This is a genomic window from Variovorax sp. EBFNA2 (assembly GCF_033802765.1).
GTDB classification, from domain to species: Bacteria; Pseudomonadota; Gammaproteobacteria; order Burkholderiales; family Burkholderiaceae_C; genus Variovorax; species Variovorax paradoxus_H.
Genome location: NZ_CP138496.1, coordinates 5459995 through 5516775, shown reverse-complemented (window position 1 = coordinate 5516775; position 56781 = coordinate 5459995). Strand labels below are relative to the sequence as shown.

General features: G+C 67.1%; 51 protein-coding genes (2 of these 51 cut by a window edge). 20 read left to right on the top strand and 31 right to left on the bottom strand.

Annotated elements, in window-relative coordinates; translation table 11 throughout:
* The 8 genes from RZE79_RS25965 to RZE79_RS25930 all read right to left on the bottom strand — a co-directional run.
* Window positions 1–298: the beginning of a CpaF family protein gene (locus tag RZE79_RS25965; protein ID WP_319357429.1), read on the bottom strand. It extends 1019 nt beyond the left edge of the window; 298 of the gene's 1317 nt are visible here — the first part of the coding sequence; its start codon is at window positions 296–298; the stop codon falls past the left edge of the window.
* 7 nt (window positions 299–305) lie between these two features.
* Complete coding sequence (locus tag RZE79_RS25960; protein ID WP_319357428.1) at window positions 306–1637, bottom strand: histidine kinase; 1332 nt, start codon at window positions 1635–1637, stop codon at window positions 306–308.
* Entirely contained in the window at window positions 1637–3001 is a 1365-nt protein-coding gene (locus tag RZE79_RS25955; protein WP_319357427.1) for a type II and III secretion system protein family protein, read from the bottom strand. Before RZE79_RS25955 ends, RZE79_RS25960 begins: the two co-directional genes overlap by 1 nt.
* 41 nt (window positions 3002–3042) lie before the next feature.
* A complete protein-coding gene (gene cpaB / locus RZE79_RS25950; protein ID WP_319357426.1) occupies window positions 3043–4035 on the bottom strand; it encodes a Flp pilus assembly protein CpaB in 993 nt (330 codons plus the stop codon).
* 81 nt (window positions 4036–4116) lie between these two features.
* Window positions 4117–4620 (bottom strand): A24 family peptidase, encoded by a 504-nt coding sequence (locus tag RZE79_RS25945; RefSeq protein ID WP_319357425.1) that lies wholly within the window; start codon window positions 4618–4620, stop codon window positions 4117–4119.
* 42 nt (window positions 4621–4662) lie between these two features.
* Complete coding sequence (locus tag RZE79_RS25940; RefSeq protein ID WP_319361297.1) at window positions 4663–4848, bottom strand: Flp family type IVb pilin; 186 nt, start codon at window positions 4846–4848, stop codon at window positions 4663–4665.
* A 412-nt stretch (window positions 4849–5260) separates the two neighbouring features.
* Window positions 5261–6757, bottom strand: coding sequence for a murein L,D-transpeptidase family protein (locus tag RZE79_RS25935; protein WP_373696509.1), 1497 nt, complete (start codon window positions 6755–6757; stop codon window positions 5261–5263).
* Entirely contained in the window at window positions 6724–7899 is a 1176-nt protein-coding gene (locus RZE79_RS25930; protein WP_319357423.1) for a tetratricopeptide repeat protein, read from the bottom strand. Before RZE79_RS25930 ends, RZE79_RS25935 begins: the two co-directional genes overlap by 34 nt.
* 205 nt (window positions 7900–8104) lie before the next feature.
* Between RZE79_RS25930 and RZE79_RS25925 the strand changes: the two genes are divergently transcribed.
* A complete protein-coding gene (locus RZE79_RS25925) occupies window positions 8105–9109 on the top strand; it encodes a tripartite tricarboxylate transporter substrate binding protein (RefSeq protein WP_319357422.1) in 1005 nt (334 codons plus the stop codon).
* A 79-nt stretch (window positions 9110–9188) separates the two neighbouring features.
* Here RZE79_RS25925 and RZE79_RS25920 read toward each other — a convergent pair whose 3' ends face one another.
* Entirely contained in the window at window positions 9189–9986 is a 798-nt protein-coding gene (locus RZE79_RS25920) for an IclR family transcriptional regulator C-terminal domain-containing protein (protein WP_319357421.1), read from the bottom strand.
* Between the two features lie 137 nt (window positions 9987–10123).
* On the opposite strand from RZE79_RS25920, the gene RZE79_RS25915 reads away from it, so the two are divergent.
* The 6 genes from RZE79_RS25915 to RZE79_RS25890 all read left to right on the top strand — a co-directional run bounded on the left by RZE79_RS25915 (window position 10124) and on the right by RZE79_RS25890 (window position 18227).
* Entirely contained in the window at window positions 10124–10825 is a 702-nt protein-coding gene (locus RZE79_RS25915; protein ID WP_099792811.1) for a 3-oxoacid CoA-transferase subunit A, read from the top strand.
* Window positions 10822–11469: a 3-oxoacid CoA-transferase subunit B gene (locus RZE79_RS25910; protein ID WP_319357420.1), complete on the top strand. Its 648-nt coding sequence runs from the start codon at window positions 10822–10824 to the stop codon at window positions 11467–11469. Before RZE79_RS25915 ends, RZE79_RS25910 begins: the two co-directional genes overlap by 4 nt.
* Before the next feature lie 30 nt (window positions 11470–11499).
* On the top strand, window positions 11500–12705 hold the full coding sequence (pcaF, locus tag RZE79_RS25905) for a 3-oxoadipyl-CoA thiolase (protein WP_319357419.1): 1206 nt from the start codon (window positions 11500–11502) through the stop codon (window positions 12703–12705).
* The gene (locus RZE79_RS25900; RefSeq protein ID WP_319357418.1) at window positions 12705–13682 is read left to right on the top strand and encodes a tripartite tricarboxylate transporter substrate binding protein; all 978 of its coding nucleotides are present in this window, start codon (window positions 12705–12707) and stop codon (window positions 13680–13682) included. The genes pcaF and RZE79_RS25900 overlap by 1 nt, the downstream gene beginning before the upstream one ends.
* A 59-nt stretch (window positions 13683–13741) precedes the next feature.
* Window positions 13742–14755, top strand: coding sequence for a tripartite tricarboxylate transporter substrate binding protein (locus tag RZE79_RS25895; protein ID WP_319357417.1), 1014 nt, complete (start codon window positions 13742–13744; stop codon window positions 14753–14755).
* A gap of 361 nt (window positions 14756–15116) precedes the next feature.
* Window positions 15117–18227: an autotransporter outer membrane beta-barrel domain-containing protein gene (locus RZE79_RS25890; protein WP_319357416.1), complete on the top strand. Its 3111-nt coding sequence runs from the start codon at window positions 15117–15119 to the stop codon at window positions 18225–18227.
* A 20-nt stretch (window positions 18228–18247) separates the two neighbouring features.
* On the opposite strand, the gene RZE79_RS25885 is transcribed toward RZE79_RS25890, so the two are convergent.
* From RZE79_RS25885 to RZE79_RS25865, 5 genes are all read right to left on the bottom strand, one after another.
* On the bottom strand, window positions 18248–18670 hold the full coding sequence (locus RZE79_RS25885; RefSeq protein ID WP_319357415.1) for a ribbon-helix-helix domain-containing protein: 423 nt from the start codon (window positions 18668–18670) through the stop codon (window positions 18248–18250).
* A gap of 75 nt (window positions 18671–18745) precedes the next feature.
* A complete protein-coding gene (locus RZE79_RS25880) occupies window positions 18746–19324 on the bottom strand; it encodes a DJ-1/PfpI family protein (protein WP_159272943.1) in 579 nt (192 codons plus the stop codon).
* 141 nt (window positions 19325–19465) lie between these two features.
* Window positions 19466–20320: a carbohydrate ABC transporter permease gene (locus RZE79_RS25875; protein ID WP_319357414.1), complete on the bottom strand. Its 855-nt coding sequence runs from the start codon at window positions 20318–20320 to the stop codon at window positions 19466–19468.
* Complete coding sequence (locus tag RZE79_RS25870; protein ID WP_319357413.1) at window positions 20317–21207, bottom strand: sugar ABC transporter permease; 891 nt, start codon at window positions 21205–21207, stop codon at window positions 20317–20319. The genes RZE79_RS25875 and RZE79_RS25870 overlap by 4 nt, the downstream gene beginning before the upstream one ends.
* Window positions 21208–21298: 91 nt before the next feature.
* The gene (locus tag RZE79_RS25865; RefSeq protein WP_225616798.1) at window positions 21299–22522 is read right to left on the bottom strand and encodes an ABC transporter substrate-binding protein; all 1224 of its coding nucleotides are present in this window, start codon (window positions 22520–22522) and stop codon (window positions 21299–21301) included.
* A 330-nt stretch (window positions 22523–22852) separates the two neighbouring features.
* Between RZE79_RS25865 and RZE79_RS25860 the strand changes: the two genes are divergently transcribed.
* From RZE79_RS25860 to RZE79_RS25850, 3 genes are read left to right on the top strand one after another with little or no spacing between them, the layout of a single operon-like run.
* Window positions 22853–23641: an SDR family oxidoreductase gene (locus RZE79_RS25860; RefSeq protein WP_319357411.1), complete on the top strand. Its 789-nt coding sequence runs from the start codon at window positions 22853–22855 to the stop codon at window positions 23639–23641.
* A gap of 34 nt (window positions 23642–23675) precedes the next feature.
* On the top strand, window positions 23676–24872 hold the full coding sequence (locus RZE79_RS25855; protein ID WP_319357410.1) for a sn-glycerol-3-phosphate ABC transporter ATP-binding protein UgpC: 1197 nt from the start codon (window positions 23676–23678) through the stop codon (window positions 24870–24872).
* Window positions 24873–24875: 3 nt separating this feature from the next.
* Window positions 24876–26333, top strand: coding sequence for an aldehyde dehydrogenase family protein (locus tag RZE79_RS25850; RefSeq protein ID WP_319357409.1), 1458 nt, complete (start codon window positions 24876–24878; stop codon window positions 26331–26333).
* A 33-nt stretch (window positions 26334–26366) separates the two neighbouring features.
* On the opposite strand, the gene RZE79_RS25845 is transcribed toward RZE79_RS25850, so the two are convergent.
* The 8 genes from RZE79_RS25845 to RZE79_RS25810 all read right to left on the bottom strand — a co-directional run bounded on the left by RZE79_RS25845 (window position 26367) and on the right by RZE79_RS25810 (window position 35712).
* The gene (locus RZE79_RS25845; RefSeq protein ID WP_319357408.1) at window positions 26367–27305 is read right to left on the bottom strand and encodes a LysR family transcriptional regulator; all 939 of its coding nucleotides are present in this window, start codon (window positions 27303–27305) and stop codon (window positions 26367–26369) included.
* A 42-nt stretch (window positions 27306–27347) separates the two neighbouring features.
* Window positions 27348–28832 carry a D-aminoacylase gene (locus RZE79_RS25840; protein ID WP_319357407.1) on the bottom strand — a complete coding sequence of 495 codons (1485 nt, stop codon included), beginning with the start codon at window positions 28830–28832 and terminating at the stop codon, window positions 27348–27350.
* Window positions 28833–28852: 20 nt separating this feature from the next.
* A complete protein-coding gene (locus RZE79_RS25835; protein ID WP_319357406.1) occupies window positions 28853–30160 on the bottom strand; it encodes an amino acid deaminase in 1308 nt (435 codons plus the stop codon).
* The gene (locus RZE79_RS25830) at window positions 30157–31143 is read right to left on the bottom strand and encodes an ABC transporter ATP-binding protein (protein ID WP_319357405.1); all 987 of its coding nucleotides are present in this window, start codon (window positions 31141–31143) and stop codon (window positions 30157–30159) included. The genes RZE79_RS25835 and RZE79_RS25830 overlap by 4 nt, the downstream gene beginning before the upstream one ends.
* Before the next feature lie 157 nt (window positions 31144–31300).
* Entirely contained in the window at window positions 31301–32338 is a 1038-nt protein-coding gene (locus RZE79_RS25825) for an ABC transporter ATP-binding protein (RefSeq protein WP_319357404.1), read from the bottom strand.
* Window positions 32338–33177 carry an ABC transporter permease gene (locus RZE79_RS25820; RefSeq protein WP_062482920.1) on the bottom strand — a complete coding sequence of 280 codons (840 nt, stop codon included), beginning with the start codon at window positions 33175–33177 and terminating at the stop codon, window positions 32338–32340. Before RZE79_RS25820 ends, RZE79_RS25825 begins: the two co-directional genes overlap by 1 nt.
* A gap of 3 nt (window positions 33178–33180) precedes the next feature.
* Entirely contained in the window at window positions 33181–34122 is a 942-nt protein-coding gene (locus tag RZE79_RS25815) for an ABC transporter permease (protein WP_153282131.1), read from the bottom strand.
* A 9-nt stretch (window positions 34123–34131) separates the two neighbouring features.
* Window positions 34132–35712 carry an ABC transporter substrate-binding protein gene (locus tag RZE79_RS25810; RefSeq protein WP_319357403.1) on the bottom strand — a complete coding sequence of 527 codons (1581 nt, stop codon included), beginning with the start codon at window positions 35710–35712 and terminating at the stop codon, window positions 34132–34134.
* Between the two features lie 227 nt (window positions 35713–35939).
* On the opposite strand from RZE79_RS25810, the gene RZE79_RS25805 reads away from it, so the two are divergent.
* Genes RZE79_RS25805 through RZE79_RS25790 form a run of 4 tightly spaced genes read left to right on the top strand, consistent with a single transcriptional unit; the run spans window position 35940 to window position 43451 of the window.
* Window positions 35940–40676 (top strand): RICIN domain-containing protein, encoded by a 4737-nt coding sequence (locus RZE79_RS25805; RefSeq protein ID WP_319357402.1) that lies wholly within the window; start codon window positions 35940–35942, stop codon window positions 40674–40676.
* A 51-nt stretch (window positions 40677–40727) separates the two neighbouring features.
* Window positions 40728–41480: a hypothetical protein gene (locus RZE79_RS25800; protein ID WP_319357401.1), complete on the top strand. Its 753-nt coding sequence runs from the start codon at window positions 40728–40730 to the stop codon at window positions 41478–41480.
* 37 nt (window positions 41481–41517) lie between these two features.
* Window positions 41518–42549: a TRAP transporter substrate-binding protein gene (locus RZE79_RS25795; protein ID WP_319357400.1), complete on the top strand. Its 1032-nt coding sequence runs from the start codon at window positions 41518–41520 to the stop codon at window positions 42547–42549.
* 32 nt (window positions 42550–42581) lie between these two features.
* A complete protein-coding gene (locus RZE79_RS25790; protein WP_319357399.1) occupies window positions 42582–43451 on the top strand; it encodes a fumarylacetoacetate hydrolase family protein in 870 nt (289 codons plus the stop codon).
* 33 nt (window positions 43452–43484) lie between these two features.
* Here the strand turns inward: RZE79_RS25790 and RZE79_RS25785 are convergent, their stop codons facing one another.
* Window positions 43485–43925 carry a JAB domain-containing protein gene (locus RZE79_RS25785; protein ID WP_319357398.1) on the bottom strand — a complete coding sequence of 147 codons (441 nt, stop codon included), beginning with the start codon at window positions 43923–43925 and terminating at the stop codon, window positions 43485–43487.
* Between the two features lie 109 nt (window positions 43926–44034).
* A complete protein-coding gene (locus tag RZE79_RS25780; protein ID WP_319357397.1) occupies window positions 44035–44304 on the bottom strand; it encodes a hypothetical protein in 270 nt (89 codons plus the stop codon).
* Window positions 44305–44610: 306 nt separating this feature from the next.
* On the opposite strand from RZE79_RS25780, the gene RZE79_RS25775 reads away from it, so the two are divergent.
* Window positions 44611–46824 carry a TonB-dependent receptor domain-containing protein gene (locus RZE79_RS25775; protein WP_319357396.1) on the top strand — a complete coding sequence of 738 codons (2214 nt, stop codon included), beginning with the start codon at window positions 44611–44613 and terminating at the stop codon, window positions 46822–46824.
* Between the two features lie 24 nt (window positions 46825–46848).
* Here the strand turns inward: RZE79_RS25775 and RZE79_RS25770 are convergent, their stop codons facing one another.
* From RZE79_RS25770 to rtcR, 5 genes are read right to left on the bottom strand one after another with little or no spacing between them, the layout of a single operon-like run.
* Window positions 46849–47799 (bottom strand): ornithine cyclodeaminase family protein, encoded by a 951-nt coding sequence (locus RZE79_RS25770; RefSeq protein ID WP_319357395.1) that lies wholly within the window; start codon window positions 47797–47799, stop codon window positions 46849–46851.
* The gene (locus tag RZE79_RS25765) at window positions 47796–48491 is read right to left on the bottom strand and encodes an alpha/beta fold hydrolase (RefSeq protein ID WP_319357394.1); all 696 of its coding nucleotides are present in this window, start codon (window positions 48489–48491) and stop codon (window positions 47796–47798) included. The genes RZE79_RS25770 and RZE79_RS25765 overlap by 4 nt, the downstream gene beginning before the upstream one ends.
* Window positions 48488–49060, bottom strand: coding sequence for an exonuclease (locus tag RZE79_RS25760; RefSeq protein WP_319357393.1), 573 nt, complete (start codon window positions 49058–49060; stop codon window positions 48488–48490). The genes RZE79_RS25765 and RZE79_RS25760 overlap by 4 nt, the downstream gene beginning before the upstream one ends.
* The gene (locus RZE79_RS25755) at window positions 49057–49596 is read right to left on the bottom strand and encodes a 2'-5' RNA ligase family protein (protein ID WP_319357392.1); all 540 of its coding nucleotides are present in this window, start codon (window positions 49594–49596) and stop codon (window positions 49057–49059) included. The genes RZE79_RS25760 and RZE79_RS25755 overlap by 4 nt, the downstream gene beginning before the upstream one ends.
* 23 nt (window positions 49597–49619) lie before the next feature.
* On the bottom strand, window positions 49620–51239 hold the full coding sequence (rtcR, locus tag RZE79_RS25750; RefSeq protein WP_319357391.1) for an RNA repair transcriptional activator RtcR: 1620 nt from the start codon (window positions 51237–51239) through the stop codon (window positions 49620–49622).
* Between the two features lie 678 nt (window positions 51240–51917).
* Here rtcR and RZE79_RS25745 point away from each other — a divergent pair.
* Genes RZE79_RS25745 through rtcA form a run of 5 tightly spaced genes read left to right on the top strand, consistent with a single transcriptional unit; the run spans window position 51918 to window position 56180 of the window.
* Window positions 51918–53069, top strand: a complete 1152-nt coding sequence (locus RZE79_RS25745) for a slipin family protein (RefSeq protein ID WP_319357390.1) — start codon at window positions 51918–51920, stop codon at window positions 53067–53069.
* A 48-nt stretch (window positions 53070–53117) separates the two neighbouring features.
* On the top strand, window positions 53118–54347 hold the full coding sequence (locus RZE79_RS25740) for an RtcB family protein (protein ID WP_319357389.1): 1230 nt from the start codon (window positions 53118–53120) through the stop codon (window positions 54345–54347).
* A 2-nt stretch (window positions 54348–54349) separates the two neighbouring features.
* Window positions 54350–54637: a hypothetical protein gene (locus tag RZE79_RS25735; RefSeq protein WP_319357388.1), complete on the top strand. Its 288-nt coding sequence runs from the start codon at window positions 54350–54352 to the stop codon at window positions 54635–54637.
* A gap of 59 nt (window positions 54638–54696) precedes the next feature.
* Window positions 54697–55050, top strand: coding sequence for a zinc-ribbon domain-containing protein (locus RZE79_RS25730; protein WP_319357387.1), 354 nt, complete (start codon window positions 54697–54699; stop codon window positions 55048–55050).
* A 23-nt stretch (window positions 55051–55073) separates the two neighbouring features.
* Window positions 55074–56180 carry an RNA 3'-terminal phosphate cyclase gene (gene rtcA / locus RZE79_RS25725; protein WP_319357386.1) on the top strand — a complete coding sequence of 369 codons (1107 nt, stop codon included), beginning with the start codon at window positions 55074–55076 and terminating at the stop codon, window positions 56178–56180.
* Window positions 56181–56184: 4 nt separating this feature from the next.
* On the opposite strand, the gene RZE79_RS25720 is transcribed toward rtcA, so the two are convergent.
* Both RZE79_RS25720 and RZE79_RS25715 read right to left on the bottom strand, forming a co-directional pair.
* Window positions 56185–56544 (bottom strand): alpha/beta hydrolase, encoded by a 360-nt coding sequence (locus tag RZE79_RS25720; RefSeq protein ID WP_319357385.1) that lies wholly within the window; start codon window positions 56542–56544, stop codon window positions 56185–56187.
* Between the two features lie 120 nt (window positions 56545–56664).
* On the bottom strand, window positions 56665–56781 hold the final stretch of the coding sequence (locus tag RZE79_RS25715) for an adenylate/guanylate cyclase domain-containing protein (RefSeq protein WP_319357384.1). Its footprint extends 1542 nt past the window's final position; only the last 117 of its 1659 coding nucleotides appear in the window; its start codon lies beyond the right edge, outside the window; the stop codon is at window positions 56665–56667.

Below are 56781 nucleotides of genomic sequence, written 5' to 3'. Positions count from 1 at the left end.
CCGCAGGATCGTTGAGCAGGTCTTCCAGCGGGCCGAAGCCGGCCAGCTCCTTGGTCAGCGCATCGGCGATGAGCTGCATCTCGCGGTCGTTGATCGGCACGCGGCGCAAGCGCACGAAGCTGTCGACCTCCAGTTCGACGAACTGCTGGATCGACGCGCGCGACCAGCGGCCGAACTCCGCACCGAGCTCTTCAATGCGGCTCAGCAGATGATCGTGCGTCCAACTCTTGATGTCCTGGAACTGTTGGGAGTTGATGAACGCCTGGTCGTCGTCGGCAAATTCAATATCGGTGGACATGGGCTGTTCAACCTTGGGTAGGGCTCTTCCGGAAGCCGGTGATCTTCGACATCAGCGTCGAAGTCCAGCGCGTGGCTCCGAGTGGGGCGGGCACAGAGCCTGTCGTGCACTCTTGATGCAGGCTGCGCGCGAGGCCGGTCACGGCCTGTGAATAGGGGTCGTTGCGCGCGATGCGAACCAGCATCTCGCCGCGACTTGCGGCGCCGAGCAATTGGGCGCTGCGCGCTGGCAACACATGGCGAAGTGGCAATTCAAGCCGTTCGGCGATGTCCTTGGGCGACAGCCCCACATGGCTGTCGAACTTGTTGACGACGAGTGACAGCTGGTCGGTTTCGATACCGCGCGTCCGCAATTCCTTGAGCATGGTTGCGGTGGACACGATGGCGCCGATGCTCTGATCGCACACGACCCAGGCGCGTTGGGCTTCCTTTACCGTCTGCGCCACGAAGTCGATGGTCGAGAAGCCGCCGAGGTCGGCAATCTGGAAATCGAAGAAGTCGCCCAGCCGCTTGATCAATGCGACCGATTCCGCGTGCGAGATCTCGCGCACCTGCGCAAGACTTGCTGGCAACGGCAGCACGGCGATGCCGCTGGCGTGATGGGCGAGGGCGGTGTGCAGCAGTGTCTGGTCGAGGCGGCGCAGGTTGCGCACGCCATCGACGAAGCTGAAGCTGCTCTGAGTGTCGAGGTAGAGCAGTCCGTCGCGTGCAGGCAGGCCCAGGTCGAGCAGGGCGACGCCATGTCGCGCGCTGCGGCCCGGGGTCTTTGCCGGCGCCTGCGCCGGCTGGGCCAGTTGGTCGTGGAGCGCGATCGACAAGCTGGCCGCGAGCGTGGTCACGCCGATGCCCGGCCGGGCACCGAGCAGCGCGATGGTGTTTCCGCGGGTGCCACTCGAAAGGGTGCTGCGGCGGTCGAGCAGCTTGCGCAGCGTGCTGGCTGCATCGGTCTGCGGTGCGGCGATGTCGATGAAATCGTCCACACCGGCACGCAGTGCGGCCAGCATCGAGGCCGGCTCGGCCGAAACGCCCGTTGCCAATACCGGCAGCTCGGGCCAGTCGCGCTTGAGGTGTTGATGCAACTCGCTCGCTGCCCGGGCGTGGTCGCCGGAGAAGTCGAGAAAGACGGCTGCGGGGCTGAGCAGGGCGATGCGCTCGCCGACCAACTTGGTGTCGGGCGGCAGAACCACCACGGCGCCCTGTCTGCCGAGCGCATCGGTCAGCCAGGTGATGTGGCCGTCGTGAGGCGAGGCGAAGAGGTAGGTCTCTGCGCCAGTCTCTGGAAGCGGGTCGCGTGGGGCATTCATGGCGTCGGCCACGGGTGTTCGGTCGCTGGTGTCCATCAACGGGAGAAGCCTGGCACCGCCGTGCCAGAGGCCGGCCCCAGGAGATGGGCGCGCCACACAGGGCCATCGCGCTGCTCGGCGCCGCCGGGCAGGTACGGGGCGAGGTCGGTGTTGCGCGCAATCGGCTTCACCAAGTGTGGGGTGACGAGAATGACCAGTTCTTTCTCGTTCATCTGGTACCTGTTCTGCTTGAAGAACGTACCGATCACCGGAATGTCGCCGAGCAGTGGTACCTTGTCCGCATTCGAGGTGGTGTTGCGGCTCACGAGGCCGCCGATGATGAAACTCTCGCCGTCGCCGAGCTCGACCGTGGTGTCGGCACGGCGCGTGCTGATGGCCGGGACCGCAACGCCGCCGATGCTCAGTGAGTTGGTGTAGTCGAGATCGCTGGCTTCTGGTGCCACCTTGAGCACGATGCGATCGTTCGACAGCACCGTGGGCGTGACCGTGAGGCCGATGCCGAAAGGCTTGTATTCGATGCTCGTGGTGCCCAGGCCCTGCGGCGCGGGCACCGGCAGTTCGCCGCCGGCCAGGAAGCTCGCGCTCTGGCCAGACAGCGCTACCAGCGTGGGCTCGGCGAGCACGCGTGCCATGCCGTTGCCTTCGAGGAATCCGACATTCAGTCCGATACCGGCCTTGCCGAAGTTGAACAGCAGGCTGAAGGCTTGGGCGAGCGGGTTGGCGTAATCGCCGCTGATGCTTCCATCCGATGCGAAAGACGCGGACCTCAGTGACGCCGGCGTGAAGGAGCCGAAGCTGAATCCATTGGAATTGGCACGCGTGCTGAAGATGTTGAGGCCCGCCTGCTTGAGCACGCTGCGGTTGAACTCGACGACCTTGACCTCGACCTGCACGGTGTTGCTGCGCACGTTGACGACGGAGCGGTCGACCAGCACGGCTTTTTCTCCGCCGGCGGCCAGCGCTGCATCTCGCGCTTCCTGGTGCGCGGTCAAGCTGTCGAGCGTGCCGGTGAGTGTCGAGGCGCGCCTACGCACTTCGAGCGCGTACACCATGGCGGTCGATTGGCCCTTTTCCCAGAGCATCAGCGTGGTCCGGCCGGCAGCCTTGCCGGTCACGATCAGGCGCGCAGCCGGGGAGCTCGAAGATTGACGCGTGAGAGCCACTCCGGCGACCGCTTCGTCGGCAATGGCCATGCGCTCGATGCCCTTCGGAATCAGCAGTTCCTTCTGCGTGCCGGCGTCGACGCGGAATTGGATCGGCGCGCCCGAAGCGACGGCTTGCGCATTGGCTACCGAGGACGCAACAGGCCAGACGCCGGGTGTCAGCAAGCACAGCGCCACGAAGGTCGGGCGCAGGGTATGGACCGGAGCGTTGGGTTTCACGCGAGGAGGATGCGTCATGGTGTTTTTTTCGTGCGGGGCGTGCATGGGCGTGGCACGGATCAGTAGTGGATGGTTTCGCTGCGGTCGCCGCGAATGACCTCGACCGAGAGTCCGCTGCGGCTGCCACCGGCGCCGGCTGCAGCCGCGGGCCGTGCCGCGGCGAGGGGCGTGCGCAGGGCGCTTGGCTTGCCGCCGGTCACGAAATCGGCGGCAGTCAGGCCGGCTTGGGCGCGATCCAGGCCTTCGAGCGGCGCGCGCGGCGCTTCGCCACGCTTTGGCGATGCTGGCTGTAGGGCTGTGGGCAATTCGGCAAAGAGCTTCGGATCGGGCTCCGACATGTCGGTGGGATTGCGTAGCGCCAGCAGCAGTCGGCCGCTGTTCTCCGCGAGTGTCAGGCGGTTGACGTCGTCTAGCGGCACTGCGAGCACGGCCGTGCGTGCGGTTTCGGCGCGTTGTTGCTGCGCCTGCGGGTTGCCGTTCTTATCGGTCTTGGAGGGCAGGCCGTCAACCGATGCGCTGCCGAAGGCCAACACACGCTTGCGCGACAGCAGTAAGCGCGACTGGCTGCGATCGATGTCCTTGCTGTCGGACTTCAGCATCAGGAACACGTCGACGAAGTCACCGGGCTGGACCTTGTTGCCCACGCCCATGACCTCGTCAGCTTTGATAGCGACGGCGCGCTCGCCTTCGGCAACGCGCAAGGCAAGGCCGGAAACCAGCTGGCCTTCGAGCAGGGGCGAGCCTTCACCGAGGTCGATCACCGGGACGCGGCCGGCGAGGGGCGCAGTCTCTTTGAAGGCTCCCGCAGGATTGATCGTCAGCTGCTCCACGCGCAGGGCATCGGCCGGGATCGCCTGGCCAGCTGGCAGCGGCTTGACAGCGATGACTACCGGGAAGGTCTGAGCCTGTGATGCCTTGGCAGGCGCAGCGCCGGAGGTTGCGCTTGCAGGCGGCGGAGGCGGTGCCTTGCGGCTGAGAACCCATGCATAGCCTCCGAGTGCGAGAGCCAGAAGCACGAGGATGGCGGCGACGATTTTGGTGAGGTTGATCATGGGCGGCGAACTGAAGGAAGGGAGCAAGCATTCATGATGAAGAGATGAAGGGCCTGCGAGTCGGGTCAGAGCTAGTTGTGGCTAGCTCTGTCGCCCCCAAACCATCCACGCCGCAGCGGCCAACGCGAGATAGGCCGCATAGGGAATGATGCGAGGCCGGCGGGTAGACGCACCGGATTCGAGCGTTCGCGATGGGCCTAAAAGCATCAAGGTGAGTCGTGGGGAAAAAGGCCAGCGCTTGAGGGCCAACCAGAGGACGCTGTGAGCGCCAGCGATCAGACTGGCGATGATCCAGATCGGCACCAGCGCCGACAGGCCGACCCACAGTCCGAGGGCGCCTGCGAACTTCACGTCGCCTGCTCCCATAAGACCAACGGCGTAGAAGCACAGGAGAAAGCAAAAGCCCACTGCGGCGCCAATACCCGCCTCTGACCATCCGATGCCGAACGGTTGCACCTCAAGGGCCAGTGCTGCCAGCGCAGCCAAGGCGCCGGACAGCACAAGCCAGTTGGGGGCACGGCGCTGGTGGAAGTCATAAGCAGCAACGAGAAGAAGCCACAGTAACCAAAATGACGTCAACGTCATGATTTGTGTGCGGCTCCGTGCGCTTTGCCTAGTGCCTGCTTATCAGACGGGTGGAGTCGTGGGGGGGTTAATTTTTGCGGAAATTTTGCCAAAGAGAGCAGACAAGTCCGTGCCGAGAGTGCCCAAAGTAGCGGCAATTGCGATGGAAACCAATCCAGCAATCAATCCATATTCAATCGCAGTGGCACCCTCTTCATCGCGCAGAAAACGAGTAATAGAACTAAGCATGGTGATCTCCTGAAAGGAAGTGTTAACAAAGGCTGGCACGGTGGATGTTATACAGCGTAACTCCGTGTATCAAGGGCAGAAACACATGGGATTGAGTCCCGGATGTGCTACTCGGAGGGGTAAAGCAGGAAAACGGCCAGCCTCGTTCGGCCCCCACAACGGGGCAGAAAAGGTCACTTATTCACAGTGTGGAGATGTTCGTTTCCCTCTGTAAACCGCATGCACACTGGCATGGACGAGGGGAACGCGTTACGGGCGAGGGAACGTCCGAAAGTTGAGTGTTACGGGAACACGCCCGTTACGTGTTACGTAGCGGGGTACCCAGGAGTGCAATTTGTAACGCTCGACAAGGTGGCCCTGTTTGGGCAATAAATCACACTTTTGGGGCCGAGACCCCTTCGGTGATGGGGCCTCAGCCCAGGATTTCTTCGTGGAAGAGCTTCCACTCACCCGCTTGGCGGAGCCAGTACTGGCGGCGGGTTCGGCCGTTCTTCTCGCCCTCGAACACCTCGCCGAAGGTGGCGACCATGGTGTCCTCGGTGTCGCGCCAGTGGAGGTACGACACGTCCTTGATTTGCACTCGTTTACCTTGTGCGTAGGTCAATTCGTCGCGGAGCACCGAATTGGCATCGACGGGCTTCCGGCTGGCGCGCTGGAAATCCGGCAAATAGAACTTCTTCAATTGCGCTTCATTGCCGCTGGCACGTGCGTCTTTCCAGGCGGCAATTGAATCGGCGAATTTCTTTTCTTCTTTTTCGGCCTGCGGCTGCGAAATCCATTGCAGGCTGCGCGCGGTGACGACGGGCGTGGCGCCGATCTGCACCTTGCGCAGCAGCTGCTTCAAGTCGGGGTTGGCCATGACGACGCAGCCGTCGCTGGCGAGCGGCGCCCGCGCAAACTGCTGGGGCGGGGTGCCGTGCAGCCAGATGCCACTGCCGGTCTTGCCGCGCCGCACGTCGTACGGGTTGGGGTAGTTGATGGGCAGGGCGCCGGCGCCGTAGAAGTCTTTGAGCGAGCGCGGGTCGAGGCTGCTGGTGATGTAGTACACGCCCAGCGGGGTGCGCGCGTCGCCTTCGACGGCCTTGTCGGTGCCCGACTTGCCGACCGAAATGTAGTAGTCGGCGACGAGCTTCATGCCCTTGTCGGAGTTCTCGAACAGGTACAGCCGCGAGCGCGACGCATCGACGGCAATGGCGAAGCGGCTGCGGGTTGAGAGGGTGAGGAACTGCGAGGGCACGGTGCCGGCGGGCGGGCGTTCGCGCAGGGCCTGCAGGCGGCGGCGCGATTCCTCGTGCAGCTCGACCATGGCCGGGTTGCCGCGCAGGCGCGCGATGCCGGCGGTGTCGGGCATGGCGTTCGACGGCGGCACCTGCGCTGCGAGCAGGTCGCCGTACACCAGCTGCGCGAGCTGGAAGTTCGGGTGGTCGCGCACGAGGGTCTGGGCCTTGGCCAGCGCCTCGCGGCTCTTGCCGCGGCCGAACAGCTCGTAGACGGCGATCAGGCGCGCCTCGGCGCCGTTGGCTTCCTGGAGCGGCGCGGCTGCTCTTGCGGACTTGCGGGCCGGGCGCGCGGCGCCTTGGCTGTCCGCCACGGGGGACCGCTTGCCCTTGGCTTGCAGCTGCGTCTTGCTCGCACCGCTGCCGGCTTTGCTGGCCCGCGCTTCCTTGGCAGACGCCCGACTGCCGCCGGCCTTGGCGCTCTTCGCGCTGCCGGCCTTGGCGGTCTTGCTGCTGGTGCTGTTGTTGTTGGCTGCGAGCGCGGCGCCGGGCGTGGCCAGCAGAAGCGCAGAGGCGGCCATCAAGGCCGCGAGCAGTTTCCCGCTCCGCAGCGGGAACGGGAGGGGCTGAAGCCGGCCTTGCCGGACGATGTCTGCCACTAGCCGCCGACGCTTTCCTTGCGAATGTGCCACTGGTTGCCAGAGCGTTGGAGCTCGAGCGTCTTACGGCTCGCGATGTTGAGGTTGTCGGCGCGGTAGACCTGGCGGAACTTGGCGGTGGCGGTCTGTCCGTCGACCTTGATCGCGAGGTTCTCGAGGTTCACGCTGATGCTGGACTTGCCGACGATGCGGGCGCGGCGGTCTTCTTCCCAGGCCTTGCGGCTCTGTCCGCCGGCGGGCGCGAAGTCGCTGCCGTAGGCGGCGAGGTAGCGGTCCATGTCCTGGCTGGCCCAGGCCGAGGCCCAGCCGCGCACGACGGCTTCGATCTCGGCGGTGGAAGCCGGCGCAGCGGCAGGTGCCGGTGCGGGAGCTGGTTCAGGCGTCTTGGCAACCGGTGCGGGCGCTGCCGCCACCTTGACGGGCGGTGCGACAGGCGCGGCGGCGGGTGCCGGCGCTGGTGCGGGCGGGGGCGCCTTGGCAACGGGCGCAGGTGCGGGCACGGGAGCCGGCGCCTTGGCGACCGGTGCGGGCGCAGGCGCCGGCGTGGGTGCCTTCGCAGCCGGAGCGGGTGCGGGCGTCGTCGTGGCCGATGCCACGAGGGTCGAGCCGCCCTTCGAACCGGCCGTCGGCGTGGTCGTGAAGAGCGAGCGGATCACGGCCAGCTTGGGCTGCACCGCGGTGTTGTTCTGGTCGAGCTGTAGCGCCTTGCTGTAGGCCTGGCTGGCCAGCCGCGCGTACACATCGCCGAGGTTTTCCTGGGCGGTGGCGTAGCTGGGGTTGGTGCGAATGGCGCTTTCGAGGGCGTTGCGGGCCTTGTCGAACTGGTTCTGGCTCGCGTAGATGACGGCGAGGTTGTTGAACGGTTCGGGCAGCTCGGGCGCGTCTTGCGTGAGCTGCGTGAAGGCGGCGATGGCCTCGGCGCGCTTGCCGGTGTCGAGCTGGATCACGCCCTTCAGGAAGCGCATCTGCGGATCGCGGGGCTTGTCCTTGAGGAAGGCGTCGGCCTTGGTCATGGCTTCGTCGAGCTTGCCGGCCTGCATCAGGCGGTCGACGTCCTCGTGTTCGGTCGCGGCCAGCGCGGGGAGCGTGGTGCCACAGGCCGCAACGGCCAGGAGCAGGGCGCGCACGGTGGGGGAGAAGCTGAAGCGGGCGCGAGGCCTGGGGCTCTTGGGCATTGCGGACAAGACCTCGTGGTAGGGGAAGGGGAATGCGGCAGGCATTGTAAATGCGCCCGTCACCTCTGGATACCAAGCTGACAAGGCCGTCGAACGGCCCTATTCACAGTTGTGCCGAACTTGTGCGCCGCAGCATCATCATGTAACGTATCGTAAGCAAAATACACGTGTTTACCCTGATTTTTCTATCCCTTTGGAGTCCGTCTTGAAGATCACCAAACGCCGCCTGCTCGAAGGCGGCGCTGCAGCCATTGCCAGCTCGCTGTTCACTCCGGCCTCGTGGGCCCAGCGCGCCGCAGGCGGCGATGCCGCCTGGCCGACCAAGCCCGTGCGCATCCTCGTGGGCTTTCCGGCGGGTGCCTCGCCCGACCTGGCGGCGCGCGCCATCGCGGAGCCGCTCTCGAAGATCCTGCGCCAGCCGGTGACGGTGGAGAACAAGCCCGGTGCCAGCGGCAACCTCGTGGCCGCCGAAGTGGCCAAGGCCACGGACGACCACACGATCGGCGCACTGATCAACGGCAACCTCACGATCGCCAAGCTGCTGAACCCGTCGCTGGGTTTCGACCCCGAAAAAGACTTCGCGCCCATCGGTCTCATCGGCACGGCGCCGCTGGTGCTGGTGGTGTCGGGCAGCGCCGCGGGCAAGTCGGCGGCCGACCTGTTGTTGTGGGTGCGCAACCTGGGCAGCGGCGGCAAGTACGGCACGCCGGGCGTGGGCACCGTGGGCCATCTGGGCATGGAGCTGCTCAAGAGCCGCGCCGCCATCACCGCGCAGCACAAGCCCTACACCGGCAACCCGCAGGTGATCGCCGGCATCCTCGCGGGCGAGATCCAGCTGGCGCTGCTGCCGCCCGGTTTGGCGATGCCGCACGTGAAGTCGGGCAAGCTCAAGGCCATCGGCGTGACCTCGCCCGAGCGCAGCCCGCTGGTCAACGAACTGCCGACGATCCGCGACGCCGACGTGCGCGGCGCCGACCTCGAGATCTGGACCGCGCTCGCCGCGCCCGTGAGCATGAAGCCGGCGGCCGTGGCCAGGCTCAATGCCGCGCTGGTCGAAGTGATCAGTTCGCCCGAGGTGAGCGAGGCGCTGCTGAAGACCGGCTGGCAGGCGCAGCCCGGTTCGCCCGACACGCTGGCCAAGCGCATGCGCGCCGACACGACACGCCTGGGCGGCGTGATCATCATGAAAGGCATTCGCTCCGAGGCCTGATGCCTTGCTCCCTCTCCCTCTGGGAGAGGGTTGGGGTGAGGGCGCGACGGCCTTCACTTGATGTCGGCCTTGCTCTTTCCTAAAGCAGCGCCGACACCTGCTTCGCCGCATCGATCAGCGCCGGCAGCATCGTCTCCTGCATCACCTTCGCACTCGTGCGATTCGCCTGCCCGCTGATGTTCAGCGCGGCCACCATGCGGCCCTGCCGGTTCACGATGGGCGCGGCCACGGAGATCAGGCCTTCTTCCAGCTCCTGGTTCACCAGGCACCACTGCTGCTTGCGTGCCTGCGCCACCTTGGCCATGAGCGCTTCGATGTCGGTCACGGTGTGCTTGGTCAGCAGCTCGAGGTTCGAGGCCTCGAGGCGCGCGCGCACCTCGTCGTCACTCAAGTCGGCCAGCAGCAGGCGGCCCAGCGACGTGCAGTACGCCGGCAGCCGTGAGCCCACGCCCAGGCTGATGCGCATGATCTTCTGCGTCGGCACGCGCAGCACGTAGACGATGTCGGTCGCGTCGAGCACGGCGGCCGAGCACGACTCCTGCACCTGCTGCACCAGCGCTTCCATCACCGGCTCGGCGCGGTTCCAGATCGGCATCGACGACAGGTAGGCAAAGCCCAGGTCGAGGATGCGCGGCGTGAGCGTGAAGAGCTTGCCGTCGGTCACCACGTAGCCCAGCGTCTGCAGCGTGAGAAGAATGCGCCGCGCCCCCGCACGCGTGAGGCCGCTGCCGGCCGCCACCTCGCTCAGGGTCTGGTGCGGCGCGCTCGCGCTGAACGAGCGAATCACTTGCAGCCCGCGCGCAAAAGACTGCACGTAGCTGTCGCCAGGTGCGGGCGTGTCGGCGGTGGAACTGGCGGAAGCGGGGCGGGTTGCCATGGCGAGCGATCCTCTCTAAAATTCATTATACGAACAAAAGTTCTTTAGACGAACAAATTGCAGTTCGCGAGGATTCGTGAATTCGGCAGGCTGTTCGGACCGTTCGGTTTCTTTCTTCACTCCCGGAGACAAGCTTCATGATCAACAAGATCGCGCGCTCGGTCGCCGATGCCCTCGCGGGCATCCAAGACGGCGCCACGGTGCTCATCGGCGGCTTCGGCACCGCCGGCATTCCAGGCGAACTCATCGACGGCCTCGTCGAGCAGGGCGCCAAGGACCTCACGGTCGTCAACAACAACGCAGGCAACGGAGAGACGGGCCTTGCGGCGCTGCTCAAGGCCGGCCGCGTGCGCAAGATCATCTGCAGCTTCCCGCGCCAGGCCGACAGCCAGGTGTTCGACGGCCTGTATCGCAGCGGCAAGCTCGAGCTCGAACTCGTGCCCCAGGGCAACCTCGCCGAACGCATCCGTGCGGCGGGTGCCGGCATCGGTGCCTTCTTCTGCCCCACGGGCTACGGCACGCAGCTCGCAGGCAACCGCGAAACGCGCGAGATCGACGGCAAGCAGTACGTGCTCGAGTACCCCATCCACGGCGACGTGGCGCTCATCAAGGCCGAGCGCGGCGATCGCTGGGGCAACCTGGTCTACCGCAAGGCCGCGCGCAATTTCGGCCCGGTGATGGCCATGGCCTCGAAGAAGACGGTGGCCACCGTGCACGACATCGCCGAGCTCGGCACCCTCGACCCCGAGACCATCGTGACCCCGGGCATCTTCGTGCACCAGGTGGTGCGCATCGAACGTGTGGCCACGCAGGCCGGCGGCTTCAAGAAGGCAGCATGACCATGAGCTACACACGTCGCACCAAGGACCAACTGGCAGCCCGCGTCGCACAAGACATCTTCGACGGCGCCGTCGTCAACCTCGGCATCGGCCAGCCCACGCTCGTGGCCAACCACCTGCCGAAGGGCCGCGAAGTCATCCTGCAGAGCGAGAACGGCATCCTCGGCATGGGCCCCGCGCCCGAGGCCGGCGAAGAAGACTACGACCTCATCAACGCCGGCAAGCAGCCCGTCACGCTGCTGCCGGGCGGCTCGTTCTTTCACCACGCCGACAGCTTCGCGATGATGCGCGGCGGCCACCTCGACATCTGCGTGCTCGGCGCGTTCCAGGTGTCGGCCACGGGCGACCTTGCCAACTGGCACACGGGCGAGAAAGACGCCATTCCCGCCGTCGGCGGCGCGATGGACCTCGCCATCGGCGCCAAGCAGACGTGGGTCATGATGGATCTGCTCACCAAGCAAGGCGCAAGCAAACTGGTGCAGGAATGCACCTATCCGCTGACCGGCATCGGCTGCGTCAAGCGCGTGTACTCCGACCTCGCCACGCTCGAGTGCACGCCGCAGGGCCTGAAGCTCGTCGACCTCGTCGAAGGCCTGAGCCGCGAAGAGCTCGAGACGCTGGTCGGCCTTCCGATCGCCGCCTGATCCGTTCAACCCATTCAAGAGACAACTCACATGACCACCCAAGCCTTCATCTGCGACGCCGTGCGCACCCCCTTCGGCCGTTACGGCGGTTCGCTCAGCAGCGTGCGCACCGACGACCTCGGCGCTGTGCCCTTGCGCGCACTCATCGAGCGCAACAAGAACGTCGACTGGCAAGCGGTAAGCGACGTGCTCTACGGCTGCGCCAACCAGGCCGGCGAAGACAACCGCAACGTCGCGCGCATGTCGGCGCTGCTCGCGGGCCTGCCGATTGAAGTGGGCGGCGGCACCATCAACCGCCTGTGCGGTTCGGGCCTCGATGCACTGGGCACCGCAGCCCGCGCCATCCGCGCCGGTGAAGCCGGCCTCATGATTGCCGGCGGTGTCGAAAGCATGAGCCGCGCGCCCTTCGTCATGCCCAAGGCCGAGAGCGCCTTCAGCCGCAACAACGCGGTGTACGACACCACGATCGGGTGGCGCTTCGTCAACAAGCTCATGAAGGCGCAGTACGGCGTCGACTCGATGCCCGAGACGGCCGAGAACGTGGCGACCGACTACAAGATCGAGCGCGAAGCGCAAGACCTGATGGCGCTGAACTCGCAGTTGCGCGCCGTGGCCTCGCAGAAGTCCGGCTTCTTCGATGCCGAGATCGTTCCGGTCACCGTGCCGCAGAAGAAGGGCGACGCGATCATCGTCAACAAGGACGAGCATCCGCGTGACACCACGCTGGAGGCGCTGGCCAAGCTCAAGCCCATCGTGCGTCCCGACGGCACCGTCACCGCCGGCAATGCCAGCGGCGTGAACGACGGCGCCTGCGCGCTGCTGCTGGCCGACGAAGCCAGCGCCGCCAAGCACGGCCTCACGCCGCGCGCCCGCGTGGTCGGCATGGCCACGGCCGGCGTCGCGCCGCGCATCATGGGCATCGGCCCGGCGCCCGCCACGCAGAAGGTGCTGGCGCTCACCGGCCTCACGCTCGACCAGATCGACGTCATCGAACTCAACGAAGCCTTCGCCGCGCAAGGCCTTGCCGTGCTGCGCCTCTTGGGCCTGAAGGACGACGACGCGCGCGTGAACATCAACGGCGGCGCCATCGCACTGGGCCACCCGCTCGGCGCCAGCGGCGCACGCCTGGCCACCACCGCGGTGAACCAGCTGCACAAGGGCGGCGGCCGCTACGCGCTGTGCACCATGTGCATCGGCGTGGGGCAAGGCATCGCCGTGATCCTGGAACGCGTCTGATGGCTCTCGCCCGACGCGAGCTGCTGCTGGGCCTGCTGGCCGCGGCGGGCCTGCCCACGCATGCGCAGCCGAGCGATGCCAAGCCGATCCGCATCGTCGTGCCGTTCGCGGCCGGCGGCGGCAACGACGTGTTCGCACGCCAGATGGCCAAGGGCCTGGGCGAAGTGCGCAAGTCGGGCGTCATCGTCGACAACAAACCCGGCGCGGGCGGCAACCTCGGCACCGAGCAGGTGGTGCGCAGCACGCCCGACGGCAGCACGCTGCTGCTGGGCCACACGGGCACCGTGTCGATCAACCCGGCGCTGTACAAGGGCCTGAAGTTCGACGCGCGCAAAGACCTGCTGCCCGTGGCCATGTTCGCGTCGTCCGCGCTCGTGCTCGTGGTGCCCGCCGCATCGAAGGTTCGCACCGTGGCCGACCTCGTCAACGAGGCGAAGTCGCGCCCGGGCCTGCTCGACTACGCATCGAGCGGCAGCGGCACCGGCGGCCACCTCACGGGCGAACTCTTCGCGCAGCGCACCGGCGCGAAGATCAATCACATCCCCTACAAGGGCACGAACCCCGCGCTCACCGACCTCGCGGGCGGGCAGGTGCACGTGATGTTCAGCGTCATCCCGCCCGCGCTCGCACTGGTCAAGGGCGGGCGTCTGCGCGCCATCGCCGTCACGGGTGCCAAGCGCCTGCCGTCGCTGCCCGACGTGCCCACCGTGGCCGAGTCGGGCCTGCGCGAACTCGCGGGCTTCGAGAGCACGCTCACCTACGGCATCCTCGCGCCGCGCGGCACGCCCGATGCGTTCGTGAAGACGCTGTCGGCGCAGATGCTGCAGGTGGCGAGCGGTGCCGAGTTCCAGTCGCGGCTCGACGTGGAAGGCGCCGTGCCGCTGCTCGGCGGGCCGGCCGACTACGCCGCGCTCATCGCGAAGGAAAGCGCGCTGTGGGCCGGCATCGTCAAGGCCTCGGGCGCGTCGGTCGACTGACCGGGCGGCTGCGCGCTGCACCCAATCAATCAACGATTTTTAAACCGGAGACTTCCTTCATGTCCTTCTTCCGTTCGTCGCTCTCGCGTCGCGCCATCGCAGCGGCCGCGCTGGCCCTGACTGCCGGCGGCCTCCTGCCGCTGACGGCTTCGGCACAGCAACAAGCTGCAGCCTTCCCGACCAAGCCCGTGCGCATCATCACGCCGTTCCCGGTCGGCGGTGGTCCCGACGGCGTGGCCCGCCTCGTGGCCGACAAACTCTCGCGCGCCTGGGGCCAGCCGGTGGTGGTCGAGAACCGCCCGGGTGGCAACGGCTTCATCGCCATCGACGCCTTCAAGCGCGGCGCAAAAGACGGCCACGACATCGTCGTGCTCGACAACGTGCACCTGGCCGCGTACCCGGCGTTGTTCAAGAAGCTGCCCTACGACGCATCGAAGGACTTCGACGCGCTGCTGCCGCTGTTCAAGACGTATTTCTTCTTCACCGTGGGCACGAACAGCAAGTACAAGACCGTGGGCGACCTCATCGCCGACGCCAAGGCCAACCCCGGCAAGCTCGACTACGGCTCGTGGTCGGTCGGCAACCCGGTGCACCTGGGCTCGGAGCTCTTCGAGTCGGCCACCGGCACGCAGATGGAACACATCATCTACAAGGAAACCACGCAGCTCTACACGTCTGTGGCGACGGGCGAGCTGGCCTTTGCATTGGGCAGCAGCGCCACCGCCGGCCCGCTGCAGCGCGCCAACAAGCTGCGCTTCCTGGCCGTGGCCGCGCCCCAGCGCAACGCCGCCTTCCCCGACGTGCCGACCGTGAGTGAATCGGGCGGCCCGAAGGGCTTCGAGGTCATCGGCTGGAACGCCATTGCCGTGCCCAAGGGCCTGCCGGCTTCGGTGACGGAGAAGATCAAGCGCGACATCGAGAAGGGCCTGGCCGAACCCGACGTGCTGGAGAAGTTCAAGAGCTTCGGCTACGAGCCGTTCCCGACCACGCGCCCGCAGTTCGACCAGTTCGTGGCAACGGAAACGAAGCGCTTCACCGACGTGATCCGCAAGGCGAACGTGTCGCTGGACTGATTGCTCGCGCTCGGCGCACCACCCGCAACGAACAAGGCACCCGCGAGGGTGCCTTTTCTTTTGGGCGCGTCGGTGCCGCGCGTGGCGCGAAAGAGTGTGCTGTGCAAATGTCACATGTTACGCACGGATACGCGCCAGGGTAGACCGTCTACCGCACGCCCTGGCAGAGGCGGTGCGGCCCCGTATCCGGTAGGCCGCTCCCATTTCAGGGTACCCCCTTGCAGGGATACGCGTAACCGGCACCCGTTCTTACATTTTTGACTTGCACATCCGAAATCGTCGCCGTGTGGAGGAGCCAGCCATTGCTGCTGCACACGGATTCCAACCTGCTCAGTCAGTGAACGAAGAGGGAGTTGAAGTCATGAACCAGATCTTTCGAACCCTGTGGAATCCCGCCGCCGGCACCTGGGTGGCCGCGCCGGAAATCGCGCGCGGCCACGCGCGATCGTGCAGCGGGGGCGGCGTGCGCGTGGTGGCGGCCGCGGTGTCAGCGGCGGCCCTGTGGGTGTGCGTCGTGCCCGTGCTCGCGGCCGGCGGCGCGGGTGGCCAGCCGATCGGCGACCCGTCGCTGAACGCGGGCGCTGGCGGCAGCGATGGCACGGGGGGCAGCGGCGGCTTCAATGACAACACGGTCAATGCTTTCGGCGGCGCGGGCGGATCGTCGACGCCGGGCGGCGTCACGGCGGGGGCCAACGCCAGCATCGGCAGCTTCCCCGGTGCCACGCCGGGCGCCGGCGGCGCGGCCGGCACCACCAGTACGCCCACCGGTCCCGGTGCGTTCCAGGGCGACGCCGGTGGCGCGGGCCAATCGCAGACCGGTGACGCGGCCAACGGCAACGGCTACGGCGGCGGTGGCGGCGGTGGCTTCCAGGGGATGTCGATCGCCAACAACGTGGCCAACTCGTCCGACAGCTACACGGGCGGCATCGGCGGCGCGGGCGGCAACGGGTACTGGGCGGCCGGCGGCGGTGGTGCCGGCGGCTACGGCTCGATCCTCATCGGTCCGCTCGGCAGCTACACGGCCACGGGGTCTTCCACGGGCGGCGCGGGCGGGCAGGGCGGGAATGCCTTCTCGCAGGCCGGCGGCGGCGGCAGCGGGGGCGGCGGGTTCTACCTGAATGCGACCAACCCGGGGCTCAGCTTCAACAACTCCGGCTCGCTCACGGGTGGCGCGGGCGGTGCCGGTGGGGCCGAGTTGTTGCCCGCCCGTATCAACGCTTCGGGCGGCGGCGGCGGCGCAGGGGGCATCGGCGCGACGCTCGCGGGCGTTGCCGTCACCGTCGGCAACAGCGGTTCGATCACGGGCGGCGCCGGCGGCGCTGGAGGTGCGGCTGGCGGCGGCGCGGGCGGCACCGGTTCACCGGGCGCCGGCGGCGACGGCGGGGCGGGCGTCGCATCGATCGGCGCGGGCGCAACCATCACCAACACCGGCACCATCGCCGGTGGGGCGGGCGGCGTCGGCGGGGCCAGCAGCAACGGCGGCCCGAGCGGTGCCAACGGCGCGGGCGGCGCGGGCGTGACAGGCGCGAATCTCGCGCTGACCAATGGCGGAACCATCGCGGGCGGCCTGGGCGGCGATGGCGTCACGCGCGCCGCGGCGGTCGCGTTCACGGGCGGCGCCAACAGCCTCACGCTGAACACCGGCTCGTCGATGACGGGCGCGATTTCGATCGGCGCGGGCGCGACCGCCAGCGTCGTGGCGGGCGCCGCTGGCCTCACCGTGAGCAACGCCCTGCTGCTGGGCGGCACGGGCACGATCGACACCAACGGAAACAACCTGGCGTGGACCGGCGCAATCTGCGGCGCCAGCGATCTTGTGAAGATCGGCGTGGGCGTGCTGACGCTGAGCGGTGCCGACACCCATGCGGGCGCGACCAACGTGGCGGCGGGCACCCTGCGCGCGGGCGCGGCCAACGTGCTCAGCAGCGTGAGCCCCTTCACCGTGGCCACCGGCGCGACGCTCGACCTGGCCGGCAACAGCCAGACCCTCGCGTCGATGGCGAACAGCGGCAGCGTGTCGCTGGTGGGCGCGGTGCCCGGCACCACGCTCACCGTCAACGGCCCATGGGTGGGCAACGGCGGCACGCTGCGACTGGGCACCGCGCTGGGCACCAGCGCGAGCGCGAGCGATCGGCTCATCCTGAGCGGCGCCACCGCCGTGGCCAGCGGTACGACGAATGTGCAGATCACCAACCTGGGCGGCCTGGGCGCGCTCACCACCGGCAACGGCATCGAGGTGATCAGCGCCATCAACGGCGCGACCACCACTGCGCAGACGACCAAGAGCGCGTTCCTGCTGGCCGGCACGCACGTCGATGCGGGCGCCTACGAGTACCGGCTGCATGCGGCCGATGCCACCGGCGCGGGCGAGAACTGGTACCTGCGCTCGACCACCGCGCCTGTTACCCCTGCCACGCCGGTGACGCCCGGCACACCGCCTGCCGGCGGTGGCGGCACGGGCACTGGCGCCGCAGACGGCGTGCCCGTGCTCGTCGTGCCGACCTACCGCGCCGAAGTGCCGCTCTACGCGGCGCTGCCCGAGCAGCTGCGCCAGTCCAGCCTCGCGATGCTCGGCAACCTGCACCAGCGCACGGGCGACGACCTGGTCAGGGGCGCGAACACGGCCACGCCCGCGCAGGGCTACCGGCAGGCTTGGGGCCGGATCATCAGCACCGAGCGCACCATCGCGCAGGGCGGCACCGTGAGCCCCACGAGCAAGGGGCGCCTCACGGGCTTCCAGGCCGGCACCGACCTGTGGGCCAACCCCGACTGGCGCACGGGCGTGTACGTCGGCCAGCTCGACGGCGACATGCGCGTGAACGGCTTTGCCAGCGGCCTCGCGAACCGCGGCGTGGGCAGCAACAACCAGAAGAGCGAATACCTGGGCGCCTATGCCACCTGGAAGCACGCCAGCGGCGTGTACGTCGACGGCGTGTTGCAGGCCGGCCGCCACCGCTACACCGCCTCGCCCGCGCTGGGCTTCTCCCGTGGCGGCAAGGGCAACAGCCTGCTGGCGTCCATCGAGGTGGGGCGGTCGATTCCCATTGCGCCCAACTGGACCGTCGAGCCGCAGGTGCAATTGGTGCACCAGCGGGTGAGCCTGGGTGACACGGGCATCTCCGGCGCCCTTGTGCAGCAGAAGAGCGACAACGGCTGGCGGGCACGCGCCGGCGTGCGCGTGAAGGGCGAGTTCGTCACCAGCGCCGGTCTGCTGCAACCCTATGCGCGGGTGAACTTCTACCGCAGCAGCAGCGGCACCGACGTCACCCGCTTTGTCGGCCCGGCCGGTGTCACGGACATCGCGACGCGCACCGGCGGCAGCAGCACCGAGCTGGCGGCAGGGGCCACGCTGCAGGTGGCCGAGAACACGAGCGTGTATGTGGAGCTGGGCAAGCTGTGGGCGGGCTCCGGCGGCGACGCGCGCATCAAGAGCGGGGTCAATGCGAGCGTCGGCGTGAAGATGCGCTGGTGATCCCGTGCGCCGGGCGGCGTCTACGCATGTCGCCGTGCGACAGCGTGGAGCGTGCGCACGCGCGTCTCGCTTGACGGCTGCGCAGGCGTCGGCCGTCCCCAGCCCTGCGGCAGTTCATGCAGCACGGCGTTCGCATCGAGCGAGCGGATCGCGACCGACGTGTCCGCCGGAATCCGCCCCTGCGCCACCATCGCCTCGTAGCGCAGCGCGCACACGCGCAGGAACGACGCGAAGTTGCCGACCTCGCCGCGCGCCGCAACGAGCTCGTCGTACAGCCGCTCGATGAGCTGCACCACGGCCATGCCGTCGCGCTGCGCGATCTCTTCGAGCACCTGCCAGAACAGGTTCTCGAGCCGGATGCTGGTGACCACGCCGTGCAGCCGCACCGAGCGCGTGCGCGCGTCGTAGCTTTGCGGATCGGCGCTGATGAAGACTTCGCACATGGGCCATCTCCTTTGCGAGCGTGCATGAGTCGGGGCGACGCGGCACTGTAGCGCCGCCCACGCACTTGCGTCAGGTCAGTGTTCGATGCGCGTGCCGAGCACCACGAGGAACTGCGACAGCCACGCCGGATGCGCCGGCCAGGCCGGTGCGGTGACGAGGTTGCGGTCGGTCACGGCCTGGTCGACCGGAATGCCCATGTACTCGGCGCCGGCCAGTTCCACCTCGACCTGGCAGGCCGGATACGCCGACACCTTGCGGCCCTTGATGAGGCCCGTGGCCGCGAGCAGCTGCGCGCCGTGGCAGACGGCGGCCACTGGCTTGTCGGTGGCGAGAAAGTGGCGGGCGATCTCGACCACGCGGCTGTGCATGCGCAGGTACTCGGGCGCACGGCCGCCGGGGATCACGAGCGCGTCGTAAGCCTCGGGGCGCACCTCGTCGAAGGTGGCGTTCAGCGTGAAGCGGTGGCCCGGCTTTTCGCTGTAGGTCTGCGCGCCTTCGAAGTCGTGGATGGCGGTGTGCACCCAGTCGCCGGCTTTCTTGTCGGGCGCCACCGCATGCACGGTGTGGCCGACGGCCAGCAGGGTCTGGAACGGCACCATGGTTTCGTAGTCTTCGGCGTAGTCGCCGCAGAGCATCAGGATCTTGCGAGCCATCGGGTTTGTCTCCTTCGGATGAGGTGGTGCGAAACCGGCCGGCGCAGGGTGCGCGCCGGCCGTCGCCGCATTATTCGAAGGGGGAGGGCGCAGTGGGTAGCAGCGGGCTGTGATGCCGCCGCGGCCCCAGCGTGCCGCTGGCTACTTGACCGAGCCCGCGGTCAGGCCTTGCACCATGTAGCGCTGCATCCACGCAAACAAGATGGCGACCGGGACCACGGCGCAGATGGCGGCGGCCATCACCAGCTCCCACTGCACCACGTACTGGCCCGCGACCATGTTGGTGACGAGCACGGTCAGCGTCTGCTTCTCCGTGGAGCGGATCAGCGTGTAGACCACGGCGAACTCGTTCCATGCATTGACGAACGTGACCAGCGCCGTGACCGCCATGGCCGGCAACGCCAGCGGCAGGAACACCTTGCAGACCGTGCGCACCGGCCCGGAGCCTTCGAGCCAGGCCGACTCTTCCAGGTCGCGCGGAATGGTCTCGAAGTACGAGGTCATCATCCAGACGGCAAAGGCAATGCCGAAGGCGCCATAGGCCACCACCACCGACAGGCGCGAGTCGGTCATGTTGCCGCCGTCGAACCACGGCAGGCTGGCCGCCATCTTGAACAGGCCCACCACCAGCAGCACGGGCGAGATCATCTGCGTGATGAGCAAGAACTGCCGGTAGCCGCCCTGGCCGCGAAATTTCAGGCGCGCGAGCGCGTAGGCGGAAGGCACGCTGACGGCAATCGTCAGCACCGTGGCGGAGAGCGACACCAGCAGGCTGTTCAGCAGCGCACGCCCGAAGCCGGTCTGGGTCCACATGGCGGAGAAGTTGCTCCACTGCCACTGCTGCGGCAGCCAGCGGGCCGGATAGACGTAGATCTCGGAAGCCGGCTTGAGCGCCGTGAAGAACATCACCGCGAGCGGAAAGATGACCACGACCACCAGCGGCAGGAGCAGCAGCCAGCACCAGAGGCTGCGCACGAGCTTGTCGGAGCGGATCATGTGGCGGCCTTCGCGGACTGACGCTTTTGCAGGCGCAGGTAGAACACGGTGAAGGCCAGCAGCAAGGCCAGCATCACGAGCGAAATGGCTGCCGCTTCGCCGGGGCGGCCCATGCGGAAGCCCAGCTGGTAGAGCCAGGTGACGAGGATGTGCGTGGCGTTGTCCGGCCCGCCCTGCGTCATGATCCAGATGATGGGGAACGAGTTGAAGACGTAGATCACGTTCAGCACGATGGCCATGTGAATGAAGGGCTTGAGCAGCGGCAGCGTGAGCCGGCGAAACTGCTGCCAGCGCGATGCGCCTTCGATGTCGGCCGCTTCGTAGATGTCCTGCGACACCGACGACAGGCCGCCCAGAAAGATCGTCACGGTGAAGGGAATCGACACCAGGATGCCCACCCCCACTTCGACCCAGAAAGCGAGCTGCCCGTCAGCCAGCCAGTTGATCGGCTCCTGGATGACCCCGACCATCGCGAGGCTCGCGTTGACCATGCCGTACTGCCCGTTGAAGGACCAGGTCCAGACGATGGCCGTCATGGTCAGCGACACCGCCCAGGGCAACATCACGATGGTGCGCGCCACGCCCCGGCCATAGAAATCCTGCTGCAGGATGAGCGCGATCGGCACGGCGCACAGCACCGCGCCACCGACCACGCACACCGTCCATTGCACCGTGCGCCACACCACGTGGGCGAACACCGGGTCGGTGAACACGGTGCGAAAGTTGTCCAGGCCGTTGAAGGCCCGCAGCAGGCCGAAGCGCGAGATGTCGTGCACCGACTGGAACACCAGCGTGGACAGCGGGTAGGCCAGGATGAAGATCGTCAGCAACAGGCTCGGCGCAATCAGCCCCCAAGCCAGGGCCGGACCTCGAACGGGATTCTGCATAGGGCAATTCGATCGGAATGGGCGTGGTTAGGCGTGGTGCGACACGCGGGAAGCTGGCGCAGCCCAGGGGCTGCGCCCCGAGCTTGCTGGCTTACTTCTTGTTGAGCTTGGTGTTGGCTTCGGCCGCGGCCTTGTCCAGCGCCGCCTTCGGTTCTGCCTTGCCCTGGTAGATGGCCTGCAGCGCATTGGTGACGGCCTGCGCCGAGTCTTCCCAGCCGGCGACCAGCGGCGCGAAGCGCGCGTTGGGCAGCAGGGTCACGAACTCGGACAGCACCGGGTCGTCCTTGAACACCGGGTCGTTGGCCACCTCGCGCGTCACCGGCATGAAGCCTTCCCCCTGGTCGAACTTCAGCCGCGCGTTCTTGGAGAACATGAAGCTCAGGAATTTCTGGGCGGTTTCCTTGTTCTTCGAGGTCTTGAACATCATGATCGAGTCGGTCACGCCGAAGGTGATGTCCTTGCCGCCGTTGGGCACGCCGGTGATGCCGTATTTCAGTTGCGGCGCGTCCTTGGCGATTTCCTTGGCCAGCGGCGGCAGCGAAATGACCATGCCCAACCGCCCCTGCTTGAACAGGTTGTGCAGGTCGTAGCGCGTGTTGCCGGCCACGCCGGGCTCGGTCAGGCCCTGGTCGATCATGCTTTTGTAGAGCGTGGCGGCTTTCACCCCGGTCGGCGAATTGAAGGCGGCCTTGTTGCCGGCATCGAGCACGTCGCCTCCCATGCTCCACAGCGCGTAGTAGAAATAAGTGTCGGTATCCAGGTCCTTGCCCTGGATGCCGTAGCCGTAGGCGCCCGTCGCCTTGATCTTTTTCGAGGCGGCAATCACGTCGTCCCAGGTCTTGGGGCCATTGGGAAAGCCTGCCTTGCTCAGCATGTCCTTGTTATAGAACATGGCGCGCACGCTGGCCGCAATGGGCAGCGCATACGGTTTGCCTTTGATATTTCCGGCATTCAGGAAGGCCGGAATAAAGCGCTCCTTGAAGGCCGCATTGGCGTAATTGTCGACCGGCTCCACCAGGTCGTCGTTCACGAAATCGCCCACCCAGCGGGTGGCGACATGGGCCAGGTCGGGCGGGTTGTTGCTGGCGATTTCCGCCTGCAGTTTCTGCTGCATGTTCTCCCAGCTTCCCACTTCGACCTTGACCTTGTCTCCCGGGTTGGCCTTCTCGTATTCCCGGGCCAGCGCCTCCAGCCAGGGGCGCGTGTTATCGCTGTAGCTGGACATGGCGATGCGGATATTTCCCGCGTGGGCCGTGAGGGAGGAAAGGCCCAGAAGAATTGCGCTGGCCAATAGAGTTGTATTTCGTTTTTTCATATTTAATTCCTCGTAAGATTATTGAAAATGAATTAAATCCACGTCTGCTTCTGCTGCGATCAATGCTTGCGCTTTTTTATCTTACGAGGCGGCCAGATCACGCCATAGATAGAGCTAACCCTTGATTTCTAAAAACTAGAACCCTGCGTGCGAAATATTGAAGGCCCAATGCCGATGGCGTCCTGTACGCTCCAAAATTCGAGCTCGAATTGCGCGCGGTAATTCATCGCCGCCCGGTCGGGAGAGATATTGGCAATTCACAGGGCGCATTGCGTGGACAAATTAATTTCGACCCCGTCTCCGGTTCATTCCCACGCGTCGCCGCGGCGCGTGACGCTGGTCACGGGCGCCGCGGGCGGTATCGGTCAGGCCCTGTGCCGCCGCGTGCTGCAGGCCGGTGACCGGCTGATCGCGCTGGATCACGACGCGGTCGCACTGGACCGACTGGCGGGCGTGTTGGCAGGGCAGGGCGTGAGCGCCGACGATCTGGCGCGGCTGCATCCTTTGGTGGCGGACGTCACCGATTGCGCAGGCCTGTGCGAGAAGGTGGCCGCGGCCGCCGCGGTGGTCGGGCCGGTGGACGTGCTGGTGTCGAACGTGGGCGCCGCGCGCGGGCCGACGGTGCGCAAGACCACGCCGCAGGACTGGCAGGCCGACATCCAGCTCAACCTCAACGGCGCGTTCCATTGCGTGGAGGCGGTGCGCCACGCCATGGTCGAGCGGCGCAGCGGGCAACTCGTGCTCATCGGTTCGGTCAACGCGCTCACCACGCTTGGCCACCCGGCCTACAGCGCGGCCAAGGCGGCGCTCGTCAGCTACACCCGCTCGCTCGCCATGGAGCTGGGCGGCTATGGCATCCGCGCCAACATCGTGCTGCCGGGCACCGTCAAGACGCCCGCCTGGCAGGCGCGCGCCGACAAGAACCCGCAGGTGTTCGAGCAGTTGAAGAAGTGGTACCCGCTGGGCGACTTCGCGACACCCGACGACGTCGCCGATGCCGTGCTGTTTCTGGCCTCACCCGCCGCGCGCGTCATCACCGGCGTGGCGTTGCCGGTGGATGCGGGTCTCATGGCGGGCATCCTGCCGATGGCCCGTGAGATCACCGTCGAAGACTACTGAGCCGCGACCCCTTCCACAACTACAAGGAGACCCCATGGCTCAGGTTCAACTCAAGCAACTGCGCAAGGATTTCGCGGGCGTGCCCGTCGTGCACGGCATCGACCTGGACATTGCCCACGGCGAGTTCGTCGTGCTCGTCGGCCCCTCGGGCTGCGGCAAGTCGACGCTGCTGCGCATGATCGCGGGGCTGGAGCCCATCAGCGGTGGCGAGCTGCGCATCGGTGGCGCACGCGCCAACGACCTGTCGCCGCAAAAACGCAACATCTCGATGGTGTTCCAGAGCTATGCGCTCTACCCGCACCTGTCGGTCTACGAGAACATTGCCTTCGGCCCGCGCACGCGCGGCGAGGCCGAAAGCGACTTCCGACCGCGCATCGAAAAAGCCGCCGGCCTGCTCAACCTCACGCCGTACCTGGACCGCCTGCCGCGTGCGCTCTCGGGCGGACAGCGCCAACGCGTCGCCATGGGCCGCGCCGTGGTGCGCGAGCCCGCGCTGTTCCTCTTCGACGAGCCGCTGTCGAACCTGGATGCGCAGCTGCGCGTGCAGATGCGCGCCGAGATCAAGGCCCTGCACCAGCGCCTGGGCAACACCATGGTCTACGTCACGCACGACCAGGTGGAGGCCATGACCATGGCCGACCGCATCGTCGTGATGCGCGCGGGCCGGGTGGAACAGGTCGGCGCACCGCTCGAGCTCTACGACCGCCCGGTCAACCGCTTCGTGGCGGGCTTCATCGGCTCGCCTGCGATGAACTTCACGCAGGGGCAGGTGCATCGCGAACACGGCCGCACCTGGCTCGCGCTGCCCGACGGGCAGACCTGGCATCTGCCCACTTCCGGGTGCACGCCGCTGCTGGCCGATGGACAGCACATCCTGCTGGGGCTGCGGCCCGAGCATCTGCAGTTGGCCCCGGAGGGCCTGGCGCTGCGTGTGATCCTCACGGAGTCGACGGGCGACAAGACGCAGATCTACGGCACCGTGGCGGGCAGCGAGACGCCCTGGTGCGTTTCCGTGCACGATCGGGTGGCCCTCAAGCCAGGCGACGTGGTGCACCTGCAGGTCCGCGATGCCGCATCGACCCATTGCTTCGATGCGCAGACCGAGCGCCATGTGGGTGTCGCGGCCCCCGCGCCGGCCGGGCACAGGCCGTCCGTGTCCAGCGTGGACTTGCGTGCCAGCGGCAGCGAAGGCCCGCGCCATGCCGCGTCGATCGCGTATTCGTACGGCTAGACGATGAGCAGCAACCGCATGCCCGACGTCGAAACGGGCAACCACATCGGCGGGCGCTGGGCGACCACCGCCGACACGATGCCAGTGGTCAACCCCGCCAATGGCGACACCATCGCCACGGTGCCCCGGTCAAGCCGCGAGACGGCGGACGCGGCGGTCGCCGCCGCCAGGGCCGCAGCCTTCGATTGGGCCGCCACGCCTGTGTTCGAGCGCGCTGCGATGTGCATGGCGATCGCGACATCGATCGATGCCGCGCGCGGGGCCATCGCGCACACGCTGTCGTGCGAGCAGGGCAAGGTTCTGGCCGAGGCGCAAGGCGAAGTCGCCAAGGCCGCCGACGGCTTCCGGCTCGCCGCTGAACTCGTCAAGCAGATGGGCGGGAAGACGCTGCCGGCGGAAGACCCGCGCAAGCTCGTCCTCACCCTGCGGCAGCCGCGCGGCGTGTACGGCGTGATCACGCCCTGGAACTTCCCGGTCAACATCCCCGTGGAGTACCTCGCCCCCGGCATTGCCACCGGCAACACCCTCGTCTGGGTGCCTGCGCCGTCCACCGCGCTCGTGGCCTGCGCGCTGATGGCAGCGATCCAAAGGGCCGGGCTGCCTGCCGGCGTCGTCAATCTGGTGATCGGCGAGGGCGCGACCGTGGGCGATGCGGTGGTCGTGCACCCGGACGTGACCGCCATCGCCTTCACCGGCAGCACCGCGACGGGCCAGCGCATCGCCGAGCGGGGCGCCGGCAAGCCGATGCTGCTCGAGCTCGGAGGCAACGGGCCGTTGATCGTTTGTGAAGATGCAGACCTTGATGCAGCAGCCGCTGCAGCAGCCGGCGGCGCGTTCTTCAACGCGGGGCAGGTGTGCGCGGCGACAGGGTGCGTGCTGGCTCATTCCAACGTGGTCGACCGCCTCTGCGACAAGCTGGTCGCCAAGGCCGCCGAGCAGGTGCTGGGCGATCCCTTGCATCCCGCGACGACCATGGGCCCGCTCAACAACGCCAAAGTGGCGGCCAAGGTGCGCGCGCATGTGGACGAGGCCGTGGAACAGGGCGCGCGCGTGCTGCATGGCGGCCGGGCGCGGCCGGACCTGGGCAGCGACCTCTTCTTCGAGCCGACCGTGGTGCGCGACGTCACCCCGGCAATGCGGCTGTGCGCAGAGGAAACCTTCGGCCCCGTCGTGCCGGTCATCGCCTTCGAGGACGAAGCGCAGGCCCTGCAGATCGCCTTGCAGAACGACTACGGACTCTCCGTCGGCGTGTTCACCCACGACATCGGCCGCGGCATCGCGATGGCCAAGGCGATCCCCGCCGGCATCGTCAACATCAACGCGGGCACGACCTGGTGGGAACTCCACCTGCCCTTTGGCGGTGGCTCCGGCAAGAAAAGCGGCATCGGCCGGCTGGGCGGCATGCACACGTTGGAGGCGATGACCGAGGTCAAGATGATCACGGTCACGCTGCCGGGTTGAGCCTCTCGACGCCGAAGGTTCCGCGCGCCGGAACTATTCCGACTTTCCCTTCGCGCGCCCCGGCTTCACGGGCCGCTGCCACCCTTGCATGTACGCGATCAGCGACTGCGACAGGTGATTGGCCGCGAGCGACAGGCGCCGGGAATAGCTCGCGACCAGCGTGGCGCGCGCCGAGCGCAGCGACGCATCGGTGAGCGGAATGGCCACCACCTTGCCGGCCTCGATCAGCGGCGCGACCACGTCGCTCGGCTGGAAGGTGATGAGGTCCGACTCCGCGACCAGCCGGCTCGCAAAGGACAGCGAGTTCGTCTCGACCGCAATGTTCAGCTTGAACTTGCCCTTGGAGCTGACGCGGTCGACCAGCTGGCGCAGGCCGAAGGAGCGGTCGGGCAACGCAAGCGGCGCATCGGCGACCTGCGCGAGCGTGCAGCTGCGCAGTTGTGCCAGCGGATGCTGCGGCGACGCGATCACGCACAGCGGCTGCTCGATCTTCTGCAGCTCGATGAGGTCGGGCCGCGGCGAAGCGCCGAACAGAATGCCCAGGTCGTACTTGTGCTCCGCCACCGACTCGCCCACCGCATGCGAGCCCATGAGGTCGAGCGAGAAGGTGATGCCCGGGTGCGTGCGGATGAAGTTCGGCATGAAGCTGGTGAGCAGGCCGTGCAGGATGCCTTCCACGCAGCCCACCCGCACATGGCCCTTGGCCAGTGTTTCGTACTCGTGGATCTGGCCCTTCAGGTCGGCCAGCTGCGTCTTGTTGTCCTGCGCATAGCGCAGCAGCAGCTCGCCGGCCGCGGTCAGCGCCATGCCGCGTGCGTGGCGCTCGAAGACGGGGACACCCAGCTCGTCTTCCAGCAGCGCGATCTGCCGGCTCACGGCGCTCTGGGCGACGAAGAGCTTTTCCGCCGCCACGCGCACCGAGCCAAAGGCCGCGACCTCGTAGAAGTACCGAAGGGTTGTGGATTCGATCATGCGTGCACTCTACGGGATGGCAGGGACGAGGCGCGGCGACGTTCAGTTCGCGGCGCGTGCCTGCCGTGTCAGCATGCGCCCCGCGCGTGCGAGCACCCGCGCCTCGCTCGCACCACGGTACGCGAGAACGCCGTTCACGAACACGTGTTCGATCCCTTCGCTCACGCCCAGCGGCTGGTCATAGGTCGCGGTGTCGGTGATGGTCTCGGGGTCGAACACCACCACGTCGGCCATCGCGCCGACGCGCAACAGGCCGCGATCGGCGATGCGCAGGTTGCGCGCGGTCATGCCCGTCATCTTGTGCACGGCCTGCTCCAGCGTGAAGAGCTTGCGCTGGCGCCAGTAGCGCGCAAACACGCGCGGAAACGCACCCCACAGCCGCGGGTGCGGGTGCCGGTCGTGCGGCAGGCCGTCGCTGCCGATCATGGTGCGCGGATGCGCGATGACGCGCTCCACGTCCTCTTCCTGCATCAGGAAATAGCACGCACCGCCGGGTTTCAGGCGCAGGCTGGCCTCCTTCTCCGTCGTGCCCCACTCGCGCGCGATGTCGGCGATGAGGCGGCCGGTCATCTCGGGATGGGGCTCGGACCAGGTCAGCAGCACGTCGATGACGCCATCGACCATGTCTTCGCGCAGCACGGTGGAGCCGGCGACGTACGGGTAGACGTCCATCGAGATCTCCTGGCGCTGCGACAGCGCGTCGATCAATGGAAGCGTCTCTTTGGTGCGGCCCCAGTTGGGCGGGCTTGCGCATTTGTGGTGCGAGATGATCAAGGGAACACCGGCTTCAAAAGCGGAGTCGCCGGCCTCGTGCATCGCTTCGATGATCTGCTGCATCTCGCTGCGCAGGTGCGTGGCGTAGACGCCGCCGTGGCGCGCCACGACACGCGCAAGCGCGGTGACCTCTTCGGCCGGTGCGGCAAACGCCTCTTCGTAGAACAGGCCCGACGACAGGCCGTGCGCGCCTGCGGCCATGCAGTCGTCCAGCAGCGCGGCCATGTGTGCCAGCTCATCGCTGTTCGCGGGCCGGTCGAGTGCCTGCATTGCCGCGAAGCGCAGCGTGGTGTGGCCCACGAGCGCGGCCACGTTGAGCGCGGGCTGCGTCGCATCGACGGCCGCGCGGTACTCGGCCATCGTCGCGTGCTTGAACGAATCGGCGCCCAGCAGCGTGAGCGGCGGCTTCGACTGCGGCGTGCGGTACGGCGCCAGCGAAATTCCGCAGTTGCCCGTGACCACGGTGGTGATGCCCTGCGACACCTTGGGCAGGCACAACGGGTCGCGCAGCACGATGGCGTCGTCGTGCGTGTGGGCGTCGATGAAGCCGGGCGCGATCACCTTGCCGCGGCAGTCGACCACGTCGACGTCCGCGATGTTCAGTCCCTCAGGCAGCCGCGCGCGCAGGCCTTCGCCGAGCGCGAGGATGCGATCGCCCTGCAGCAGCACGTCGCCGGGCCACGAAGGGCCGCCCGAGCCGTCGACCACGAGGCCGCCTTCGAGGAGCGTCGCGCCGTTCTTCTGTGTGTTCATGACTGGATTCGTTGACTTGCTTAGAAATGAATCACGACTGCATCGCTCACGCGGTAGTCGTTCTCGACCACGGGCATCCAATGCCACTTGTCGAAGGTGGTGCAGGGGTGCGAGATGCCCAGGCCCACACGGTCACCGACGACCGGTGCTTGCGCTTCGTCATTCGCGTCCCAGCGCAGGTAGGCGTGCTGGTCGTTCAGCGCCGTGACCTTCCAGCTGGCGGGCACCGCATGCGACTGCAATGCACCGCGTGCCGCGTGCGCAATGGGGATGGGCATGGACATGTCGAAAGAGATGTCGCGCTTGCCGACCGACAGGATCGCCAGGCCCGGCTCGGGCCGCGACTGCACGTTGGCCCAGACCTCCATCGCGGGTGTCAGCCCTTCGCCGCACTCGCACCCCATGCGCTCATCCGCCACATTCACCATGCGCCTGTAGAAGCCATGGTCGTGCGTGACGTAGCAGCCCGAGCGCAGCAGTCCGCGTACCGGCGAACCCAGTGCGGGTTTCAACCGCCCAGCCACGAGGTCGAAGATGGCCGAGCCGCCGGCCGAGACCAGCACCTCGTCGGTCTCGAAGAGTTGCTGCGTGTCGCAGTGGCGCGCCACGGCTTCGATGCGGTCCATCAATGCCTTGGCAAAGGCCGTGTCCTGCTCGGTGGACCCGGTGGCATTCAGGCCTTCGTAACTCTCGATGCCCACCAGCTTCGCGGCGCTGCTGGCATGCACTGCGCTGGCCACGGCGACTGCTTCGTCGTGCGTGCGGCAGCCGGTGCGCCCGCCGTCGATACCGATCTCGAGCATCACCTCGAAGGGCACGCTGGCGGGGTTGCGCTTCGACCAGTCTTCGATGAGCGCCAGCTGCGCGATCGAATCGATCAGGAACACGACGCGCAGGCCGGCATGCGCGCGCAGCAGCATCTGGATGCCCGCGAGGTCTTCGTCGCTCACCACCTGATTGGCGATGAGCGTGCGACGCACGCCGGCAGCCACGCCTACCGCGAGCTGCGTGACGGTGGCAAAGGTCAGGCCCCACGCACCCGCGTCCAACTGGCGCTGGAACAGCTGCGGCGACATCGTCGTCTTGCCGTGCGGCGCAAGGTCGATGCCCCATTCGCGCACGCGCGCCTGCATCCATTGGAGGTTGTGCTCGAGCGCTTCGCGCTTGAGCACGGCCAGCGGCAGCGGAAGGTCACCAGCCAGCACGTTCCAGCCGGCGGCGCCGATTTCACTGCGTCGGCGCGGTGCCTGGGTGCGCGGATAGCCCTTGAAGTTGCTGCCCAGCAGCGGGTCGATGAAGTCTTGGGTAGCAGAAGCGGTATCGGTCATGGTCGTGCAACGGCGATGTGGGAGAGCAATTCTTTGCGGATGCAGGCGCTGTAGTGTCCTGTGGAAATCTCATCCAGGCTGGGCACCGTCTGCGCGCAAGCCTCGATGGCGTGCGGGCAGCGCGTGCGAAACACGCAGCCCGAGGGCGGCGAGATCGGGCTGGGAATGTCGCCCTTCAACGCGATGCGCTCGGTGGCCATCTCGGGGTCGGGCTTCGGGCTCGCAGCCAGCAGCGCTTGCGTGTAGGGGTGCGAGGGGCGCGCGAACAGCTCGTCGGTGGTCGCCACCTCCATCACCTTGCCCAGGTACAGCACCACCACGCGGTCGCACAGGTACTCGACCACATCGAGGTCGTGCGAGATGAAGAGCATGGTGAGACCGAGCCGCTCGCGCAGGTCGGCCAGCAGGTTGATGACCTGCGATTGAATGGACACATCGAGTGCCGACAGCGGCTCGTCGGCCACGATGAACTCGGGCTCCACGGCCAGCGCGCGCGCCACGCCGATGCGCTGGCGCTGGCCGCCCGAGAACTCGTGCGGAAAGCGGCTCGCATGCTCGGGGCGCAGGCCCACCGTTTCGAGCAGCTCGGCGATGCGCTTGTCGCGTGCGGCGGCGCCCTTGTGCAACCCGTGCGTGGACAACGCCTCGCCGAGGATGGCGCTGATGCGCATCTTCGGGTTCAGGCTGGCGTACGGGTCCTGGAAGATGATCTGCAGCTTGCTGCGCAGCTTGCGCATGCGCTCGCCGGAGAGGCCGCCGATGTCCTCGCCGCGGTAGAGCACCTGGCCCTCGGTGCGTTCGACCAGGCGCAGCACGGTGCGGCCGATGGTGCTCTTTCCCGAGCCCGATTCGCCGACGAGGCCGAGCGTCTCGCCGGGGTGGATCGCGAAGGACACGTCGTCGACGGCGCGCACGGGGCGGTCGCTGCTGCCGAAGTATTTCTTCAGGCCGCGGACTTCAATGAGGGGGACGGCGGTGGTCATCGTGGGCTTTGGGTATTGGCTCCCTCCCCTTCCGGGGGAGGGCTGGGGTGGGGGCACGACGGCACGGGATGAAGCACTGCGCCGAACGAACGCCGCTTGCCCCCATCCCAGCCTTCCCCCGGAAGGGGAAGGAGCAACACGCCAGGCGGTGCGCTTGTCATGCGACTCTCACCAAAGGCTGGTCCGGCTGCACGCGCACACAGCGCGCCTGGCGGTCCTGGCGGATGTCGATCAGCGGCGGCATCGCACTGCGGCATTCAGGCAGCGCCTGGTCGCAGCGCGGCTCGAAAGCGCAGCCCGGTGGCGGGGCGAGTGGGCTGGACACCTGCCCGCGAATAGCGAACAGCCGCTTGGGTTTGGGCTGCCCAGGAACCCGCGCCTTGCCCGGCAGACACGCCAGCAAGCCTTGCGTGTACGGATGCTCAGGCTGCGCAAAGAGTGGCCGCACGGGCGCTTGCTCGACCACGCGCCCCGAGTACAGCACCACCACGTCGTCGGCATGGTGCGCCACCACACCCAGGTTGTGCGTGATGAACAGGATGCTCATGCCCGTCTCGGCCTGCAGCCGGCGCATGAGTTCGAGGATCTGCGCCTGGATGGTCACGTCCAGCGCCGTGGTGGGCTCGTCGGCGATCAAGAGCGTCGGGTCGCAGGCCATCGCCAGCGCAATCATCACGCGCTGGCGCATGCCGCCCGAGAGCTGGTGCGGGTACTCGTGGATGCGTTGGGCAGCGGCCGGGATCTCCACCAGCTCCAGCATGCGCAGCGCATGGGCCAAGGCCGCCTTGCGGTCGAGCCCGTTGTGCAGGCGCACGCTCTCGGCAATCTGCTCGCCGATGGTGAACACCGGGTTCAGGCTGGTCATCGGCTCCTGGAAGATCATCGACAGCTGGTTGCCGCGCAGTGAGCGCATCTCGCGTTCGCCGATCTGCAGCAGGTCGAGTGTCTTGCCTTCGCGGGTGACGAAAGAGGTCGATCCGCTGACCTGTGCATTCGCGGTCTTGGGCAGCAGGCGCATCAGCGTAAGGCTGGTGACCGACTTGCCCGAGCCCGATTCGCCCACCAGTGCGGTGGTCTTGCCCGGTTGGATGGAGAAGCTCACATCGGCCACCGAGCGGATCAGGCCGTCTTCGGTGGGGAAGCTGGTGCTCAGGTTCGTGACCGTGAGCCTTGGGGTATTCGTGGCGTTCGTCATCACGAGGTCTTCTTGAGCTTCGGATCGAGCAGGTCGCGCACACCATCGCCGAGCAGTTGCAGCGACAAGGCCGTAAAGATGATCGCCAGCCCCGGGAACAGCACGACCCAGAAGGCCTGGTGCGCGTACTGCTGGCTGCCCGCGACCATGGTGCCCCAGGTGGGGATCTCGGGCGGCACACCGACCCCGAGGAACGACAGGCCGGCCTCGGCCAGGATCGCGTAGGCAAAGATGAACGACACCTGCACGAGGATCGGCGACATCAGGTTGGGCAGGATGTGCCGCCACAGGATGCGGGAGGTGCGAACACCCAGGGCGCGCACGGCCTCCACGAACAGCAACTCACGCACCACCAGCGTCGAAGCCCTTACCACCCGCGCGACACGCGGCGTGTAGACCAGCACCAGCGCAAGAACGGTGTTCATCAACGAGGGCCCGAGGATGGCCACCAGCGCGATGGCCAGCAGGATGTCGGGAAAGGACATCATGGCGTCGACCACGCGCATCAGGGGTGCGTCGAGCCGGCGGAAGAAGCCGGCCATCAAACCCAGCACCGTGCCGGCGATGACCGCGCCCAGGGCGGTGAGCGCGGCAATGGCCAGCGAGTAGCGCGCGCCGTGCACGATGCGCGCGTACATGTCGCGGCCCAGTTCGTCGGTTCCGAGCAGGTGTTCGGCGCTGGGGGCCTTCAGGCGCTGGAGCACTGCTGTGTCGTTGGGGTCGGCCGACGCAAACAGCGGCGCACCGACGGCGAGCACGGCGATCACCAGCAGCACCAGGGCGGAGACCATCACGATGCGGCGGTGCATCAGCTGGCGGAGCATTCGAGGCATGCGCATCGTTCAGACCTTCACGCGCGGATCGACGACGGCATACAGCAGGTCGATCGAGAAATTGATGAGCACATAGATCGCGGCGATCACGAGCAGCGCGCCTTGAATGACCGGGTAGTCGCGCCGCAGCACGGCGTTGACCACGAGGTTGCCCACGCCCGGCAGGCCGAACACGGTCTCGGTGATGACGGCGCCGCCGATCATGAGTGCGACCGTCAGTCCGATCACGGTGACGATGGGCACCAATGCGTTGCGCAGCGCGTGCTTGAGCACCACGGTGCTCTCGCTCAGGCCCTTGGAGCGGGCGGTGCGCACGTAGTCTTCACCGAGCACGTCGAGCATCGAGGCGCGTGTGAAGCGGATGATGAGTGCGGAGTTCAAGAGGCCCAGCACGGTGGCCGGCAGCACCAGCGCATGCAGCCGCTCGGCAAACGGCGCATCGGGCGCGCCGTAGCCCGACACCGGGAACCATCCGAAGGACACCGCAAAGATCTGGATCAGCACGATGCCCATCCAGAAGCTGGGGATGCTGGCGCCCAGCATCGCGATGCCGGTGAAGAACTGGTCGACCACACGGCCACGGAACACGGCCGAGACGATGCCGCAGGGCACGCCGATGAGGGCCGCGATGGCCACGGCCAGCAAGGCCAGCAAGGTGGTGGGTTCGGCGCGCTCCCACAGCGCCTGCGTGACCGGGCGCTGCAGGAAGATCGAGGTGCCCAGGTTGCCCTGCAGCACTTCGCGCAGCCAGTAACCGAACTGCACGGGCAGCGGTTTATCGAGCCCGTAGTCCTTCTGCACACGAGCGATGTCGGCGGCGGTGGCCTGGTCGCCCAGCAGCACGGAGATGGGGTCGCCCGAGGCGGCGCGGGTGAGCACGAAGACCAGCACGGCGACGAGGGCCAGCACGGTGAGCATGCCGGCGAAGCGCGAGGCAATGAAACGGAACAAGCGCGCCTCCTACTTGATCTTCACATTCCAGAAGAACGGCCAGTTCGTGGGTTGGTAGTTGTCCAGAGCGGGGCTCTTGGCCGAGAGGGCGTTGAACTTGCCGACGCTGATGTACGGCACCTCGTCGTACACCACCTGCTGCACCTTGCCCCACAGCGCGCCGCGCTTGGCCGGGTCGCTCTCGGTGTTGAAGGCACTCAGCGATGCCTTCTTGGCGGGCGAGTCCCACCAACCCGGTGCACCGTCGCCCAGTTGCGGTGGCGACAGCATGGGTTCGGGGAACAGCCCCGAATGGGTGATGAAGATTTCCCACAGGCGCGGGTCGTTGCGGCGCTGGGTGAGCGTGGCCCAGTCGACCACGTTGAGGTCGACCTTGAAGCCGGCGCGCTTGAGCTGCTCTGCCATCAGGAGCGACATGTTGTAGTGAAAGTCGTACTGGCGGCTGGTCAGCACACGGATCGGCTCGCCCTTGTAGCCGGCCTTCGCGGCAGCGTCCTTCGCCTTGGTGGCGTTGCGCTGGTTGTACTGCTCGGTGCCGGCCGCCGAGTAGAACGGCGAACTCTTGGGGAAGTGGTTCGCTTCCGCGATGAAGAAGCGCGTGTCGCCGAAGCCTGCTGCGAGCATCTCGCCCTGGCCCATCGCGGTCTGCAGGGCCTGGCGCACAGCCTGGTTGGCGAGCGCGCCCTCCTTGGTGTTGAAGACCACCAGCGGAAAACCGAACGCGGGCGTGATGATCGGCAGCGTCTTGCCACTGGCCTTCTCCAGGCGCGGCAGCGCCTCCACGGGCAGCAGGTCGGCAAAGTCGTACTGGCCCGCGAGTGCACCCTCGACGCGCGTGCTGGCGTTCGGCACGGGCACGAAGCGAAGTTCTTCGATGACCGCTTCGCGCTTGCCGCCGTAGCCGCTCGCAGGCTCCTTGCGTGCGCTGTACTTGTCGAAGCGCGTGAGCAACACGAACTGGTCGGGACGGCGCTCCTTGAACTTGTAGGGGCCGGTGCCGACGAAGTCTTTCAGTGGCGAGGCCATCGATTCCTTGGCCATCATCGCGGCCGTGCCATTGCTGGGCAGTGCCAGTTGCGAGAGCAGCGGCGCATACGGCGCCTTCAGCACGATCTCCACGCCCAGCGGGCCCTTGGCCTTGAGCGTCTCGATTTCGTTGCTGACGGCCTTGCCACGCGGCGACTGGTCCATCCAGCGCTGCAGGCTGGCGACCACATCGTCGGCGGTGAGCTCGCGCCCGTTGTGCAGCGCGACGCCCTTGCGCAGCGTGATCGCGTAGGTCTTGCCGTCGGCGGAAATCTTGGGCATGCCCTCGGCCAACATCGGCACCACGTTCCACTTGGCATCGAAGGTGTACAGCGTCTCGTACACGTGCTGCATGATGGTTCCGACCAGGTCGGCGGTCGATGCCATCGGGTCGAGCGTCTGCGGCTCGGCCACCATCGCCAGCGTGGCGAAGTTGCGCGGGCCTTGCGCCTGGACGCTGGGGTGAGGCAGTGCGGTGCACAGCATCGCGAGCAGGGAAGCGCCCAGCAGGCTGCGCTTGGACAGGCGGGACAGGCGCTGGACAACAGGACCGGCGTGAGACATGAGGTGTTCCTTCATGGGCAATCGATGGGCAATGAATTCACTTTTTCAGGCCCGAACTTTGAAGCACAACCCATGCCAAAACATCACCATTTACCCTGATCACTGATCTAACTATTCGAACCCTCCCTTCGAAATTCAATGCCGTTCCCGCATCGATCCGCTGCTAGATTCCGATCGAATCTTTTCCCACCGAAAGATGGCGTCCGATCGAATTTGCGAGGATGACAATGAGCACCAAGAAAGTTCTTGCGGTAGGTTTTCTGTTCGGCTGTGCGTTGCTGACGCATGCGGCGATCACCGGGGTGAACCCCCTCGACACGATCAGGAAGGCCGCCACCAGCATGGCCTCCGCGGCCGCTGAGCTGGTGGCCGATCCGCTGCCGCTGCAGGGCCCTGGCCTCGGCAACCTGACCTACGCGCAGGCCGAGCTGTTCAAGCCCATCTCGATGATCAAGGAAGAGGTGGACACCGGTGTCGGCGCAGGCACCGGCGCCGATGTGCCGAAGATCCCCGGTGGCAGCGTGACGCACCCCACGGCCGGGTACACCAAGTACCACTACGGCCAGAACGTGGGCCTCATGATCAACGGCTACTTCCTGACGACGTTCACGCCCGATGGCGGACTCGGTCCGGGGGGCTTCCTGCTCTACAACGTGTCCGACCCGCGCAACCTCCAGCTTGTGAAGCGCATCTACGAGCCGGACGGCCGCACCAAGGAACTGAGGGAGCCGCACTCCATCGGCATCGCCACCATCGGCGGCAAGCAGTACGTCGCTGTTCCCAGCGTGTTCGGCATCGAGTTCTGGGACTTCACCGACATCAACAACATCCAGCAGGTCAAGAAGCTGGTGCTGCCCAACGTCAACAAGGGCGACTACAACAACGTGAGCTGGCAGCTCTGGTGGCAGGCGCCTTACCTGTACGTGGCGGCGGCGGAGCAGGGCGTGTTCGTCATCGACGCCGCAGACCCCGCGAATGCGCAGCTCGCGAACCGCGGCGCCGGCAAGCCCAACCCGATACCGACCGGTGAGCTCGGCGGCTTTCGCGTGGGGCCGATCTTCACCATGGGCAACCACATGGTGCTGACGTCCATGACCAACACCAGCGGCTTCGCCAGCCTGGACATCTCGGACCCGTTGAATCCCAAGGTGCTCGACGCCGTTGCTGGCTCCACGGCCAGCTACTACTCCACCTGCTTCGACGGCAAGAAGGTCTACGCGTCCGCGCAGGAAAGCGGCGGCAAGATGTACGGCTACGACCTCAGCGACCGATCGCGCTTCGTGGCCGAGGACAACCGGCTCGTGATCAACCAGCAGCTGTACTGCAGCACGCAGGACCACTACGTGTTCCAGGGCGCGCAGAACTACATCCACAAGGTCGATGTGAGCAACCCGCTCAACCATGTCGAGGTCGGCCGCGGCGGACTGTTCGCGACGACGCACCCCGACTTCTCGAGCTCCGACCATGGCCAGGTGTCGCCGTTCGGCAACCTGATCTACGTCGGCAACGACCACGGCTCGGGCAGCGGTTTCATCGTGCATGCGGTGGACCCCGACCTCACCAAGCCCGAAGTGAAGCAGGTCTCGCCCGTGAACGGTGCGAAGCAACAAGCGCTCACCTCGCGCATCGGCCTGGGCATGACCGACAGCATCCTGCCGGAGAGCGTGAACGCCAACACCTTCATCGTGCGCGCGGTGGGCGGCAACACGCTGGCGGGCACCTACAGCGTGCAGCTGGGCATCGTCAACTTCCACCCTGCGCAGCCGCTGCAGCCGGGCACTGCCTACGAGGTGTTCCTGCCGGCCAACGGCCTGAAGGACTATGCGGGCAACGCCCTTGCGGCCGACTACCGCTCCACCTTCAACACCGGCAACGCCAACGACATCAACCTGATGCACCACTGGGCGCTCACGGGCAACCTGGGTGACCAGATCAGCGCCAACAACGGCACGCCCGCCACCGGCGATGCCTTCGAGAGCATCGGCCTGAACTTCGCGAACCGCACCACGGGCGTGCAGCTGAAGAACGACAGCGTGTCTACCACGCTGGGCGGCACGGCCTCGCTGAGCTTCTACATGAAGACCACGCAGGCGGGCGGTGCCAACTCGTGGACCGCGCCCGGCATCTTCGGGCGCGACCAGTCGCCGGGCACGGACGACGTGTTCTGGGGCTGGCTCGACAGCACCGGCAACATCAAGCTGTCGGTGGGCGACAACGCGGGCACGCGTTCGCAAAGCGCCGTGAACGACGGCAACTGGCACCACGTGGTGCTCACGCGCGACGCGGCCTCGGGCGCGCAAGCGGTGTACGTCGATGGCGTGAAGACCACCTCGACCGGCCCCACCGGCTTCAAGGGCCTGACGACCAAGTTCCAGCTGCTGGGGCAGATCCAGGGCAACGCCGCACTCTTCAAGGGCACGCTGGCCGAGGTGCGCGTGTACGGCCGCGTGCTCGGCGACACCGACGTGGCCGCGCTGCGGGCACAGGCCGTGATCGGTGATCCCGGCATCGTGGGCGCACCGAAGATCGTCAACGGCCAGCTGAGCTTCAACCCGGCCACGCTGGGCGCCACCGGCGCGCAGTTCCGCTGGAACTTCGGCGACGGCACGCAGAGCGCGTACGCCTCGCAACCCGGCGTCACGCACACCTACAGCAGCCCCGGCCACTACACCGTGACGCTGACGGTGAAGGCCGCGAACGGCCAGGAGACCTTCTACACCTACAACCTCACGGTGATCGCACCCGTCACGGCGGCGGCGCCGACGCACACGACCAACATCGCGGGCGATGCGAACTCGGTGTATGCGGTGAACCCCGACAGCGGCACCGTGGCCGCCATCAACGCCGAGACCTTCGCCAAGCGCTGGGAAGTGCGCGTGGGCGACGAACCGAAGACGCTGGCCGTGGGCCCCGATGGCCGCATCTGGGTCACGGTGCAGGGTGACGACAAGCTCGTGGCGCTCAACGCAGCCGACGGCACGCTGTCGACGACGGTGCCGCTGGCCTACGGCAGCGGCCCGTACGGTGTCGTCTTCACGCCCAATGGCACCAAGGGCCTGCTGACGCTGGAAAGCAAGTCGGCGCTGGTCAGCTTCGACCCGACGACCGGTGCCGCCACGGGCACGCTCGCCCTCGAAGGCGCCGTGCGCGGCATCGCGGTCGATGCGAGTTCGCAATCGGCCTACGTGACGCGCTTCAAGTCGAAGATGACGGGCGGGCAGCTGCACAAGGTGAACCTGCAGAGCTTCAGCAGCGCCACGCCGATCGCGCTGGCGGTCGACACGACCACGGTGGACACCGAGGCCGCCTCGCGTGGCGTGCCCAACTACCTGAGCCAGGTGGTGATCTCGCCGGACGGCGCGCGTGCGCTGCTGCCTTCGAAGAAGGACAACATCGTGCGCGGCACCTTCCGCGACGGCCTGCCGCTGGAGCACGACAAGACCGTGCGCTCCATCCTGTCGCAGGTGAACCTGCAGACGGCCGCGGAAGTGTTCAGCGAGCAGCTCGACTTCAACGACCGCGCCCCCGCGCGCGCCGCGCTGTACTCGCCGGCCGGCGACTACATCTTCGTGGCGCAGATGGAAGGCAACCGCGTCGCCATCGTCGATGCGTACAACCGTTCGGTGCGCGGCGAGATCAACGCCAGCAGCGCGCCGCACGGCCTGTACCTCGATGCAGGGCGCAAGCGGCTGTACGTGAACAACTTCCTGGCGCGCTCGGTGTCGGTGCACGACGTGGCGCAGGTGCTGTCGTCGGAGTCGGCCGCCCCGGCCTTCCTGCAGAACGTCACCACGGTCGCACAGGAGCCGATGGCCGCCGCGGCGCTGCGCGGCAAGCAGGTGTTCTACAACGCGTCCGACCGGCGCATGAGCATGAACAACTACATGTCGTGCGCGAGCTGCCATGCCGATGGCAGCGACGACGGCATGGTGTGGGACTTCACGCAGCGCGGCGAGGGCCTGCGCCGCACCATCAGCCTGCAGGGCCGCCGCGGCACGGGCCACGGCAAGCTGCACTGGACCGCCAACTTCGACGAGGTGCAGGATTTCGAGCACGACATCCGCAACGAGTTCGGCGGCACGGGCTTCCTGACCAACGCGGACTTCTCGGCCACGGGCGATCCGCTCGGCGTGCCGAAGGCGGGCCGCAACGCGCAGCTCGATGATCTCGCGGCCTACCTGAACTCGCTGAACAAGTACATGCGCAGCCCGGCCCGCGCGGCGGACGGCAACCTCAGCGTGGACGCGGTGCGCGGCCAGACGGTGTTCAACACGGCGCAGTGCGCGACCTGCCACACGGCCGGCAGCCTGCGCGACGGGCTGCGGCACGACGTGGGCACGGTCCAGCTCTCGTCGGGCAAGGGCAGCCACCAGCCGCTGGCCGGCGTGGGTTTCGACACCCCGACGCTCTACGGCACCTGGAGCAACCCGAGCTTCTTCCACAACGGCCAGAAGGCCACGCTGCAGGACGTGCTCGCGGGCGGCCATGGCAACGCCTCGAGCCTGCCGGCGGCCGATGTGCTGGCACTCGGCGAGTTCGTGAAGTCGTTCGACACCGCACCGGCGGTCGACACGCGCATCCGCTCGGAGGTCAGCAACCTGTGCGTCAACGTGTCGGGCGGCTCGACGGCCAGCGGCGCGACGGTGGTGCAGTGGGCCTGCGGCAACGGCAACAACGAGACCTTCACCGTCAACAGCAGCGGCGGCTACACGCAGTTCGTCGCGAAGCACAGCGGGCTGTGCCTGGCGCAGGGCAATACCAACGCCGGCGGCGGCCCGCTGGTGCAGCTGGCGTGCACGGCGGGCATGGCCACGCAATGGAGCGTGGTCGGGGCGACGCTGCGCAACCGGGTGTCCCCCAACGCGTGCCTCGATGTGCCCGGCTCTTCGACCACGCAGGGCACGGCGCTGTCCACCTACGCCTGCCATGGCGGGGCCAACCAGCGCTGGAGCCAGATTCCCTGAGCGCTTCTGCGCCTTCTCTTTTTTTCTCTCGCTCTCCAAAAAGGAAATCACGTGTCGGAACTCCAACTCTCCCTCCCAGGCGGCTATCGGTTCATTCCGGGCGTCCAGCAGTACTCGGCTGGCGTGGCCGCCGAACCTGGGTTTCGCATCGAGCGCGTGCGGTTCCTGGAGCCTCTGCCGCTGAAGCAGGGCTTTCAGCGCATCAAGGAAATTTTGGAGGAGGCCTCGCGTCCGCTGGCCGCCTTCTGCGCGTGCGAACTGCGGTCCCCGGCACCGTTCACCGAACAGGGCTTCGTCGAATTCAACAACCTCTACGTGGGAACGTTGAAGGAGTGGGGCATCTTCATCGGCGACCTGAACCCGGTGGCGCGAAGCAACGTGTGCCCCGCGGTGTCGCCGCCGTCGGAGCCCTCGTTCCATGCCTTCAGCTACACCGTGCCCGACGCCGAGGCGGCGGCTTCGTTCGTGGTGGCCGGCAGTGCCGAAGCGCCGGAAGGCAAGGGGCACTACCGCGACCATGCCGTGCGTCTGGGCGACACCTCGCCGCCCGCCATTTTGAAGAAGGCGCAGTGGGTGCTCGATGAAATGGAGCGCCGCCTGGCATCGCTGGGCTTCACCTGGGCCAGCACCACGGGCTCGCAGCTGTACACGGTGCACGACATCCATCCCTTCATCGCGGACGAGATCGTCAAGCGCGGTGCGGCGCGGCACGGGCTGACCTGGCACTACAACCGCCCGCCGGTGGTCGATCTCGAATACGAGATGGACTGCCGCAGCGTCCAGTTCGAACGCGTCGCGGTCTGATCGCGCGCAGGTCGCCACACCCTTCACCGAGACACCCATGCCCAAAGCTCTGCCGCATCGCCTGGTCGCCACGTGCATCGTCCTGACCTCGTTCCTGGCGGCCGGCCTCGCCGGTGCGCAGAACATCCAGGAGCGCACCTTCAAGTTCGCCTTCGTGAATCAGAAGGAGCATCCGCAGGGCATGGGGGCGCAGCGCTTCTCGGAGATCGTCGAGAAGAAGAGCGGCGGCAAGATGAAGGTGAAACTCTTTCCTTCGGGCGTGCTCGGAGGCGATGCCTCGGTCATTGCCTCGCTGCAGGGCGGCACGGTGGAAATGACGATGGCGATCCCGGGCCTGCTCTCGGGCATGGCCCGGGAGTTCTCGCTGTTCGACCTGCCGTTCCTGTTCAACAACGAGAAGGAAGCCGACTTCGTGCTCGATGGGCCGGTCGGCCGCAAGCTGCTGGACAAGCTGCCCGAGAAGGGCCTGATCGGCCTCACGTACTTCGAGCACGGCTTTCGCAACGTCACCAACAGCCGGCGACCGATCGCGCGCATGGAAGACCTGCAGGGCCTGAAGCTGCGCGTGATGCAGATCCCCGTGATGATCGATGCCTTCAGCGCGCTGGGTGCCAACCCGTCGCCGCTGCCGCTGCCCGAGGTCTACACCGCGCTGGAGCAACGGGCCGTCGACGGCCAGGAAAATCCGTACTCGCTGGTGGAAGCCTCGAAGTACTACGAGATCCAGAAGTACGGCTCCAACACGCGACACGCGTTCAACCCTGTCGTGCTGCTGTTCAACAAGAAGCGGTGGGAGCAGCTGTCGGAAGACGAACGCAAGATCCTGCTCGATGCGGCCCGGGAGACACAGCCCTTCCAGCGCGCCGCCAACCGCGACGTCAACGCCAAGGCCGCCGAGTTCCTGAAGAGCAAGGGCATGGTGCTGACCGAGTTCCCCGCCGCCGAGCGCGAGCGCCTGCGCGAGAAGCTCGTGCCGGTCACGGACAAGCACGTCAAGCAGATCGATCCGGCGCTGACGAAAGAACTGTTCTCCGAGCTCGGCAAGGCACGCAACAGCGCCGCCAGATAGCCAACCAACAACAAACAACCAAGGAATGACGAATGAAGCTGTTGCGTTACGGAGCGGTCGGCCAGGAAAAGCCGGCGATGCTCGACGCAGAGGGCCGCTTGCGCGACCTCTCCGCGCACGTGAACGACATCGCGCACGAGGTGCTGCTGCCTTCCGGCTTGGCGCGCATCGCCGCACTGGACCCGCACACGCTCCCACTGGTGGAAGGCACTCCACGCATCGGCGCCTGCGTGGCCGGCTCGGGCAAGTTCATCTGCATCGGGCTCAACTACTCGGACCACGCGGCCGAGACGGGCGCCACGGTGCCGCCAGAGCCCATCGTTTTTTTGAAGGCCACCTCTGCGATCGGCGGACCGAACGACGTGCTTGAGATTCCGCGCGGCTCCACCAAGACCGATTGGGAAGTGGAGCTGGGTGTGGTGATCGGCAAGACCGCGAAGTACGTCAGCGAAGCCGACGCGATGGACCACGTCGCGGGCTACTGCCTGATCAACGACGTGTCGGAGCGCGCGTTTCAAACCGAACGCCAGGGCCAGTGGACCAAGGGCAAGTCGGCCGACACCTTCGGACCGATCGGGCCCTGGCTCGTGACGCCCGATGAAGTGCCCGACCCGCAGCAGCTGGACATGTGGCTGGAGGTGAACGGCGTGCGGCGCCAGAGCGGCTCCACGGCCACCATGGTCTACGGCGTGCGTTACCTGATTGCGTACCTCTCGCAGTTCATGAGCCTGCGCCCGGGGGACATCATTTCCACGGGAACCCCGCCCGGTGTGGGCATGGGATTCAAGCCGCCGGTCTATCTGAAGGGCGGCGATGTCGTCACGTTGGGTATCGAAGGGCTGGGAACTCAGCGGCAGGTTGCTGCGCAGTTCGATGAGGGCGGAGACCGCAGCGGGCTGTGATTCTGCGCAGGTGAGTGCAAGTCGGCCCGGGGCTTAGCGGAATCTCTTCTCTTCCCGAAAACTGCAGTACTCGTCGTCTCCGATGATGATGAAGTCCTGCAGCGGCATCCCGTGGATCACGCCCAGTTCGTGCAGCCGCATCGCGATGCTGATGTCCGCGTCCGAGGGCTGGCAATGGCCGGAGGGATGGTTGTGAACGACGATCAATGAACTGGCGCGCGCAAGCATCGCGTTGCGGTACAGCTCGACCGGTTCCATGAGCGTGGCCTTGGCCGAGCCGATGGAGGCGACCTCGTACGAGAGGATTTCAAGTTGCGGGTTGAGGTGCAGCACCACGACCTTTTCCTTGGCCTCGTTCTGCATGTCCTTGAACAGCGCATACACCTGCTCGGGGCTGTCCACTGGCCTGCTCAGCAAGTCGTCGTCCACCCGCTTGCGGGTGAAGGTCACCTTGAGCTCTTTCAGATAGGCCATCCTGCGTTCCTTCGTCGCGCGCTGTCCGCGTGTTCATGGTCTGCGCGATTGTGAGCCACCGCGCCGAGGGCCTCGATGAACGAAGTGGACCGCGTGTGAGGTGAAAGGCTCAGGCCTGCACCGCAGCCGACAGCTGCCGCAGCATCACCGACTGCCGCGCCTCTTCGGCGTCGCGCAGGCTCTTCGCGGCGCGCGCCGCGACGTAGCTGACGTACAGGGTCTCGACGGCCCGTGCCCATTCGTGCGCCTTCTGCGACACGCCTTCCGCCTTGACCGGCGAGCCGGTGGCCATCGGCGTCGACAGGTCGTCCACCGGATGGACCGGCACCTCGACGCCGGCCTTCCCGAGGATCACGGCTTTCTGAAGGATGGTGAGCATGGACGGACCTCTCTTTTTTCTTGTTCCAGAGTAACTGCGCCCGTTGCGGGTCGCTATTCGCCAGATGACGTATCCGCCCCTGAATTCAAGGTGAACTTTTGGCCGCATAGGGTTTGCCCGGGCAGCCGAAAGTGGGACCTGCGCGAAACGCCATCGGCCTTGCGCAATGTCCCTTCGTTTGTTCTGGATGCAAATAATATTTGTTTGCATTCTCAATAGAATTGATGCCGATCAGTTGGTACGCAACAACAACAACGCATCCGAGAGCGGCCCTGTTTTTCCTGCCGTTTTCCGTGGAGTTTTTGCATGTTGTTCTCGCGTTGCGGCTTTCGGCCGCGTCCGTCCTTGCTGGCGCTGGCCGCCGCATCTCTTTTTTCCCCCGCCCTGTTCGCCCAGACGCCCGCTGAACAACAGCTGCGCGAAGTCGTCGTCAGCGCGACCGGCTTCGAGCAGGAACTGAAAGACGCGCCCGCCTCCATTTCGGTCATCACGCGCCAGGAACTCGAAACGCGCCAGTTCCGCGACCTGGCCGAGGCGCTGCAGAACGTCGAAGGCATCGACGTGGGCGGCTCCACCGGCAAGACCGGGGGCCTGGACATCTCGATCCGCGGCATGCCCAGCGACTACACGCTGATCCTCATCGACGGCCGGCGCCAGAACGTGGCCGGCGACGTGACGCCCAACGGCTTCGGCGCCGCGCACACCAGCTTCATGCCGCCGCTGGCGGCCATCGAGCGCATCGAGGTGATCCGCGGCCCGATGTCGACGCTGTACGGCTCCGACGCCATGGGCGGCGTGGTCAACATCATCACGCGCAAGGTGGCGCGCGAGTGGGGCGGCCAGGTCACGATGGAAACCGGCATTCCGCAGGACAGCGACTGGGGTTCGCAGACGCGCTCCAGCGTCTACCTGAGCGGCCCCGTGGCCACCGACCTGCTGGGCCTGACCCTGCGCGGCAACATCTACCGCCGCGAAGCCGCCGACTGGGTGCTGGCACCCGGCCAGGAACAGCCCGCGACGGCCCGCAACCCCGCGCCCGCCGAGAGCCGCCAGCACAGCGTGGGCGGCCGTTTGATGCTGACGCCCAACCGCCATCACGACATCTGGCTCGACGTCGAATCGGGCCGCAGCTGGTACGACAACGAAGACGGCCGGCTCGGCACGCGCGACGCGGCCGCGCCCAACCGCACCGGCAACAACCCGCCGGGCTACCAGGACGCGCTGCGCTTCAACCGCGACCAGGTCGCCATCGGCCACACCGGGCGTCTGGGCTTCGGCACGGTGGAAAGCAGCCTGATGCACACGACGACCGAGACCGTCGGCCGCACGATTCCCGGCGGCGCCATTCCGCGCAATGCCGCAGCCCGCCGCACCGTGTACTGGCTGAGCGAAGCCGACCGTGGCCGCGAACGCGAACTCAAGACCACCAACCTCGTGCTCGACAGCAAGCTCGTCGCGCCGGTGGGCGACGCCCACGTGCTGACCGTCGGCGGCCAGTGGTGGGACGCCAAGCTGGTCGACGGCCTGCTGCCGCGCTCGCAGAGCCAGACCATGTGGGCGCTGTTCGCCGAAGACGAATGGCGCCTCGCGCCCGGCCTCACCGCCACGCTCGGCGGTCGCTACGACCACCACAGCGCCTTCGGCGGCCACGTGAGCCCGCGCGGTTACCTGGTCTGGGACGCCACGCCGCAGTGGACCTTCAAGGGCGGCGTCAGCAAGGGTTTTCGCGCGCCGCGCCTGAACCAGCTGATCGACGGCATCAGCGGCGTGAGCGGCCAGGGCGCCACGCTCAACATCGGCAACCCGAACCTCAAGCCCGAGACCAGCACCAGCACCGAGCTGGCGGCGCTGTTCAACAACCAGAAGGGGCTGACCGCCTCGGCGACCCTGTTCCACAACAAGGTGAAGGACAAGATCGCCAGCGGCGGCGACTGCAGCGTGGCGCGCATCTCCAGCTGCGTGGTCGACCCGACCGCCAACTACGTGGTCAACGTCGACCAGGCCAAGACCTGGGGCATGGAACTGAGCAGCCGCGTGCAGCTGACCAAGGCCTGGGGCCTGAAAGCGGGCTACACCTGGACCGACAGCGAAGTGACGGAAGGCGGCGTGAAGAACGGCAAGCTGGCCGACACCGCGCGCCACCTGCTGCATGCGCAGGTCGACTGGAACCCCGACGCCAAGTGGCGCTTCTGGCTGCGCGGCGAATACCGCGGCAAGAGCCCGCGCTTCACCGGCGACCCGGCGCGCCTGACGGGCAACAACCTGGCGATCTACCGCGCGGTGGGCGACATCAAGGCGTACCACCTGTTCCACCTCGGCGGTTCCTACCAGGTGTCGAAGAACGTGCGCCTGAACGCCAACATCAACAACCTGTTCAACAAGGACTTCCGCAAGTTCCAGCAGGTGAACCTGAGCGGCACCTCGGCCTGGGTCAACGAATACTTCCAGGGCGGCGCATCGGTGGCGGGCACCACGCCGGCCGGACGCACGATCTGGCTGTCGGCGAACGTGACGTTCTGACGTTGATGGCGGGCAGTGCGAGCCTCAAGGATTCGCGCGGGCCTGCCACACCAGCGTGGCCGCGCTCAGGTCTTCGAGCGCGCTGCCCACGGCCTTGAACACCGTGCGCTCGGCATCGCCGGTGCGCCCGGGCCGCGCGCCGCGGCACAGCTCGGCGAGCGTGCCCTGCACCGCGTCGGCGCGCAACGTGCCGGCCGCGATTGCGTCGAGCAGGTCGCCGGCCTTCTGCAAGGCTTCGGGCGTGTCGATGAAGGTGCGGGTGCCATCGAAACATTGCACATCGGCTTCGCGCATCGCGGGCGTGAAGCTGCCGATCAGGTCGAGGTGCGCGCCCGGCGCGAGCCACTCGCCGCGCACCAGCGGCGTGGTCGCCAGCGTGGCGCAGCTCACGATGTCGGCACTGCGCACGGCCGCTTCGAGGTCGGCGCCGACCGCCTGCGCATTCCAGCCTTCGGCACGCCATTGCTCGGCCAGCGCCTCGGCGCCTTCGGGCCGGTGGTTCCACACCCACACCTCGTCGAGGGGGCGCACGCTCGCATGCGCGGCGGGCAACATGCGCGCGATGCGGCCGGTGCCCAGCACCAGCAGCTTGCGCGCATCGGTGCGAGCGAGGAACGAAGCGCCGAGCGCCGATGCGGCTGCCGTGCGCCGCGCCGTGATCTCGTTGCCGTCCATCATCGCCAGCGGCACGCCGGTGCGCGCGTCGTACAGCACGTAGGTCGCGTGCAGTCCGGGCAGGCCGCGCGCGCCGTTGCCCGGAAAGATGTTGATCGTCTTGATGCCCAGAAAGCCCGCGTCGCTCCACGCCGGCATGATCAGCACCGTGCCGCGCGTGGCCGCGTCGCCGCCGGTCTCGATGCTGTGCACATGGCGCGGCGGCACCTGCGCCTCGGCCGCGAACGCGGCGCGCAGCGCGGGCACGAGCCGCTCGAAGCGGAGGGGTGCGCCGGTGGCGGCTTCGTCGAAATGTTTCATGGGCGGGAAGGCAGCGCCGGGGCGCTGTCGAAGAAGGTGGTGAGGGCTTGCCGGTACGTGGCGGCGAAGCGCGGCGCCGCCATCGGTTCGAGGTGGCCGGCGCCCGGCACCTTGTCGTTGGCGATGGAGCGGTACGAGTAGAAGGTCGACTCGATCGCCACCGCCTTCACGCCGGCCCGGTTGCCCGACCCCACGGCCGCGATCGCGTTCGTGCCGCCCAGGCTCTGCCCGAAGACGAACAGCCGCGACGCATCGACATCCGCACGGGCGCGCACATGGTCGAGCGCGGCGTTCGAATCCTCGAACACGCCGCGGGGTTCGGGCGCGCCGTCCGATTCGCCATAGCCGCGGTAGTCGAACACGAAGACGTTGTAGTCCTGCGCGGGCAGCCATGCCACGAAGCGCCAGTGGCTGCTCATGTTCTGCGCGTTGCCGTGGAAGTGCACCACGGTGCCCTTGGCCGCCTTCGGGTCCGGCCGGCCTGCGGCGGGAATGAACCAGCCGCTCAGGCGCGTGCCGTCGGCGCTGGTGAAGCGCACGTTCTCGTAGCGCAGGCCCAGTGCGTCGGGCGTTTCGTAGCGCACGCGGTCGGGGTAATAGAACATCGACTGCACGCAGCCGCCGAGCAGGAAGAGCGGCAGGGCGGCGAAGGGCAGCTGCCACCAGCGACGAGCAGGCGAGGTCGTGGTCATGCCTGCGGTCCGCCGACCCGCCGGCTTTCGGCGAGCATGTTGCAGAAGAGCGCGCCTTGCTCGATGGCATCGTCCAGCGCCACGTGCGTGTGCGGCAGCCCGGCGTCGAACCAGCGGCGCGGCATCGCGCGCTTGGTGCTGTCGCGGTAGCCGATCTTCAGCAGGGCCATCGCGAAGCTCTTCATGTCGAGCGCCGAATGGCTGAACGGGCTCTCGCCCGCGAAGCGCATCAGGTACCAGTAGACGAACAGGAAGTCGAAGCCCGCCGGGTACGCCACGAACACCGGCCGCGCCTTCAGGCCCTTGAGCCACGCGACGTAGTTCTTCATGGCGTGCGTCGGGTCTTGCAGGTCGGTGCGGCACGCGGCCCAGGCCTCGGGCTGGGTCTGCCACCAGGCAGCCGTCTTGGGGTCGGCCTCGGCGCCGGGCAGCGTGTGCAGGTTGGCGCTGAAGGTGGACACCAGCTGCTTGTCGGCCGTGTAGGCGGCCGAGCCGAAGCTGAGCATCGAGTGCGGGCCGGGAATGGGGCCGTCGGTTTCGACGTCGGTGCTGATGTAGATCTCGGTCATGGGCGAAGCATCGTCGCGGGCTCCGCGAGCGGAAAGACATGCATGTCCATCCACTGCCCCGATGCGTTCTCGATGAGTGCAACCTCCGTGCAGCGCGCCTGCACCGGCCCCGACGCAAGCAGCCGCGCCTGCAGCTCGATGGCGGCTTCCTCCGCATGCAGCGCGTTGCCATGCGCCACCGACAGATGCGGAACGATGTCGTCATGCAGGCCGTCGTACGGCGGGAATTCGGGAAACTCCTTCACCAGCGCACGCGTCATCTCGATGAACGGCGCGGCGGGCTCCGGTGCCAGATACGCGGTCTCCGGAAAGCGCCCGACCTTGCCGAGCACAAAGGTGAACGGCGCCGTGCGTTGCAGCACGCGCCGCGCGCGGGCGAGCACCTCGTCGGTGATCAGCGCGGGGTCCATGAAGGGCACGAGCAGCGTGATGTGGGCGGGCACGCCGAGCGCCACGGTGGGATCAAAACGGCGGCGAAGGTCTGCGGCGATGGGTTCGGCCGCGGGAACCTTCACGGCGAATGCGGAGATGGGCATCGGGCGGAGGATAGCCCACGCCCTCAGGGGCGCGCATCGGCTGAAACGCGCGGCCAGTCCAGCCCCATCTTGGCCAGGTACTTGCGCAGCCGGTCCGCATCGTTCACCACGCTGCGCTGCGTCCGCGAGGCCTGGAACAACTGGCGCCCCGCCTCCGACAAGCTGCGCGCCGGCCGGCACACGCGCACCACCGCTTCGAGCTGCAGGCGATCGAACAGGTCGAGCGCGGCGAACTTCTCCTCGCCGAGCAGGGCTTCCAGATCGACGTCGTCGTCCGCAGCCGAGGCTGCGCCCGTGCCCTCGTGCTTCCACAGCCAGCGCAGCCGCGCGATCTCCGCCTCGACCAGCGCGACCGCGATGCGCCCCCCATCGGCCAGCGTCGCGAGCCGCGTCACGCTCGCCGACAGGTCGCGGAAGTTGCCGCGCCAGAGCGCCTCGCTGCTCTGCGCAAAGCGCAGGTAGGCCGTGCGCGCCTCGGCGTTGAAGCGCACCACGCGGTGGTTCTCGGCCGCGTGCAGGGCCAGCAGGTGGTCGAGGTTGGGCTCGATGTCCTCGGGCCGCTGCGCGAGGCCGGGCAGGTCGTAGGTCCAGAGGTTGATGCGCGCGAACAGGTCTTCGCGAAAGCGCCCCTGCGCCACGTCGCGGCGCAGGTCGCGGTGGGTGCCGGCGATGAGCTGGAAGTCGCTCTCCACTTCCTTGTCGGCGCCCACGGGGAAGAAGCGCTTTTCCTCGATGGCCTTGAGCAGCATCGCCTGCTCATCGAGGCCCAACTCGCCGATCTCGTCGAGAAACAGCGCGCCCTGGTGCGCGGTGCGCAGCAGCCCCGCGCGGTCGCTCGCCGCACCGGTGAACGAACCCTTCTTGTGCCCGAACAGCGTGGAGGCCGCGCCGTCGCCGCGCAGCGTGGCGCAGTTCACCTCGACGAACGGCCCCGTCACCTGGTGGCGCGCCTGTTTCAGCTCGAACATGCGGCGCGCGAGGAACGACTTGCCCGCGCCTGTCGGGCCCACCAGCAGGATGGCCGCGCGCGAGCGCACGGCCACGCGCTCGATCTCGTCGATGAGCGCGTTGAAGCGCGCATTGCGCGTGGCGATGCCGCTCTTCAGAAACGCGACCGCGTCGCGCTGGTCGGCGTCGAAGCGGCGCGCAATCGGGTCGTAGCGCGACAGGTCGAGGTCGATCAGCGCGACCTTGCCCGCGTCGCCCTCGCGCTGCTTGCGCGGCGGCGAGGTCTGCGCCAGCACGCCCGGCACCACGCGCGATTCGGACAGCAGGAACATGCAGATCTGCGCCACGTGCGTGCCCGTGGTGATGTGCGTCCAGTACTGCTCGCGCTCGGGCTGGAAGGGGTAGGCGCGCGCCCAGTCGTACAGGCGCGTGTAGACCTCGCCGAAGTCCCACGGGTCTTCGAGGTCGAAGGGCACGAGGTTGACCGTGGTCTCGGGCGACACGGCGGCGATGTCGGCCTTCACCACCTCGGCCAGCGCGGTGTGCTTGCGCGTGTGCAGCAGCTCGATGCGCGCCACGACCATGTCGTCGTGCTGCGCGAGCGAGACCGTGGGGCGCCACTTGTTCCAGCGGCCTGCGCCCTGGCCGGCGTCGAGCTGGGTGCCGAGGAATCCGATGACGACGATGGGCTTCATGGATAAAAAACTAGCTGAATTTCTAGAAATTATCGGAATACTAGCAAGGGATGGGCGCCGTGTCACACGCGGCGAAGAAGAAATTTCCCTTGCCGGTCAATGACTTGCGTCGCCGGCACCAGATTTTCTGCGGGGCTGCAAGCAAGTTGGCACGCTCGCTGCAATAGAGAAAGGGTCCGGATGCAGTTCATCCGCTCCCAGGTGCCGCATCACAGCGGCCCGGTGCCGCAGGCCAGACCTGTTCTTGGGTCCGCGGTATGCCGCTGTTGAACTGCGTTGGTCACTGGACTTGTTCCAGTCTGCTCATGGTGGAGCACCGTGCTAACCACGCGGCGTGGCGGGTTCGATTCCCGCAAACAACCTTCGGCGGTGTTCGCACCGCCGCTTTGATGGGGGCGAAAGCCCCACCGCCCCGGCACACCGGAGCGAGGCGCAGGGCAGGGCCCGGCCGAGCGACACCGTGCCAGTGCAGGCGGCTTGCGCATCGCGCGTTCTGCAAGGAACCGCATGCAGCCATCGACGCAGAAGGAGGCGATGGCGCAGCCACCGCACCGACCCGTCGACCGCTGCACTGCTGACCTCGCAAACCACGGTGCCCGCCGCCTGTCCTTCGTGGGCCCCGACGCGAAACGTAGACGAACGACAACCTAAACGAAGAAGAAGAGAGAGGAAGAAAAAATGCTGGGATTCACTCCATTCACCGTGAAGAAGAACGAACGCGTGCTGCTGCTGCGCAACGGCGACTTCGAGGGCCTGTACGCCGCCGGCAAGTACCGCGTGTTCACGGGTTTCGACACCGTGCAGCTCGAGCGCTTCTCGCTGGCCGAGCCGGCCTTCGAGCACGAGCTGGCCGACTACTTCCTGGCGCGCGAGCCGCAGCTGGTGCAGCGCGAGTTCGTGCAGGTGTCGCTGGGCGAGACCGAGGTCGGCCTGCGCCATGAAGACGGCGTGCTGGTGCAGATCCTGCCGCCCGCCACCCGCAAGCTCTACTGGCGCGGCCTGCGCGAGCAGCGCGTCGACGTGATCGACGTGGCCGCCGATGCACGCCTGCCGGCCGAGCTGCTGGCCAAGCTGCAGAGCGTGGCGCTGCGTCCGCGTGCGGTGCAGGGGCTCGAAGGCGTGCTGCTGGTGCAGGTGCCCGAGTTCCACGCCGGCGTGCTGACCCTCGAAGGCCAGATGCAGGCGCTGCTGCCCCCGGGCAACCACGGCTTCTGGCGCTTCAACCGGCAGGTGGCCGTGACCAGCGTGGACCTGCGTTCGCAGATCGCCGAAGTGAGCGGCCAGGAAATACTCACCCGCGACAAGGTGGGGCTGCGACTGAATCTGTCGGCGGTGTGGCGTTTTGCCGATGTGCGGCAGGCCCTGGCGCAGATGCCCAAGCCGGCCGAGCATGTGTACCGCGAGCTGCAGTTCGGCCTGCGCGCGGCGGTGGGCGAGCAGACGCTCGACGCCCTGCTGGAGAACAAGTCCGCCATCGACCAGACCGTGCTGGCGCAGGTGCGTGAGCGGCTCGAGGGGTCGGGCCTGGTGCTGGAGAGCGTGGGCGTGAAGGACATCATCCTGCCGGGCGAGATGAAGACCATCCTCGCGCAGGTGGTCGAGGCCGAGAAGTCGGCCCAGGCCAACGTGATCCGCCGCCGCGAGGAAACCGCGGCCACGCGCTCGCTGTTGAACACCGCGAAGGTGATGGAGGGCAACCCCGTCGCCTTGCGCATGAAGGAACTCGAGACGCTGGAACGCGTGGCCGAGCGCATCGACAAGATCTCGGTGATCGGCGGCCTGGACCAGGTGCTCAACGGACTCGTGACGCTGCGGCCGAACGGTTCCTGAGTGCTGAAAGAATGAAACTCGGAGAGAGAGAAAGAGAAGGAAAGAAAAATGGAACAGAAGACGAACTACAAGGTGCATGAAGTCGCCAACGGCGTTCCCGTGAAGATGTGGACGAACGGCGTGCCGGTGGAAGACGAAGCGCAGAAGCAACTCGAGAACGCCGCGCGCCTGCCCATCGTGTTCAAGCACATCGCGGCCATGCCCGACGTGCACTACGGCATCGGTGCGACCGTGGGCTCGGTGATCCCGACCTTCAAGGCCATCATCCCCGCCGCCGTCGGCGTGGACATCGGCTGCGGAATGATGGCCTGCAAGACCACGCTCAACGCACGCGACCTGCCCGACAACCTGGGCCCGCTGCGTTCGGCGATCGAGAAGGCCGTGCCGCACGGATCGAATCCCAAGCGCATGGGTCGCGACAAGGGATCATGGGAAACGCCCCCCGATGAAACCGACGCCGCCTGGGCCGAGCTCGTGGACGAGTTCGACCTGATCTGCGAGGACCACCCGCGCATCAAGAACACGAACAACCATAAGCACCTGGGAACGCTGGGTACCGGCAACCATTTCATCGAGGTGTGCCTCGATGAAGCGGGCGCGGTGTGGTTCATGCTGCACTCGGGTTCGCGTGGCGTGGGCAATGCCATCGGCACGCACTTCATCGAACTCGCGAAGAAGGATGCCGAGCTGCACCAGCGCAACCTGCCCGATCAGGACCTGGCGTACTTCGAGGAAGGCGCCCAGTACTTCGGCGACTACGTGCGCGCGGTGGGCTGGGCCCAGAAGTTCGCACGGGCGAACCGCGAAGTGATGATGCAGCGTGTGGTCGCGGCCGCGCGCAAGGTCATCACCAAGCCGTTCGAGGCGCACGTGGAAGCGGTGAACTGCCACCACAACTACGTGAGCCGCGAGACGCACTTCGGGCAAGACGTGCTCGTGACCCGCAAGGGCGCGGTGAGTGCCAAGCTCGGCGAGCTGGGGATCATCCCCGGCAGCATGGGCGCCAAGAGCTACATCGTGCGCGGCAAGGGCAACCCCGAGAGCTTCATGAGCTGCAGTCACGGTGCCGGTCGAAAGATGAGCCGGACGAAGGCCAAGAAGCTCTTCACCGTCGCCGACCAGATCGCCGCGACCGAAGGCGTCGAATGCCGCAAGGACGCCGACGTGATCGACGAGATTCCGATGGCCTACAAGGACATCGACGCGGTGATGGATGCGCAGAAGGACCTGGTGGAGGTGGTTTACACGCTCAAGCAGGTGGTTTGCGTGAAGGGTTGAGCATGGGCGTCGAGTACCGCGTCAAGGTCGCATTGCCGTCGCGCGAAGTCGCGCAAGGCATCTGCAGGAAGGCAGGCATCGGCGGCCATCTGAACGTCGAGGGCGAGCGCGCGGATTTTTATCCGGCGCCGCCGTCGACGCCTTCGGAATGGGCGCAGGCCGTGGTCAGCATCGAGGCGGATGGCTTTGTGGTCTGCCTGCTTGCGAACACCGACTTTGCGCGACAGGTGTTGGGCAGCATCGTTCAACTCGCTGCGGGCGAAGGTATCGTGACAGTGGAAGAGCTATAGGAGGGGATCGGAAGACCGGCCTGCCTTCGTAGCGACGTATTGCGAAGGGTTGAACAAAAATGAAAAGCAACAAGCAACGCCGTGCCGAAATCAAGGCGCACCGCCTCGACCGCGCCGCGCGCGCCGTGGCATTGCAGCAGCGCCACGCCGATGCACGCCCGCTGCGTGCCGAAGGCTTGGCCGCTGCCGACACGGCCCTGCTGGCCGCGCACAACAACACCTACGGCCCGCTGCCCACCTTCTACGTCGACAAGGCGTTCACCTGCCGCGACTGCGGCGCGCAAGAGGTGTGGACGGCCAAGCAGCAGAAGTGGTGGTACGAGGTGGCGCTCGGCAGCATCCACAGCACGGCGGTGCGCTGTCGCGCATGCCGGCTCGGAACGCCGCGAACAAGAACAACGACAAACGACTGAACAAGAAAGAAAGACGTGTCCCGATGACGGAAGCACAAGAAGAACAACGCGCACTCGATGCCGTCGAACTCGACGGCTCCCAAGGCGAAGGCGGCGGCCAGATCCTGCGCACCGGCCTCGCGCTGTCGATGGTCACGGGCCGGCCGCTCACCATCGCGAAGATTCGCGCGGGCCGCGCGAAGCCGGGCCTGATGCGCCAGCACCTCGCGTGCGTGCATGCAGCCGCGGAGATCAGCGGCGCGCAGGTCGATGGCGCCGAGCTGGGTTCGCAGTCGCTGCGCTTCGTGCCGGGACCGGTGCGCGCGGGCGGCTACCGCTTCGCGATCGCCGGCGCGGGCAGCTGCATGCTGGTGCTGCAGACCGTGTTGCCGCCGCTGCTGCTGCAACCCGCGGGGCAGGTCAGCCGGCTGCGACTGAGCGGCGGCACGCACAACCCGATGGCGCCGCCGTTCCATTTTCTGGAGCGTGCGTTCGCGCCGCTGGTGCGCCGCCTCGGCGGCGACCTGCAACTCACGCTGCGCCGTTGCGGCTTCTACCCGGCCGGTGGTGGCGAGGTCGACGCGACGATCGTGCCGGCGGCGGAAGGTGCGCGACTGCAGGCCTTCGATCTGCTGTCGCGCGGTGAGCTGTTGGCGGGCCATGCCGAGTGCCTCGCGCCCGGCCTGCCGCGCCACGTGGCGGCGCGCGAACTCGAAACGGTGGGCGCGGCGATGGGCTGGTCGGCGCACGCCGAGCAGCTGCGCACGGTGCCGACGCGCCAGAACGAGGGGCCGGGCAATGCGCTGCTGGTGACGCTGGCCTACGCGCACCTCACCGAGGTGTTCACGGCCTTCGGCGAGAAGACGCTGAGCGCGGAGCAGGTGGCGCACGGCCTCGTGAAGGAGGTGCGCGCGTTCCAGAAGCACGAGGACGCGGCCGTGGGGCCGCACCTGGCCGATCAGCTCGCGCTGCTGCTGGCACTCGCGGTGTTCCGGCAACCGGGGCAGTCGGGCGCGTTCACCTGCAGCGAAGTGACGCCGCACACGCGCACGAACTGCGAGGTGATCGAGCGCTTCCTGCCGGTGCGTTTCACGATCACCGAAGAAGCTGCGGGCCCGCGCGCGGCGCGGGTGCAGGTGGTGGCGTCGTGAAGGCTTACAGGCCGGCCTGGCGCGTGAAGCTCACGGCCGGCTTCTTGTAGGCAGAGGGCACTTCGTCGCGGTAGAAGGCGCGGCGGTCCAGGCTTTGCAGCGGGTTGTGGGCGGCGGCCACGGCCTGGTCGCGCACGGCCTGGCGGTCGAGCGTGGAGGTCACGGCGACGGTGCCTTCGGCAGCGGCGTCCGAGTATTCATTGCCATTGCGCGCAGCGGCGACGGCTTCGGTGCGCACGTCGGCACGGCTGGCGGCCGAGGTGATGGCGTGCACGCCTTCATACGTTTCGGCGTGGGCTGCACCGGCGGTGCCCAGCAGGGCGATGGCGGTGGCGGAAATGGCGAGGAGTTGCTTGCTGTTCATGATGCGTTTTCCCTTGAGGCTGTGGGCGGCGGACAGTCGTCGTTGCCACAAGCTGCAGTGTGAAACCGCATCACGGAAGGCGCTGTGCGTTTGCGCACCGAATCCGGCAGGTGATGATGCTCAGGGCGTTTTTGCAGCACGCGAATACATCACGGCCAGCGGCTCGGAGCGCCCGCGCACGTCGAGCGTGTCGACCGGCCCGAGCGCGTCTTCGGCACCGGCCTGCTGCGCTGCGAA

Coding starts and splice junctions, on each gene's coding strand:
- RZE79_RS25850 (WP_319357409.1), top strand. CDS start 24,876: ATGAGCAGCAACCGCATGCCCGACGTCGAAACGGGCAACCACATCGGC.
- RZE79_RS25930 (WP_319357423.1), bottom strand. CDS start 7,899: ATGCCCAAGAGCCCCAGGCCTCGCGCCCGCTTCAGCTTCTCCCCCACC.
- RZE79_RS25785 (WP_319357398.1), bottom strand. CDS start 43,925: ATGGCCTATCTGAAAGAGCTCAAGGTGACCTTCACCCGCAAGCGGGTG.
- RZE79_RS25865 (WP_225616798.1), bottom strand. CDS start 22,522: ATGAAAAAACGAAATACAACTCTATTGGCCAGCGCAATTCTTCTGGGC.
- RZE79_RS25810 (WP_319357403.1), bottom strand. CDS start 35,712: ATGTCTCACGCCGGTCCTGTTGTCCAGCGCCTGTCCCGCCTGTCCAAG.
- RZE79_RS25730 (WP_319357387.1), top strand. CDS start 54,697: ATGAAAAGCAACAAGCAACGCCGTGCCGAAATCAAGGCGCACCGCCTC.
- rtcR (WP_319357391.1), bottom strand. CDS start 51,239: ATGAAGCCCATCGTCGTCATCGGATTCCTCGGCACCCAGCTCGACGCC.
- RZE79_RS25955 (WP_319357427.1), bottom strand. CDS start 3,001: ATGACGCATCCTCCTCGCGTGAAACCCAACGCTCCGGTCCATACCCTG.
- RZE79_RS25945 (WP_319357425.1), bottom strand. CDS start 4,620: ATGACGTTGACGTCATTTTGGTTACTGTGGCTTCTTCTCGTTGCTGCT.
- RZE79_RS25755 (WP_319357392.1), bottom strand. CDS start 49,596: ATGCCCATCTCCGCATTCGCCGTGAAGGTTCCCGCGGCCGAACCCATC.
- RZE79_RS25880 (WP_159272943.1), bottom strand. CDS start 19,324: ATGGCTCGCAAGATCCTGATGCTCTGCGGCGACTACGCCGAAGACTAC.
- RZE79_RS25835 (WP_319357406.1), bottom strand. CDS start 30,160: ATGACCGATACCGCTTCTGCTACCCAAGACTTCATCGACCCGCTGCTG.
- RZE79_RS25825 (WP_319357404.1), bottom strand. CDS start 32,338: ATGACGAACGCCACGAATACCCCAAGGCTCACGGTCACGAACCTGAGC.
- RZE79_RS25805 (WP_319357402.1), top strand. CDS start 35,940: ATGAGCACCAAGAAAGTTCTTGCGGTAGGTTTTCTGTTCGGCTGTGCG.
- rtcA (WP_319357386.1), top strand. CDS start 55,074: ATGACGGAAGCACAAGAAGAACAACGCGCACTCGATGCCGTCGAACTC.
- RZE79_RS25875 (WP_319357414.1), bottom strand. CDS start 20,320: ATGATCCGCTCCGACAAGCTCGTGCGCAGCCTCTGGTGCTGGCTGCTG.
- RZE79_RS25765 (WP_319357394.1), bottom strand. CDS start 48,491: ATGACCACGACCTCGCCTGCTCGTCGCTGGTGGCAGCTGCCCTTCGCC.
- RZE79_RS25895 (WP_319357417.1), top strand. CDS start 13,742: ATGTCCTTCTTCCGTTCGTCGCTCTCGCGTCGCGCCATCGCAGCGGCC.
- RZE79_RS25820 (WP_062482920.1), bottom strand. CDS start 33,177: ATGCGCATGCCTCGAATGCTCCGCCAGCTGATGCACCGCCGCATCGTG.
- RZE79_RS25775 (WP_319357396.1), top strand. CDS start 44,611: ATGTTGTTCTCGCGTTGCGGCTTTCGGCCGCGTCCGTCCTTGCTGGCG.
- RZE79_RS25915 (WP_099792811.1), top strand. CDS start 10,124: ATGATCAACAAGATCGCGCGCTCGGTCGCCGATGCCCTCGCGGGCATC.
- RZE79_RS25780 (WP_319357397.1), bottom strand. CDS start 44,304: ATGCTCACCATCCTTCAGAAAGCCGTGATCCTCGGGAAGGCCGGCGTC.
- RZE79_RS25720 (WP_319357385.1), bottom strand. CDS start 56,544: ATGAACAGCAAGCAACTCCTCGCCATTTCCGCCACCGCCATCGCCCTG.
- RZE79_RS25830 (WP_319357405.1), bottom strand. CDS start 31,143: ATGACCACCGCCGTCCCCCTCATTGAAGTCCGCGGCCTGAAGAAATAC.
- RZE79_RS25920 (WP_319357421.1), bottom strand. CDS start 9,986: ATGGCAACCCGCCCCGCTTCCGCCAGTTCCACCGCCGACACGCCCGCA.
- RZE79_RS25795 (WP_319357400.1), top strand. CDS start 41,518: ATGCCCAAAGCTCTGCCGCATCGCCTGGTCGCCACGTGCATCGTCCTG.
- RZE79_RS25740 (WP_319357389.1), top strand. CDS start 53,118: ATGGAACAGAAGACGAACTACAAGGTGCATGAAGTCGCCAACGGCGTT.
- RZE79_RS25845 (WP_319357408.1), bottom strand. CDS start 27,305: ATGATCGAATCCACAACCCTTCGGTACTTCTACGAGGTCGCGGCCTTT.
- RZE79_RS25745 (WP_319357390.1), top strand. CDS start 51,918: ATGCTGGGATTCACTCCATTCACCGTGAAGAAGAACGAACGCGTGCTG.
- RZE79_RS25770 (WP_319357395.1), bottom strand. CDS start 47,799: ATGAAACATTTCGACGAAGCCGCCACCGGCGCACCCCTCCGCTTCGAG.
- RZE79_RS25885 (WP_319357415.1), bottom strand. CDS start 18,670: ATGTGCGAAGTCTTCATCAGCGCCGATCCGCAAAGCTACGACGCGCGC.
- pcaF (WP_319357419.1), top strand. CDS start 11,500: ATGACCACCCAAGCCTTCATCTGCGACGCCGTGCGCACCCCCTTCGGC.
- RZE79_RS25790 (WP_319357399.1), top strand. CDS start 42,582: ATGAAGCTGTTGCGTTACGGAGCGGTCGGCCAGGAAAAGCCGGCGATG.
- cpaB (WP_319357426.1), bottom strand. CDS start 4,035: ATGATCAACCTCACCAAAATCGTCGCCGCCATCCTCGTGCTTCTGGCT.
- RZE79_RS25840 (WP_319357407.1), bottom strand. CDS start 28,832: ATGAACACACAGAAGAACGGCGCGACGCTCCTCGAAGGCGGCCTCGTG.
- RZE79_RS25855 (WP_319357410.1), top strand. CDS start 23,676: ATGGCTCAGGTTCAACTCAAGCAACTGCGCAAGGATTTCGCGGGCGTG.
- RZE79_RS25890 (WP_319357416.1), top strand. CDS start 15,117: ATGAACCAGATCTTTCGAACCCTGTGGAATCCCGCCGCCGGCACCTGG.
- RZE79_RS25870 (WP_319357413.1), bottom strand. CDS start 21,207: ATGCAGAATCCCGTTCGAGGTCCGGCCCTGGCTTGGGGGCTGATTGCG.
- RZE79_RS25910 (WP_319357420.1), top strand. CDS start 10,822: ATGACCATGAGCTACACACGTCGCACCAAGGACCAACTGGCAGCCCGC.
- RZE79_RS25760 (WP_319357393.1), bottom strand. CDS start 49,060: ATGACCGAGATCTACATCAGCACCGACGTCGAAACCGACGGCCCCATT.
- RZE79_RS25735 (WP_319357388.1), top strand. CDS start 54,350: ATGGGCGTCGAGTACCGCGTCAAGGTCGCATTGCCGTCGCGCGAAGTC.
- RZE79_RS25900 (WP_319357418.1), top strand. CDS start 12,705: ATGGCTCTCGCCCGACGCGAGCTGCTGCTGGGCCTGCTGGCCGCGGCG.
- RZE79_RS25960 (WP_319357428.1), bottom strand. CDS start 1,637: ATGGACACCAGCGACCGAACACCCGTGGCCGACGCCATGAATGCCCCA.
- RZE79_RS25940 (WP_319361297.1), bottom strand. CDS start 4,848: ATGCTTAGTTCTATTACTCGTTTTCTGCGCGATGAAGAGGGTGCCACT.